This is a genomic window from Lactobacillus gallinarum DSM 10532 = JCM 2011, assembly GCF_001434975.1.
Classification (GTDB): domain Bacteria; phylum Bacillota; class Bacilli; order Lactobacillales; family Lactobacillaceae; genus Lactobacillus; species Lactobacillus gallinarum.
Genome location: NZ_AZEL01000011.1, coordinates 56,435 through 114,105 on the forward strand (window position 1 = coordinate 56,435; position 57,671 = coordinate 114,105).

Genomic DNA, 57,671 nt, shown 5'->3' on the forward strand with positions numbered 1-57,671 from the left:
CAGCTAAGGGTCAATACATCAAGAGTGTTGCTGTTTCAGCTACTTTTGGCCCTGGTATCAAGCTTGATCCATTAAACTTGGACTAATTTAAAAACTGATTAATAAAAGGTCTCGCACATGCGAGACTTTTTTTGTGCTTAAGAAAAACTTAACTTAATTAGAGCTGGGTAAGCGCTAGACGTGATTGACCTAGCATTTTTTTACATGGTATCATTAATTGTCTATATGAAATCGTATTCTATTTACTTAAGGAAAGTGTTAATGAAAAAACATTCTATTGGAAAAATATTAATTTTAGTGTTGTTGATGTTAGCCTGTGTAACTGGATGTGCTAAAGATAATTCTAAAATTACAATTGTTGGTTCTAGTGCATTACAGCTTCTAGCAGAGCAAGCTGGTAATGATTATCGGTTGACCCATCCAAGCAGCAACATTGTTGTTCAAGGTGGTGGATCAGGCACTGGATTGAGCCAAGTACAAGTTGGTGCTGTTCAGATTGGAACCTCTGATGTTTTTGCAGAGACTAAAAAGGGAATCGATGCAAAGAAGCTTAAAGACTATAAAGTCGCAGTTGTTGGTATTGTACCAATTGTAAATAAAGGCGTCGGTGTTAAGAATGTCTCTATGAAACAACTACGACAAATTTTTACCGGTAAGCTAACTAATTGGAAACAACTTGGTGGAAAGAACGTTCCAATTATTGTCGTTAATCGTTCTAAAGGCAGTGGTACCAGAGACTCTTTTGAAGACATTGTTTTACATAAGCAAAAAGCTATTAAGTCTCAAGAGCAGGATTCAAATGGTGCGGTTAAAAAAATCGTTGATACGACGCCTGGAACAATTAGCTACATATCTTTCCCATATGCTAATGGTGACAATATTCAAAAACTTAGTATCGATGGTGTTAAGCCAACTAATAAGAACATTACTACTAATAAGTGGCAATTATGGGCTTATCAGCATATGTATACTAAAGGCAAACCAGACAAGAAGACAAAGGCATTTATTAAGTATATGTTAGGTAAAAAGGTACAACATGATCTTGTACCTAAAATCGGTTATTTGAGTATTGATGATATGAAAGTAACTCGAGATAGTGATAATCGAGTTATCAAAGTAGGAAAATAATTTATGAATGATAAAGATAAATTAAAAGAAGTAGTTGATCAAGCTATTGCTGATCAGCAGGTCCCACACGTTAAATTAAAAAAGATGGGTCCGAGTAGCGTTGATATTGAGAAATTAACTAAGCCTTCTAAAGAAACTCATCAAGAGTATTGGGGTAAAGGATTAACTTATTTTGCTATTGGATTAATTATAGTATTAGTTGTATCCATTATTGGCTTTGTAGGTTATCACGGCCTCGCAACTTTTATTGATAATCATGTAAATGTCTTTCATTTCTTGACCTCAACTGATTGGGATCCTGGTGAAGGAAAGAATCACGTCGGTGCCGCAGTAATGATCGTTACCTCGTTTGCGGTAACGCTTTTAGCAGCTCTTGTAGCTACACCATTTGCGGTAGCCATTGCGCTCTACATGACAGAATACTCCTCTAAAAAAGGTGCTTCATTTTTACAATCAGTAACAGAATTATTGGTTGGTATTCCATCAGTTGTTTATGGTTTCTTAGGATTAACGATCATTATTCCTGTAATCAGAACATTATTTGGTGGAACAGGTTTTGGTATTTTAGCAGCTACTTTAGTTTTATTCGTCATGGTTTTACCAACTATTACTTCTTTAACTGTAGATAGTCTAAAAGCCGTACCTAGTCATTTCAGAAAAGCATCAATGGCATTAGGTGCAACTCATTGGCAAACTATTTACCATGTTGTCTTGCGTGTAGCAACTCCTAGAATTTTGACAGCGGTAATTTTTGGTATGGCTAGAGCATTTGGTGAAGCATTAGCCGTACAGATGGTTATTGGTAATGCAGTTCTTATGCCATACAATTTGGTTAGTCCATCCGCAACTTTGACTAGTCAATTGACCAGTCAAATGGGAAATACCGTTATGGGGACATTGCCTAACAATGCATTATGGTCATTAGCATTATTGCTTTTGATTATGTCATTAGTATTTAACTTCCTAGTTAAGTTAATTGGAAAGAGAGGCCAGAAATAAAGATGGATGCAAAAAAGAAAGATAAATTAGCAACCGCTGTTATCTACATCTTAGTTGGAATCGTTGTATTAATTCTGGCTGGTATTTTAGGGAATATTTTAATTACTGGTGTTCCTCATTTATCATGGCATTTCTTATCCTCAGAGGCTTCATCTTATCAAGCTGGTGGAGGGGTGCGAGATCAATTATTTAATTCATTATATCTATTGGTCTTAACTACTATTATTTCATTGCCAATTGCGCTAGGTGCTGCAATTTATTTGGCAGAATATGCTAAAGATAATTGGATTACCAATTTGATTCGTACGACTATCCAAATTTTGAGTTCTTTGCCTTCAATCGTAGTTGGGTTATTTGGCTATTTGCTTTTTGTAGTTCAATTTGGCTTAGGCTTTTCAATCATTTCTGGTGCTTTGGCTCTTACATTTTTTAATTTGCCTATTTTGACCAGTAACATTGAAGAAGCGATTAAAGGTGTGCCACAAGATCAACGTGAAGCTGGTTTAGCATTAGGATTATCTAATTGGAAAACCATTCGTGGTATTGTTTTGCCTGCAGCGCTTCCTGGTATTTTGACCGGTATCATTTTAAGTGCAGGACGAATTTTTGGTGAAGCAGCTGCATTAATTTATACTGCAGGTCAGAGTGGGTCAACCATTAATTATGCAGATTGGAATCCATTTAGTCCGACAAGCCCATTAAATGTAATGCGTCCAGCAGAAACTCTTGCAGTTCATATTTGGAAGGTTAATACAGAGGGGATTATTCCAGATGCAACTATTGTTTCTGCGGCTACATCTGCTTTGCTGGTGATTGTGGTAATTGTGTTTAATTTAGGTGCACGTTATTTGGGTAATAAATTGTACCGCAAGCTAACCGCAGCTAAATAAAGGTGATATGATGCAACAAGAATTAAAACAAAGCTACGTTAAAACTTTTGCCAAGGATGATTTAGAGCTTTCTACAAAGGATCTAAGTGTTTTGTATGGTGGAAAAGTACAAAAGCTTTTTGATGCTAGTTTACAGTTTAAGAAGAATACTATTACGGCCTTAATTGGAGCTTCAGGCTCTGGAAAATCTACTTTTTTACGATCACTTAATCGAATGAATGATCGAGTAGCAACGGTTAATGGCGAAATTTGGTTTCATGGCTTAGATGTGAATAAGCCTAACATTAATGTTTATGAATTAAGGAAAAATATTGGGATGGTTTTTCAACGTCCTAATCCATTCCCTAAGTCAATTAGAGAAAACATCGTCTATGCACTAAAGGCTGATGGGCAAACTAATAAAAATGAGCTCGACAAAATTGTAGAAGAAAGCTTGCGTGCTGCTGCTTTGTGGGATGAAGTAAAGGATAAATTGGATAAAAGTGCCTTGGCTTTATCTGGTGGACAACAGCAACGTTTATGTATTGCAAGAGCTTTGGCTGTTAAACCTGAAGTATTGCTTTTAGATGAGCCAGCTAGTGCACTAGATCCTGTTTCTACTTCAAAGCTAGAAGATACTTTAAAGCAGCTTAGAAGTAAATATACAATGATTATGGTAACTCACAATATGCAGCAGGCATCAAGAATTAGTGATTATACTGCATTCTTCCATTTAGGGCATGTAATTGAATATAATTCCACTGCGGATATTTTTACAAATCCTAAAGGTAAGATTACTGAGGAATATATTCAGGGAAGTTTTGGTTAAAATGACAACAATTATTTCAGCAAAAGATGTTCATTTGAGCTATGGCAATTATGAGGCACTTCATGGCGTCAATCTTAATTTTCAAGAGAAGGAATTAACTGCATTGATTGGACCTTCGGGATGTGGTAAATCTACCTTTTTGCGTTGCTTAAATCGAATGAACGATGATATTGAAAATATAAAGATCACTGGTGAGATTAAGTTTGAAGGGCAAAATATTTATAGCTCTAAAATGGATTTAGTTAAGCTACGTAAGGAAGTAGGGATGGTTTTCCAGCAGCCAACACCATTTCCATTTTCGGTTTATGACAATGTGGCTTACGGTTTAAAAATAGCTGGCGTTAAAGATAAAGATTTAATTGACCAAAGAGTTGAAGAAAGTCTAAAGCAAGCGGCTATTTGGAAAGAAACTAAAGATAATTTAAAGCGCAATGCACAAGCATTTTCTGGTGGACAACAGCAAAGAATTTGTATTGCTCGTGCCTTGGCTGTTAGACCTAAAGTAGTGCTTTTGGATGAACCGACTAGTGCGCTTGATCCGATATCAAGTAGTGAGATTGAGGAGACCTTAATGGAATTGAAGCATCAATATACTTTTATTATGGTGACTCATAACTTACAGCAAGCAGGGCGAATTTCTGATCAAACAGCGTTTTTAATGAATGGTGATCTAATTGAAGCAGGGCCAACTGAAGAAATGTTTATTGCACCTGAAAAGCAAATAACGAGTGATTATCTTAACGGTCGTTTTGGTTAAATTTTGAGGTATAAAGATGCACGAAATATTTTTAGATGAATTAAAGAAATTAAACACGCAATTTATGGAAATGGGTGTTTTTGTAAATGATCAAATCGATCAAGCCACACGCGCATTTGTTGATCATGATAAGAAGACAGCTCAATCTATGGTTGATAATGAAGAAAAGATTCCTACTGAATCAATCGATATTCAAAAAAAGGCCTTGAAATTAATGGCCTTACAACAACCAGTAGCTACTGACTTCAGAGTAGTTATTAGTATTTTGAAGGCAACAACTGATTTGGAAAGAATCGGTGAAAATGCCATGAGTATTGCTCTTGAAACAATTCGTGTAAAGGGTAATCCGAGAATTCCTGAAGTTGAAGAGATCATTTCAAATATGACTCACAATGTTCGTCACATGCTTATTCAAATTTTGACGGCTTACGTACAAGATGATGAAAAGATGGCGCGAGAAGTTGCCAGTCGTGATGGCGTAATTGACCATGATTATGTTAGAGCACGAAAGTTAATTGTTGATGGTATTGAAGATGATCCATCTAGAGCAGTGGCATCATCTAGTTATTTTGTTGTAACTAGATTGTTAGAGCGAATTGGAGATCACATAGTTAATTTAGCTAGCTGGGTTGTTTACAAAACTACTGGTGAACTAGAAGAATTAACGAATCCAAGTGAGACTAAAACCATATAAATTGAAAGAGGAAAGCACAGCTTTTCTCTTTTTTTAATTATTTACGTTATTATTTTACTTTTTACAGATAAATGCTCATAACAAAAGTATATTCATATATGGAAAGTTAGCACAATATAAAAAAGAGATATCATCTCAGGAGGAGAATTGTGGTTGCAATTTTGGTAAATGACATCGTGCCTATCCTTGTCATTATGCTATTAGGTTATATTTGCGGCAAATTTACATTCTTTGATGATGATCAACGCCAGGGGTTAAACAAGTTAGTTCTTAATATTGCTTTGCCGGCGCCTTGTTCATTTCAATTGTTAAAGCCACAAGAGAAATGTTTGCTCAAGATATCGTTTTAACTTTGATATCAATAATAGGTGTAACAGGCCTATTTATGGTTAGTTATTACTTGGACAAATTAATGTTTCATCGTTCAACACAAGAAGCTGCCATTTGTGCGCTAATTGCTGGTTCACCAACCATCGGTTTTTTGGGTTTTGCCGTACTTGATCCAATTTATGGTAATAACACCAATACTAACTTGGTTATTGGGATCGTTTCAATCGTAGTTAATGCGATTACTATTCCATTAGGCTTGACCTTAATTAATAAGGGACAAGATAAATTAAAGCAAAAGGTTGCCGCTAAGAAGAGCAACGGTTCTACTCAAGTGGAAATTAAAGTTGGACAAAAGGGTACTAATAAGAAGACTATTAAGAAAGTTTCAGTTCCTGATAACGTTCCTGTTAGTGATGAAGAAGCTAAAGCTTTGAGTGAAGTTGGTATTCAACGTGAAATTGATTTAATGCATGCGGAATTTGCTGATCACGCTGGCAAAAAAGATGCTAAACCAATGAATCCAACATTAAAGTCAGTTATTAATGCTGTTAAAAAGCCAGTTGCTGCAGCTCCACTTTTGGCTGTTATCTTTGTTTTAATTGGAATTAGAATTCCAGCTTCATGGGCACCAACTTTTGACTTGATTGCTAAAGCCAACGCTGGTGTAGCCGTTTTAGCAGCTGAGTTAGCCTTATCGACTGTTAAATTTTCAATTGATAAGGAAGTTATTTGGAACACATTCTTCCGTTTGTTCTTAACCCCTGGAATTATTGTGCTAGTTTCATACTTATGTGGTATGGACACTCAAAAAATTTCAATGATTTGTTTAGCTACTGGATTACCACCAGCATTTTCAGGAATCATCATTTCCAGTCGTTACAATATTTATGTTAAAGAGGGTGCCAGCTCCGTTGCTGTTTCAACTGTCTTCTTTGCAGTAAGTTGTATTTTCTGGATTTGGCTTTTGCCAATTATTGCTGGTGTATTTCACTAATTTATAAAGTAAAAGATGAGATCAACTGCAGTTGATCTTATTTTTTTGACTTATTTTTAATTTACTACTTGTTATTTCGACTTTTGCCTGCTATACTAAATAACTGTAAATTCTACCTAAGACTCGGGTGGCATGACGCCTCAAAATCCCGCCGAGGCCAGAAGATAATGAAGATTTTTATGCTCCATGTCTTTCGGCATGGAGTTTTTGCTTTAAAAGGCCTTATAGAATTTATCAATGTAATCATGGAGGTGAAATAATTTGAGTAAAGCTGCTATTGCTGAAAAGGAAAAGCTCGTTGATGCATTTGCTGAAGAACTTAAAGCTGCTAAGGCTATCTTGGTAATCAACTACCTTGGTTTAACTGTTGAAGAAGTTACTAACATGCGTAAGGAACTTCGTGATAACGACGTTAAGATGAAGGTTATCAAGAACACCTACTTGAGACGTGCTGCTGCTAAGGCTGGTATTGAAGGTCTTGATGATACTTTCGTAGGCCCAACTGCTGTTATCTACACTGATAACGCTGATGACATTACCGAACCTGCACGTATCGTTTCTAAGTACGAAGATGATTTCGATGTTATCGAAATCAAGGGTGGTATGCTTGAAGGCAAGTTGACTTCTAAGGATGAAATCAAAGAACTTGCTTCAATCCCAGGCCGCGAAGGTTTGCTTTCAATGCTTGTTTCTGTATTGCAAGCTCCTATCCGCGACTTCGCTTATGCTGTTAAGGCTGTTGCTGAATCTAAGGATGAAGACACAGCTGAATAATAAAGAAATTATATTTAATATCTAAATTCTAATTTTTCGGAGGATACTTAAATGGCTTTAGATACTGATAAGATTATTGAAGAATTAAAGGGTGCTTCAATTCTTGAATTGAACGACCTTGTAAAGGCTATTGAAGACGAATTTGACGTTACTGCTGCTGCTCCAGTTGCTGCTGCAGGTGCTGCAGACGCAGGTGCTGCTAAGTCAGAATTCGACGTTGAATTGACTGAAGCTGGTCAAGAAAAGGTTAAGGTTATTAAGGCAGTTCGTGACATTACTGGTCTTGGCCTTAAGGACTCAAAGGACCTTGTTGATGGTGCTCCTAAGAACGTTAAGGAAGGCGTTTCAGAAGACGAAGCTAACGACATCAAGGCTAAGCTTGAAGAAGTTGGCGCAACTGTAACCCTTAAATAGTTACAGCCCAACTGGGCATTAAGAATAAGCTCTTTGCTATGTGCGAAGAGCTTATTTTTTTGTATAATAAATTTTATGATGATTGGTTTAGATAAAAAATTAACTCCCTATCAATGGGTAATGGCAATTTTGTCTATCATTTCTATTTTTTTAATTATTTTAGATTTTGCTGCTGTCATCAGTATAAATCAGCCAACCAGTAAATGGTTTTGGATAAACTGTGCTATTGTTTTATTTTTTGCAATAGATTATTTTTATCGCTTCTATGAAGCGGATGATAAAAAGCTGTATTTTAAAACCCACATTTATGATTTATTATCTATTATTCCAATAGGATTATTATTTGTGGGGTTAAATATTTTTAATTTATCAGGTTTAGTTTCTGATTTAAGATTGTTAAGATTGATTCGTCTTGCAGGCCTAATGGGAAAATTAAAAATAATTTTTCATACTAACGGTTTGCTGTATGTTGTCTTTTTTACTATTACCTTCTTATTAGTTGGTGCTGAGGCGTTTGCAATTACCGAGCATGTGTCATTAGATACTGCATTTTGGTGGGCTTTATCGACGGCATCAACGGTAGGATATGATGCAATATTTGGAAAAACTATTCCTCCTCATAGTATTGTGGGTAAATTTGTTACACTAGTTATTATGCTGTTAGGAATTGGTATAGTCGGAATGCTTACCTCATCAATTACTTCTTACTTAATGCGTAAAACTAATGGTGCAAATACACTACATACGCATGACGATATTGAATTAGTACTAAAAAAGCTTGATGATCTTGAGAAACAAAACAAAGATTTAGCTGATCAAAATAAGCAAATGCAAGCAGAAATTCAATCTTTAAAAAAGAGACGAGATGAAAATGAAGTAGAAAAATTTAAAGATTGGCTGGAAAAAAGAAAGGAAAATAGGATGAGTACAGATAAAAATCAAATGTATTTTGCGACAGATCCAACGACTGCGCATGATGAACATGTGATTGATTATCATGTGGATAACATTGATTTGAAATTTACCACTGACGCTGGTGTTTTCTCAAAAATGCGCGTGGATTACGGCTCTGGCGTTTTGATCAAAGCCATGAAAGAAGTGACTTTTCCACAAGAAAATATTTTAGATGTGGGAACAGGATATGGTCCTATTGGATTATTTGCTGCAAAGTTTTGGCCTAGTCAAACTGTCGACATGGTTGATGTCAATGAGCGTGGTTTGAATTTGGCTAAACAGAATGCACAAGTAAATCACATTTCAAACGTAAATATTTATTCCTCTGATTGTTATGCACAGGTGGATAAGAAGTACGGCTTAGTTTTAACCAATCCGCCAATTAGAGCCGGTAAAAAAGTTGTCAGTGACATCATTGCCGGTGCGAGCGATCATTTGGTTGATCAGGGCGTACTTTTAGTAGTTATTCAGAAAAAGCAAGGCGAACCTAGTGCACGTAAGTTGATGACTGCTACCTATGGAAATTGTGAGATTCTTACTAGAGATAAGGGATACTATATTTTGAAGTCTGTTAAGAGGGATAATAATGCTGTCTAGCGCTAATAAAAAGAAATATATGGAATTAGCCATAGATCAAGCTAAAGAGGCTGAGAAGCAAGGAGAGGTTCCTATCGGAGCAGTAGTAGTTGATCCCGAAGGAAAAGTAATAGGCACAGGCTATAATAGGCGGGAATTAGACGAAGATGCTACTCAACATGCTGAAATGATTGCTATCAAAGAAGCATGTCATAATTTGGGTATGTGGCGTTTAATCGATTGCAGTTTATTTGTTACGCTGGAGCCTTGTCCAATGTGTGCTGGTGCAATTATTAACTCGCGAATTAAGGATGTCTACTTTGGTGCACTTGATCCAAAAGCTGGAGCTTGTGGATCAGTTGTGGATTTGTTTGAGGTGGAAAAGTTTAATCACCATCCACATAGCATCCGTGGTTTATATCGTGATCAATGTGCTCAAATGCTGAAGGATTTCTTTCGTGCAATTCGAGAAAAACAAAAGGCCGAAAAATTAGCTAAAAAAGCAGAAAATAATTAAATTTTTAGGCTAGAAACTAGAAAAAAATTGCGAAATACGTTATGATACTTTGTGGGCAATGTTTGACCTCTGAATCGTGTCAGGACCGGAAGGTAGCAGCACTAAGGTTGTTCAGGCATGTGCCTTTTATTAGACAATTACAAACTCTTAACTCTTTTAAAGAGTTAGGAGTTTTTTTACTAGGGAAGAGAATTTATGGCTTATCAAGCGCTATATCGTAAATGGCGACCACGGACTTTTGATAGTGTGATTGGCCAAGAGTCAATTACTGATACTCTTAAAAATGCGATTAAAAGAGGCAAAGTATCCCATGCATTTTTATTTGCGGGACCTCGCGGTACAGGTAAAACCTCCTGTGCTAAAATTTTTGCTAAAGCGTTAAACTGTACTAATCTTCAAGATGGCGAACCTTGTAATGAATGTGCTAATTGTATAGCTGCAGATAAAGGTTCAATGCCTGATATTATGGAAATTGATGCGGCTTCTAACAATGGTGTAGATGAAATTCGTGAGATTCGCGATAAGGTAAAATATGCTCCAACAGAAGGAAAATATAAAGTCTACATTATTGACGAAGTTCATATGCTATCAATGGGTGCTTTTAATGCATTGCTTAAGACACTAGAAGAACCACCAGAACACGTTGTGTTTATTTTGGCGACAACCGAATTACAGAAGGTTCCAGCTACTATTATTTCAAGAACGCAACGCTATAACTTTAAACGCATTTCAAAAGATGATCTTGAGAAGAGAATGAAATATATTCTTGATCAGGAGAATATCAAATATGAAGATAAAGCTCTAGCTGTCATTGCACAAGTAGCAGATGGTGGGATGCGGGATGCGCTTAGTATCTTGGATCAGCTGCTTAGCTATGAGAAAGAAAGCGTCAATTATCAAGACGCTTTGGAAATTACAGGCTTTGCTGCAAAGGAAAATATTGAAAAAATATTGTTAGCATTGCTGGAGCAGAATCCAGAATCAGCTTTAAAATTAGCTCAAACTGAATTAGCGCAAGGGGCTAGTTCTAAAAACATTTTGGATGAATTGATTGAGATGGCAACTAAGAGTTTGATGTTGATCAAGGCGGGAGACGACAACCAGAGTACGTTTTTATCTGAAGATTTTGTACAAAAAATTAAGGATATACCTACAAATATATTCTATCGTCTGATTACTTTAGCAAATAAAGCACTGAATGATCTGCGTTACACTAATCAGCAACAAATTCCGCTTGAAGTATTTTTAGTAGAAGCTGGCAGCAAGCAAGAAGAGCAAGTAGCATCTTCGACAGCTGCTCCGGTTCAAGCTGCTCCAGCTAAAGTTAATACTAATATGCAAGCAGAACTAGCTGCATTAAAAAAACAGGTAGTAGACTTAACGCAACAAATTAGTAAGCTGTCCAATAAGCCAATACTGGCTAAGGATCAAGTGTTCCATTTGGATACGGCTGTACCAAAGACGTCTCCTAAAATTACCAAAAAGACAATTGTTAAGGAAGTTAAAAAATCACCAAGAAAAATCAAAAAAACTACAGCAGAAAATCGAAAACAGGTTTATCATGTTCTTGAAAATGCAACCAAAGAAGATCTGACCGCTATTAAGAATGTATGGCCAGATTTACAATCTGTGTTAGAAGTTTCAGAGAAAGCATTATTAGATGTTCTTGAACCTGTGGCTGCTAGTCCAGACCAGGTTGTAATGAAGTGTAAGTATACTTTATGGTTTGAAAATGCTTCAGATGGTGACTTACTGGATAAGTTGACAGATTTGATTGAGAAATTTGCTAAGCATTCATATGGAATTGTGTTAGTCCCAGATGATGATTGGCTTGCTGTGAGAAAAGAATTTGTCGAAAGTCACAAGGAAGAACTGCTTGCTAAGAAAAAGCAACAGATTGAAAATAAAGAATCTAAAGAAAATTCTGAAATAGTGAATAAGGCTAAAGATCTCTTTGGGGATGCTGTAACGATTAAAGATTAAGGAGAAGAATTAAAATGAGTAGAAGACCTAACTTTGGCGGTATGGGCATGGGCGGAATGAACATGCAACAAATGATGAAGCAAGCAAAGAAGCTTCAAGCACAAATGGCCCAAGAACAAGAAAATATTACTGCACAAGAATTTACTGGTAAGTCAGCTGATGATCTTGTAGTAGCTACTTTTACAGGCGATCGTAAGCTTAAAGACATTAAGATCGATAAAGAAGCAATTGATCCAGATGATCCAGATATGCTTCAAGATTTAGTCATTGATGCTGTTAACAAAGGATTATCTCAAATTGATGAAGCAACTCAAGCAAGTTTAGGCAAGTACACGAAAGGTTTGATGTAATTGCAGTATCCATTACCAATAGCTCATTTGATTGATGCTTATATGAGGCTGCCTGGAGTAGGTGAAAAGACTGCTACTCGTTTGGCTTTTTATACAATGGATATGCCAGAAAAGGATGTTGAAGATTTTTCTAAAGCTTTAATTCAAGTGAAGAATGATATTCATCAATGTCCTATTTGTGGAAATATTACTGAAAAAGAAGTTTGTGATATTTGCTCCAATCCTAATCGTGATCAAACTACCATTATGGTTGTTGAACAACCTAAGGATTTGATGGCTTTTGAAGATATGGGTGAATATGATGGTCTTTATCATGTGCTTCACGGTGTTCTTTCTCCAATGGATGGAATTGGACCAGAAGAGATTAATATTAAGTCATTGATTACTCGTTTACAAAAAAATGATGATGTAAAAGAAGTAATTTTAGCTCTTAACTCAACTCCAGAAGGCGAATCAACTGCTATGTATATTAGCAAGTTAATTAAGCCAGCCGGAATTAAGGTTACTCGATTAGCAGCTGGCTTATCTGTGGGCAGTGATATTGAATATGCTAATTCCATTACTTTAAAGCGAGCAGTGCAAGGAAGAACGGCATTATAATGGCTAGAAGAAATAAAAATAAAATTAAAGAACTAGGTGATCAAAAGCTAGTAACTGAAATTGAAAAATTGCAGAATCAACTAGCTTTAGAACAAGATCTAGATCAAAATACTTTGGATTTATCAGATGATAATTATATTCAAGGTAGAATTTTAAAAGCAAAGTATACTTTTTTATATAATGAAGCCCGTCATCGAGGCACAAGATTTAGTGGTATCACTAATGCGATTACGCAGTAAAATTTAAGTCCCATTATGGGACTTTTTTAATTTTATAAATTAAAAATTGCTAGGGCTGTTAATCTATGTGAAACTTCTGTAAAATAGACCTATGGAGGATTTTATGAGAGGTTATTTTGTTAGTTTTGAAGGTCCTGATGGCGCAGGAAAAAGTACAGTTTTAAAAGAGGTTTTGGATAAGATTGGCCCTAAACTTAAGACACAATATCTTGTGACTCGAGAACCCGGTGGATCAAAAATTGCAGAAAAAATTCGCGATATTATTTTGGATCCAGCAAATGATAAAATGGATGCCAAAACAGAGGCGCTTCTATATGCGGCTGCAAGAAGTCAACACGTAGAAGAAATAATTCGTCCAGCTCTTAGTGAAGGCAAGATTGTCTTTTCAGATCGTTTTGTTGATAGTTCACTAGCATATCAAGGAGAAGGCCGAGATTTAGGGATCAAAGAAGTTAAGCAAATTAATGATTTTGCGACAGGAAAATTAGATCCTGATTTGACTTTCTTTTTGGATATTGCTCCTGAAGTTGGTCTTAATCGAATTCAAAAACTTCGTCCAGGCCAAGAAGACCGGTTAGAACAAGAAAATATGGCTTTTCATAAAAAAGTTTATGCTGGATTTTTAAAAGTGAAGAATTTATATCCAGATCGTTTTGTAACAATTGATGCCAGTCAACCAATTGATGATGTCGTAAATCAAGTAATTGAAACTCTAGAAAAAAGATTGCCAGAGATATTTTAAGGATTGATTAAATGAAATTAGTAATTGCGATTGTACAAAAAGAAGATTCAAATAATCTACAAAGAGCATTTGTTAAAAGCAATTTCCGTGCTACTAAATTAGCAACTTCAGGCGGCTTTTTGAGTCAAGGTAACACCACATTTTTAGTGGGATGCAAAGATGAAGAAGTCGATGATGTACTAAAAGTAATTAAGAAAGAATCACGGGCAAGAGAAGAAATCGCAACACCACATATGATTTCTACAGGGTATGAAATAACTCAACCATTAAAGGTTACTGTAGGTGGTGCAATTTGTTTTGTTGTTCCAGTTGATAAGTTTAAGCGTTTTTAAATGATTGATATTTCTAATATAGGGACGAAGCAAGCCCAATTTTTACAAAGAGCATACCAGCAAAAGAAATTAGCCCATAGCTACTTATTCGTAGATAGCGATGAGAGTCGCGCACTTAATACGGCTTATTGGTTAGCTTGTTTATTTAATTGTACTGGTGAAAATAAACCGGATGGGACTTGTCAAAATTGTAAACAAATTTTATCTGGTAATCATCCAGATGTTCTATTAGTTGAACCTGAAGGTAAACAAACTTTGGGAATCGATCAAGTGCGGCCTTTAAAAGAAGAATTGGCTAAAAGTCCGGTTGAAAGTAGTCGACGCTTTTTCTTTATTAATGAAGCTCAAAAAATGACCTTATCCGCAGCTAATGGTTTGCTTAACTTGCTAGAAGAGCCCGTTGCTCCTGTAGTTACAATTTTAATTACTAATAACAGTGATCAAATTTTACCAACAGTTCGATCTAGAACTCAGATTATCAATTTTGATAATGGCGAAAAGCCTACCGGAAAGAATGCATTGTTACTAGAAAATGGTTTTTCTAAGAGTGAAATTGAAGAACTGGGTAATCTTGATAAATTAGATCAGGCAATAAAATATTTCTACCAAGAAATGCTAGAACATAATAGTTTGGCTTTAGTTAGTGCACATAAGCTGTCGGAGAATGCTAAATTAGTATCAGAGCAGCGCTATATTTTGGTTAAGTTGAAGTTATTAGCAGAACATGATCTGTCTGATTCGCTTAAGCTAAATATAGCTGCACGAATGCTAGATAATTTGGTTGAAATAGATAAGATGCGTTTAAGCAATGTTAATTTTCGCAATTCTTTAGATTATCTTGCTTTAAATTGGAAGTAGGTGTTTTAAATTGGATCCATATTTAAAATTGCAGAGACTGAAGGAAACAACTGAAAATATGACTAAGACTATTGCTAGTCTTGAGAATGATATTTTAGATACTTTAAAAGAAAATACTGAATTAAAAGTAGAAAATCAGTTGCTTCATGAAAAATTAGATAAATTAACTGCAAATCAGCCTGCGCCGGAAACTAAGACGCAAAGTGGTTTAGAGTCATTAAAGAAGATTTATGATTCTGGTTACCATATTTGTAATATGTATTATGGCTCACATCGTGATCCTAGTGCAGATTGCATGTTTTGTCTTGATATTTTAGATAATTTTGGCGAAAAAAAAGGCATAAAGAAGGATGGCAGATAAATTGAAACGGCAAAGCAGTTATGCAAAAGATGAAGGTAAGTTATACCTGGTTCCTACACCTATTGGTAATTTAGAAGATATTACAATTAGAGCTAAAAAAGTTCTGACTGATGCAGATTACATTGCGGCTGAAGATACCAGAACTAGTGGAATTTTACTAGAAAAAATTGGCGTTCATAATCGCATGATTTCATTTCATAAATATAATTCTAAAGAACGTGCGCCAGAATTAATTAAATTAATGAAGGATGGTGCAGTAATTGCGGAAATAAGTGATGCCGGGATGCCGGTTATTTCTGATCCAGGATATATCTTGGTTCAAGAATGTATTAAAAATGATATTCCAGTGGTTCCTCTTCCAGGTCCGTCTGCTTTTGCGACCGCACTTATTGCTTCTGGTTTTGATGCGCAGCCATTTACCTATTACGGCTTTTTACCACGTAAAAGTTCTGAACAAAAACCCTACTTTGAACAAATGAATCAAGCTAAGGCCACATCTATCTTTTATGAGGCACCGCATCGTTTAGCTAAAACACTGAAAAATTTAGCTACTGTTTTACCTAAAGATCGTCAGATTGTAGCTGCACGTGAATTAACTAAAATTCATGAGGAATTTATCCGTGGTAGCGTTGAAGAAGTAACCGAATATTTTGCTCAAAATGCACCTCGTGGAGAATTCGTAATTTTGATTTCACCAAATACTGAGGCACCAAAACAATTGTCTTGGCCAGAACTGATTGATTTAGTCAATGCCTTAGTAGAAAAAGGCGAATCAAAGAAAGATGCGATTAAGCAAGTAGCTAAAGAGCATCATGTTTCTAAGAATGAGTTATATGATCAATATCATCAAAAATAAATTATGAAATATACTGAAAACTACCAGATTGAATTTAGAGATTGTGATGAAAATCGTCGTCTAGAGTTGCCGGCTATGGTTGAATTATTGATGCAAGTTTCAGAACATCAATTAAGTAACAGCCATGCTGGTACAGATGATTTAATAAAAAGAGGATTAGGTTGGGTGGTTACTCAATATCATTTTGATATTAAGCGATTACCTGAAGCCGGTGATCAAGTCATTTTGAGTACTAATGTCAGTGGATACAATCGTTTTTTTGAATACCGTGATTTTGGTATTAGTGATTCTGAAGGGAATCCATTGGTTAGCGTAAAAAGCCAATGGGTCATGCTTGATCTTAAAAAGCGCCATTTAGTTCCTGCCGATGTAAAAATGATGGAAGATTGGGGCGTGCCATTACTGAAGAAAATGCCCCGTTTTCCTCGTTTGAGAGCACAAGATAATTATGAGAATAGAAGAAAATATCGGGCAAGATATGATGATTTAGATACTAATCATCATGTTACAAACAGTCATTATTTTAGTTGGCTTGTTGATATGTTAGATCGTGATTTCCTAAGAAATCATGTAGTTAAAACTATTGATATCAAGTTTGATAAAGAAGTACATTATGGCGACGAGATAATTTCTTGCATGAATTTAATACAAAATGATGCTACCAAATCCTATCATGCGGTTGAAACGAATGACGGAAATGAGCAGGCAGTCTGCGAATTGAAGTGGCGTGAGATATAATAAAAGGCATGACAAATTGGTCATGTTTTTTTCATGATGAGAGAGGATGGAAAAATAGATGAATGCAAAAAAGATTTTACGTACAGATTTGCAACAGATGATTTTTTTGGGCATGATAGTCGCAATGAAAATTATTTTGGGGCAATTTTCATTTGGTCCAACTACGGTTAAAGTAGGCCTAGGCTTTATCGGTAGCGTATTATTAGCTTACTTTTTTGGCCCAGTTTGGGGCACAATTGGTGGTGGAATCAGTGACTTGGTCTCCTCTGCTATTTTTGGCAATCAAGGAGGCTTCTTTATTGGTTTTACTTTGACTGCAATGGTTGGGCCATTAATTTATGCATTATTTTTATACGATCATCCAGTTAAAGTGTGGCGAATTGTTGCTTCAACAATTTTAGTAACAATTATTGTGAATATCGGAATGAATACATTGTGGCTTCATCTGATGTACGGGATGAATTTTAACGCTGCTTTAGTTCAGCGATTGCCTAAAGAAATGATTATTCCTTGGGTGCAAATGGTTGTAATCTACGTTGTATTGCAAGCTGTTTCTCGTGTTAAAATAAAAAAGTAATTTAAGCAGAAAGAGAATAATATTAATGAAAATCTTAAGTGTTTCTACAGCTACTAATCATTTAAGCGTTGCCTTAAATGAAGATCAACAAGTTATTGTTGAGAAGAATGAGCGAGATGAACGTAATCATAGCGAACACCTTGATCCATTAATTGAAGAGATTTTAAAAGAAAATAAATTAACTTTAAACGATATAGACCGTTTTGCTGTAGCAATCGGACCAGGTTCATACACCGGTTTAAGAATTGGAATTACTACTGTTAAAATGTTTGCTAGCATTTTAAATAAAGAAGTAGTTGGTATTTCTACTTTGCAAGCTTTAGCTAAAGGGGTTAAAGAACCAGCTTTAGTAATTACCGGTTTAGATGCTAGAAATGATAATTATTTTGCTGCAGGATACATTAGTGGGGACATTCCTAAAAATGTAATTCCGGATGGTCATTACAAAATCGACGTCTTGATTAAGGCTATTCAAGAATATGCAGCACAAAATAAGGTCGATAAGATTGTATTTGTTGGTTCTGGTCTTGAAAAGCAAGATGAAAAGATTAAAGCTTTGAATATCCCATATGAATATGGCACCGATGAGCAAAATGTGATTCATGCTGGCTTAATTGGTCAATTAGCAATTGATGCCCAACCAGTAGATCCAGATAAGTTATTGCCAAGATATTTGCGCAGAACGCAAGCAGAAGTAGATTGGCATAAGAAAACAGGGAAGCCATTCGAACCGGATAGTCATTATGTTGAAGAAGTTTAATCAGTTTTTTCATCAATCAGTTAATCAAATTGATATGAGTTTTACGCCATTTATTACCAATGTAAATGGCAAAATTTTGCAAGTAATGCAAGCTAATGATGATAATATTCCAGATCTATTAGTATTAGAGCAGCAGGTTTATTCTGGAAGAACCCCTTGGAACCAATTTTCTTTTGCAACCGAATTGAGAAAAAGAAATAATTCTCTTTATTTAGTGGTTTATCACGCCTCAAATTTGGTAGCATTCATTGGTGCAAGATTTAGTCCAGAAGAAACGCATATTACTAATATCGCTGTTTCTCCGCTTTATCAACATCAGCACATAGGTCATTATTTGATGGAAATGATGATCAATCGTGCTCGTGAGAATGACAGTGATTGCGTGACTTTAGAAGTACGTACGGATAATGAGATTGCTCAACGGTTATACCGCTCATTAGGATTTACAAGCAATTTTATTCGTAAAAATTATTATCAAGATACTCATACTGATGCAATAAATATGGTTTTATGGTTAAAGCCACATCAAATTAGAAGAAAGAAGTTTACGTTTTGAGTGAGAAAAAAGATATTCGCATTTTAGCTTATGAAAGTTCATGTGATGAAACTTCCACAGCTGTTATCAGAAATGGACGTGAAATTGAAAGTTTAATTGTGGCAACACAAATCAAGAGTCATCAAAGATTCGGTGGTGTAGTACCAGAAGTTGCCAGTCGTCACCATATTGAAGTTGTTAGCCAAATTACTAAAGAAGCTTTGAATGAAGCAAACTGTGGTTGGAAAGACATTGATGCTATTGCGGTTACTTATGGCCCAGGACTTGTCGGTGCGCTTTTGATCGGTGTTAGCGCAGCTAAGGCAGCCTCAATGGCTACTGGTATTCCTTTGATTGGTGTCGATCACATTATGGGTCACATTATGGCAGCGCAATTAAAGGATGAGATTGAATATCCTGCTTTGGCATTGCAAGTTTCTGGTGGACATACTGAAATTGTCTTGTTAAAAGATCCAGTTCATTTTGAAATTATCGGTGATACTCGTGATGATGCCGCTGGTGAAGCATACGACAAGATTGGCCGTGTACTTGGGGTAAATTATCCAGCAGGTAAGACCATTGATGCATGGGCTCACGAAGGAAAGGATACCTTTAACTTCCCACGTGCAATGATGGAAGATGATGACTATGATTTCTCATTCTCAGGACTCAAGTCAGCATTTATCAACACTTGCCACCATGCTGATCAAATTCATGAAAAGTTGAATAAATACGATTTGGCTGCCAGCTTCCAAGCTGCGGTAATTGATGTTTTAGCAAATAAGACGATTCGTGCAATTAAGCAGTACAAGCCTAAGACCTTTATCATGGGTGGTGGAGTTGCTGCTAACCATGGTTTGCGTGATCGCATGAGTGCAGAAATTGCTAAACTACCTAAGGCAGATCAGCCAAAGGTGATTTTACCAGATATCAAGCTTTGTGGTGATAACGCTGCGATGATTGGTGCTGCTGCATATAATCTTTATAATGATAATCAATTTGCGGATTTGACTTTGAATGCTGATCCATCACTTGAATTGCCATATGCTAAGAGCATGTTGAATTAAATAGAATAGATAAAAAATCCTAGAGAAAATCTAGGATTTTTTATTATGTAATTGCATATATGCTGCCTTTTATTTAACTAGGCTATAATATCATATATGTAAGCAATATGTTATTACATAATAGAAGAGGCTTAAATTATGAAATACACTTTAGATGATTTTGCTAGATTAATCGATCACACTAATTTGCATGCTGACGCAACTGAAGCAGATATGAAGAAACTTTGTGATGAAGCTAAGAAATACCACTTCAAGATGGTCGCCATCAATCAGGTGCAATCCAAGTTCTGTTCAGAACAACTTAAGGGTACCGATATCGATACTGGTGCAGCCATTGCCTTTCCTTTAGGACAACAAACCATTGAATCCAAGGTCTTTGATACCAAAGATGCGATTAAAAATGGCGCTAATGAAATTGACTATGTCATTAATATCACCGAATTAAAGGCAAAGAACTATGACTACATCAAGCGTGAAATGCAAGAAATGGTTGCTGCTTGTCACGAACACAACATTCCATGTAAGGTAATTTTTGAAAATTGCTACCTAACTAAGGATGAAATTAAGAAGTTAGCTGAGATTGCTAAAGAAGTAAAACCAAACTTTATTAAGACTTCAACTGGCTTGGGTACTGGTGGTGCTAAGGTGGAAGATGTAAAGTTGATGAAGTCAGTAGTCGGTGATGACGTCAAAGTTAAGGCAGCTGGTGGTATTCGCAATAGCGACGACTTTTTAGCCATGGTGCGTGCCGGTGCTGATCGTATCGGTTGTTCTGCTGGTGTGAAGATTTACGAAGCTTTGAAGCGCCGGATGGAAGACGATCATGTTGATGGCATTGGGATTAATTGTTAGGAGTAAGAAATGAAATTAGGAATCGTTGGTAGTGGCCAAATTGTGCATGACTTTTTGTCAGCCTCTGATCAAATGCAAGATGTAGAATTAGTGGCAATTTCTACCTTAGCCAGATCAAAGTCAGTCGCAGAAAAATTAGCTGAGAAGTATCATATTCAGAAAGTTTACACAGATAACGAAGCAATGTTTGCCGATAGCGATATTGATACTGTTTATATTGGTGTACCTAATTCGCTGCATTTTCCAATTGCTAACCAAGCTTTAACCGCAGATAAAAATGTCATCTGTGAAAAGCCATTAGTTGAGACAAGCGAGCAGGTAAAAGAGCTTAAGAAGATCGCTGATAAACACCACGTTTTGCTCTTTGAAGCAATGACTGTTCTTTATCTGGAGAACTACTTCCACTTAAAAGAAGACTTGAAAAAGATCGGCAAGGTTCATGTCATAGCTTTGAATCTGACACAAATTTCTAGTCACTATGCGGACTTCTTAGCAGGTGTTCATATTCCTAAGTTTGATCGTAAAATGGGTTGCGGTGCTTTAATGGATATGAATATCTACAACATCAATTTCTGTGTCAGTTTATTTGGTCAGCCAAAGCAAATTTCATACTTACCAACAATTCAGCGTGGTACTGACACTTCCGGTATTCTGAATTTAACTTATGATGATAAGCAAGCTAGTTTAATTGCAGCCAAGGATGCAGTTGGACCAACTCGTTCTTATATTGAAGGCGAGAAGGGGTTAATCTACTTTGATGGACCATTAAATGTTCTGCCTGATTATTATGTTCAAATAGGAAAAGAAGAGCCAAAGCATTATAACTTCAATAAGTATGATCACCGCATGATTAGCGAGTTTAATTACTTTGCACGTAAGATCAAAGAACATGATCAGCAAGCGGCCGATGAAGCTGCAGAGCATAGCTTGAATGCGATTAGCGTATTAGAAAAAGCACAGGAGTTTTTGCCTCATGACTAAGGCGAAGTATCAAGAAATTGAAGAAATTTTGCGCAAGCAGATAACTGATGGCAGTTATCAAACCGGTGATCTGATTCCGAAAGAAGTAGAACTTGCAGCTAAATACGAAGTCTCTCGTCCAACGATTAGTCATGCTGTCCAGGGTTTGGTTAATCAGGGCTACTTAGAACGCCGTAAGCATGTTGGTACAATTGTTAAGCAGACTAGAATTGCCCAGGAATTTACTCATGTCATTCAAAGCTATGATTGTGAAATGAAGCAAAAAGGGTTAACTGCTCAGACTCAAGTTCTTTACTTTAAAAAAGCAAAGCCTACAGAAGAGGTAAGGCAAGCTTTAAAGTTGAAGGCGAACGATGAAGTCTACAAGTTAACGCGTTTACGTTCGGCTGATGGTAGTCCTAATGTAGTAGTGACAACATATTTACCTGTAAAATATTTAACTGATTTAGGGCAAATTGATTTTTCAACGCAATCACTTTATCAAGAACTGAGCAAAAGAGATTTGTCGGTGATTCATGTCAAGCGTGAGCCTTCGTTGAATCCCTTTAATGAAGCATAGATCAACTTAGGATTCATTGCATGTAATTTTTCCCAACCAAAGCCATTACGTTCGGCAGAACCAGGAGCGATATTTTCCACGAAAACATCAGCCTTCTTGATTAAGTCGTACATGATCTTCTTACCTTCATCAGTCTTGATGTTTAAGGTCAAAGCCTTCTTGTTGGCGTTTAATTGCAAGTAGTAAAGACTCCATGAATCTTGAATATCAAGCAATTCATTTCTAGTAGGGTCACCAGTACCGGTACGTTCAATCTTAATAACATCGGCACCAAGCCAAGCTAAAAGTTGAGTACATGAAGGACCAGATTGTACTTGAGTCCAGTCGACAACCTTAACACCTTTTAAAGGTGCGTAATTATTTTCTTCAGTCATGATTAATTGTCCTTTTCTTCAAGTTGTGATAAGCCCAATTGTGGATTTAAGTTACCAATGTGTCCAGATTCCTTACCCATTGATTCAGGAATTTGAGCATCAATAATTGATGGGTTACCTGATTCATATGCCTTTTCAAGAGCATCCTTCATTTCAGCGTAGTTGCTTACACGATAACTATCACCACCGAAGGCCTTTGAAATTTCAGCATAGTGAGTAGCATGGTCCAAAACAGTAGGACCTATTTGATCCTTAACAACGTTACGATCACCATTGTAGATACCACCGTTGTTAACGATGACAACAGTAATAGGTAAGTGGTAACGGCAAATAGTTTCCATTTCCATACCATCAAAACCGAATGCTGAGTCACCTTCAAGAGCGATAACTGGTTTGCCAGTTTCAACAGCTGTAGCAATTGCGTAGCCAAGGCCGCCCCCCATAACGCCCCAAGTACCAGTATCAAGACGATGACGAGGCTTTTGCATACCGATTAAGTTACGACCAATGTCCAAAGTGTTGGCACCCTCACTTACGATGTAAGTGTCAGGGTGCTTTTGCATCAAGTCATTGATAGGTTCAATTGCACTGTAGAAGCCTAAAGTTGGCTTAGCTTCAGAATCAGCGATTCTCTTAGTAAATTTAGCATTATTTTCATCGCTGTGTGCTTTAATTTCATCAAGCCAATCTTGTGGAGCAGTAACACCTGCTTTTTCAACAGCTGGAACTAACTTTTGCAATACAGATTTAATGTCACCTTGTAATGGGGCATCGATCTTTCTGTTTGAATCAAATTCTGTTGGGTCAATATCAACTTGAATGAATTTTGCATCTTCACGGAATAATGGTGACTCACCATTAAAAAGCATCCAGTTAAGACGAGCACCGATTAAGAGAACAACATCAGCTTGACCAAGTGAAAGTGAACGAGCAGAAGCTGCAGATGATGGTGAATCGTCTGGAACCACACCCTTAGCCATTGACATAGGTAAGAATGGGATCCTAGTCTTATCAACTAATTCTCTAACTTCGTTTTCACTTCTTGCATAAGCAGAACCCTTACCAAGAATCATAACTGGGTGATTAGCATTCTTGAGTAATTCAACTGCACGATCAATTGCATCGTCTGATGGCATTTGCTTTGGAGCAGGATCAACTACTTCGTAAATGTGAGCATCTTCTTTTTTATCAACTACGTCAGCGACTGTTGCAGCAGGAAGATCAAGGTAGACACCACCTGGGCGGCCACTAACTGCAGTTCTAATTGCACGAGCAACTGCTAATCCCATATCTTGTGCGCGATCAACACGGTAAGCTGCCTTACAGAAAGGCTTAGCTACGTTGTATTGATCAAGTCCTTCATAGTCTCCACGATCAAGATCAATAACGTGACGATCTGATGATCCTGGGATCATAATTAATGGGAAACAGTTCGTAGTAGCTTGTGCTAAAGCTGTTAAACCGTTTAAAAAACCAGGAGCTGATACAGTTAAGCCAACACCAGGTTTACCAGTAAGGAAACCTGCTGCGGCAGCTGCATCTTCACGTCTGAATCCATAATATTTCATACTCTTTAATTCTGCTAAACGGGCCAAATCTGTAACTGGAATACAGACAACACCATACATATTATTAATGCCATTTGCTTGCAAAGCATCAATCAAAAGTGATGCGCCAGTAAGTGATATATCTTGTGTCACAGGAAAAATCTTCTTTCAAAAATCCCTAAAAATGCAAACGGTTTATGCATTTCAGTTTTAAGATACACCTCTTAAAAATAATATATAAGGATATTGAATAATAAAATCCGTTACTTAATATAGCCATAAACACAAAAAAGACTACCACATATTGTGGAAGTCTTTAGATATGTTATTCAAAATTATCCATTTCTTCGATTGCCTTTTCCCAAGCGTTATTTGCATCATCTAGCTGTTTTTGAACATCAGATAATTGCTCTTGAAGTGGTCCAAGCTTATCAAAATTGGAAGCAATATCAGGATTTGCCATTTCATTTTGAATACTTTGTTCTTGTTCTTCTAATTCTTCAATCTTTTGTTCAGCTTGGTCAATTGCGCGCTGCAATTTTCTCTTTTGTGAATCACGCTGTTTTTGTTCTTGGTAAGAAAGCTTTTGCTGGCTGACTTGTTTAGTAGGTTGAACTTCTGTTGAAAGTGAGGCAGCTATTTCTTGCTTTGCTTTTTCATCAAGATAGTAAGAATAATTACCATTATATATCTTGGCGTGACCATTTCTAACAGAAACAATTTTATTAGCTAATTGATTAATGAAGTAACGGTCGTGAGAAACGAAGAGCAAAGTGCCATCGAAGTCTTTTAGTGCTTTTTCAAGCACTTCTTTTGCTTCAATATCCAAGTGGTTGGTAGGTTCGTCCATCAACAAGAAGTTATCGTGTTCAAGAGAAAGAACTGTTAAAGTTAATCTGGCTTTTTGACCACCGGATAGTTGTCCGACAGTTTTATCAATATCTTTAGCAGTAAAAAGAAAACTGGCCAAGATTGAACGAACATCACGTTCTGGCATTGTCTTATGACGATCCCAAACAGTGTCCAAAACGGTCTTAGAAGGATCAAGTCTTTGCAATTCCTGATCATAATACCCGATGTCTAAAGATGCGCCGTATTTAATGGAACCACCTTTAGGCTGCAATTGTTTCATAATGGTTTTAAGTAATGTAGATTTACCGATACCATTTGGTCCAATAATAGCTACACGATCACCTTTATTAATTTGGAAGGAAATATCACTAACCATTGTTTTGTCTGGATAGCCAATAGTTAAATCGTTAAGAATTAAAACTTCCTTACCAGAAGGGCGCTCGCTATTAAAGTGAATTCGAACCTTGTTCTTATGCTTTGGTGGCTTGATTCGTTCGATTTTTTCAAGCTTTTTACGACGACTCTGAGCACGTTTGGTAGTAGTAGCTCTTACTAAATTCTTTTGAATAAATTCTTCGTCTTTTTTGATCTCGGCCTGTTGCTTTTCATATGCTGCTTCTTGATCTTTATCACGTTGTTCACGCTGCATTACGTAAGCAGAATAATTACCCTTAAATGGAGTTAATTTACCAAATTGCAATTCGAAGATTTGAGTTGCCAAATGATCTAAGAAGTATTGGTCGTGGGATACAACCAAAATTGCACCGCTATAGTTCTTCAAAAAGCCTTCCAACCAATCAAGCGTATCCAAGTCAAGGTAGTTAGTAGGTTCGTCTAGCAAAAGCAATGCGGGCTTACGCAGAAGCAACTTTACGAAAGCTAATCTAGTCTTTTCACCGCCAGAAAGGCTGCCAATCTTCTTTTGCCAAGTATTTTCTGGAAACTTGAAACCATTCAGGATACTCTTAATATCTGATTGGTAGGTATAACCGCCTTTTTGTTCAAAAGCAAATTGCTTTTGGTCATATTGCTTAAGCAGTTCCTGGTCTTCGGGATGTTCCGCAATTTGTTCTTGCATGTGAGTTAAACTTTTTGCTTCCTTTATTAAGGGTGCAAAAACAGATTCCATTTCATCCCAAATGGTCTTGTCTTCGTTTAATGCATTTTCCTGAGCAATGTAACCTACATCAATGCCCTTGTTAACAGTGAATTCACCGTGAGTTGGTTCTTGCTCGCCTGTCATAATTTTTAATAGGGTAGTTTTACCGACCCCGTTGGGACCAACTAAACCGATTCGGGCATTAGAATCGATTGAAAAAGTAACATTTTTAAATAAAGTGTTGGCACCAAATTGTTGTTCTAAATCGTGTCCTTGTGCAATAATCATAATTTTTCACCTAACCATTATTCTACCATATGGTAGAAAGTGATCGAATACTAAATACATGTGAAAAATAATCTTTGTGAAAAATATGTTTGGACAAACACCTTGTTAACAGGTATGATAGATATGCTTGATTGTGCATTCACAAACATGAAATACAGTTGGGGGCTTCTATTATGGATAGAATAAAAATTCCAAAAGCAACAGCAAAAAGACTACCTTTATATTATCGTTATTTGATCATTTTAAATGAAGAAGGCAAGGATAAGGTTTCTTCCACTGAACTATCTGAGGCAGTTCAAGTTGATAGTGCTTCGATTAGAAGAGATTTCTCATATTTTGGTGCTTTAGGTAAGCGCGGATATGGTTATGATGTAAAGAATTTGCTGAGCTTTTTCAAAAAGATTTTAAATCAAGATACATTGACAAACGTTGCTTTAGTTGGTGTTGGTAACTTGGGAAGAGCGTTACTTAATTACAATTTTAAGCGAAGCAACAATATTAGAATTTCTTGTGCTTTTGATATTAATAAAAAAATTACAGGTCGTATCCTAAGCGGCGTTCCTGTTTACGATATGAAAGATTTAAAGCAGCAATTAAGTGATCAACAAATTTCAATTGCTATTTTAACTGTTCCTTCAACCGCTGCCCAAAAGACTACTGATGAAATGGTAGATGCGGGAGTTAAGGGAATTATGAACTTTACACCGATTAGATTATCTGCTCCTGCAAGTGTAAGAGTGCAAAATGTAGATTTGGCAACAGAATTGCAAACATTGATTTACTTTTTAGATTCTGAAAAGCAAAAGAACGATGAATTATAATCTTAAAAGACTACTTTTCTAAATGAAAGGTAGTCTTTTTTTACCTCTTAGTCATGAAAATTGACCACTTAGTCTAAATAGCTAGTTTTCACGCAAGATTCTTAGTTTAATATAGTTAAGTCGAAGGGAGGGATGAAGCTTGAAGGTAAAATTAAATATTGATCCTAATCAAAAGGAGACAGAAATAGTTATTAATGCTTCGGAATTAACGCCAGAAATTGAACAATTGTATCATGCCTTGCAGAAACAAACGCCTAATCTTGAGCAGATCGAAGCTATCAAAGATGATGTCTCTTATTATTTGAATTTAAGCGACATCCTTTTCTTTGAAACTGACAGTAAGATCGTCATGGCTCATACGACGAAAAATGCTTATCAAGTTAAATACAAATTGTATGAGTTAGAAGATATATTGGGCGGCAATTTTATGCGAGTAGCTAAATCTACTATTTTGAATTTGGATAAAATATATGCCATTACACGTTCGATTTCTAACTGTCAGATTAAATTTGAAGAATCATATAAAACGGTCTATGTATCGCGGCATTATTATCGTGATTTGCGTAATCGTTTAGAAGAAAGAAGGAATTTTCAATGAGAGGTAAATTGGGACGAGCTTTTTGGGGCATCTTCTTTATTGCCTGTGCATTGTTTGTAGTTTTAAACCAAATGGGGATTTGGACTTACAGACTAGGGTTCTGGGCTGCGATTGGGACAGTGATTTTTGCAATCAGTATATTAGATGGATTAATTAATCGTCGGATCACTGAGAGTGTCTTTTCCGTTGCGTTCATTTTAATGATTTTCGCTGAACCACTACATATTACTCGGTTGGTACCGTGGACTATTTTACTTGCAGCAGTCCTAATTTCAATTGGATTGGGGATTATTTTTCGCAATCGATTTCATACGGTGGTTTATGCAAATAAGAAAATTAAAAACTTTAGGGACAAAAGAGAAAATCTTACAGATCATATCTTTACTGATACAGTAAGCAAAGAACAAGGTTCTCATGTAGTAGTTGATCAAACTATGTCAGACACTTCTCGTTATATTCATTCTAAAGCACTAGAGACAATTGATGTGAATGCTAAAATGAGTGATGTTAACTTATACTTAGATGATGCTCAGGCAGCAAATGAAACAGTGACAATGAATGTCAATATAACAATGACAGATTTGACGATCTATTTACCATTATCATGGCGGGTAGAAAGCAACATGGCATCTACTTTCATGTCAGGTGATTTTGAAATTGATGGTACGTCTAACGGTGGTGGACCAACTTTAATTATTCAAGGTCGTTCGAGCATGAGTGATATCAAAATAGAATATGTCTAAAAAATAAGGCTTGGAAATCTCCAAGCCTTATTTTCATGCGGTTGTTAAACTTTTAATTAATTTAACAGGTAAGATGTAATGCTTTTTGTTAAGTTCTTTATTAGGATCACTAATTCTTTGAAGCAAAAGTTTAACTAACAAAATAGCTATATCATTGATGGGTTGAGCAATTGTTGATAATTCAGAATGGTAAGTTTGAATTTGTTTAGTGCCATCAAAGCCAATTACTTTTAAATCTTCAGGTACTTTTAATCCTAACTTTCGTGCTTCTTGTAAAACTAAGATTGCGGTTAAATCATCTGTGCAAACAACACCATCAGGATGATCATTTTGCAGCATTTCATGAATAGTTATATTTTTCAATAATGTAGAATCAGAAAATGCTACTGAACAAATGTGGGGAGTAAAATTTAAATTTTCTGCTTCGTTTAAATAGGCCTTTAATCGTTGGTCTGTAGGGTTACCTTTTAATTGTTTATTTCCTAAAAAGAAAATTTTATGACAACCACTTTGAATTAAATCATGTACTGCTAATTTGATTCCTTGATAATTATCACAACTGACAATAGGTACATTTTCGGATAATTTACGATCAAAAGAAACAATCGGCAATCCTAATTCTTGATATTCTTCGATTCCTAAATTATGAGCTCCGGCAATAATACCATCAACCTGGTTGGCTAAGAGCATTTTTAGGTAGGCACGTTCTTTTTCTTTATCTCTTTGAGCATTACAAAGGATTATCTTATATCCCTTTTCAAATAAAATGCTTTCGATATCTTGTATTAGTTCCGCAAAAAATGGATTGGTTATTTCTGGGAAAATCAATCCAATTAATTTCATTTTTTTGCCTTGAAGTGATCGAGCAAGGGAATTAGGTTGATAATTTAATTCTTTCATAGCTGTGAAAACTTTATGTTTGGTTTTATCGCTTAAATAGCCATGATTATTAATTACTCGAGAGACAGTTGTTACTGAAACACCAGCTTTTTGTGCAACATCTGTCAATTTTACTGCCATAATATCACCTTATTAAAGGATCGTTTCCATATTGTAGAAAGTTCCTTGATAATTTGTATCTTGATCAAATTTAATTCGTTGGTTAACTGGATCAGTGAAAAATCTGCCAGTTAGAACATGTTCGCCACCGTTAACGAAGATTTCTACTAATGAGTGATCGACAAAAATATCAAGTTTTAAGTCTTCGTGTGGAGTAAAGCTAGTAGATCTAGTGGTGCCATAATCAACTGCTACTTTCTTCCCAGCCTGAGCACGATTCAAAGTTAATTTTCCATCGTTGGTATCAAACTTGATTTGCAAGCTTTCGCTTAAATCATCGTTAGCAGCAAAGTGCAAAGTGCCAGTTTGGTTAGCTGAAATATTTAACTTTAATTCATATTGGCCGGTAGTATTTTCTTTTATTGTCTTACCACTAACTTTTTCTTCATTTCTGCGTAATGACTTGATAGTTTCAACTGGTTCTTGAATTAGTTTGCCATCATGAATACTCAACTTCTTAACTTGGCTTAAGCAGTTAGCCCAATTTTCATCATCGGTTGGGTAAGTGGTATCAGGCAAACCAACCCAGCTAACTTCGTATGCAGTACCATCAGGGGCGTTAAATGCTTGTGTAGCATAAACATCGAAGCCTTCGTCGAGGTTGTGTAAAGGACCTGGGTTGATTAAACGGTGATTTTCAAAATCAATGTCATCGGCAATCACATACATGTTAGGGTAAACATCATCATAGTCTGCAATCTTTTTATCTAAACCTTGAGGGCAGAAAATGACTACGACTTTACCGCCGACGCGAACAATGTTAGGACATTCAATCATGTAGCCTAAAACGTGATCTGATAAGTTTAAGAAGCCTAATTCTTCCCAATTCTTAAGATCCTTAGATTTCCAAACATCAATATGACCGTGTTTTTCAGCTTTGTCTTGTGCACCTAAAATTGCATAGTAAGTGTCATTTTCCTTAAGAATTTGAGGATCGCGGAAATGTTCAGTGATGTGATCAGGATTCTTGAATAAAACAGTTTTGTCTTTGACGACACCATCTTTATCCATCCAAGCACCAATTTGGTAAGGAGTGCGAACCCAGTTTTCATCACGGTGATTACCTGTGTACATTAAGAATAATTTGCCGTCGATTTCACGAGCAGAACCTGAGTAGGCACCGTGTGAATCTGCCATGCTGTCAGGCTTAACAGCTAAGCCGAGATTGATCCAGTGAACTAAGTCTTGAGACTTGAAGTGGACCCATGATTTTAAACCGTGAACAGCACCAAATGGATATGATTGATAAAACAGGTGATATTCACCATTAAAATAAGAAAATCCATTTGGATCATTAACTAAACCCGAAATAGGGTGTAAATGGTAATGCATTTGATAAGCGGAATTTGCGGCCTCTGCTTGTAAGTCAAGTAAGGTCTCTGCATCCCATTTACTATAAGGTAAATAACGTTTTTCTCTTGTCCATTCCATAATTTTGCCTCCGTGTAAGCGTTATCTTTAATTTGTATTTTAGTAGATAATAAAAAATGTGTCAAACGCTTATCATATTTTATATCAGCAAAATTGGCTTATTAAGTCATAAGTCTGTAAAATAAATAAAGAAATTTCTGTCAAACGATTGACATATTTCATGAATGCGTTATCATAGTTAGTGAATTGAGAATAAAAACGTTTACATAGGAGGAAACAAATATGGACCACAAAAAGGTGGCTGAACGAGTAATTAAAGATGTGGGCCACGATAATATTATTGCTGGTGCACACTGTGCTACTCGTTTGCGTTTAGTTTTAAAAGATGATTCAAAGGTTGACCAAAAGGCATTGGATAATGATCCAGATGTTAAAGGTACTTTTAAGACCAATGGTCAATATCAAGTAATCATTGGGCCAGGAGATGTTAATGATGTTTATGATGAATTCATTAAGATCACTGGCTTGAAAGAATTATCAACCGATGATTTGAAGAAGGTTGCTGCAGAAGGTAAAAAGAAGAATCCAGTAATGGATTTCATTAAACTTTTGTCTGACATCTTTGTTCCAATCATTCCAGCCTTAGTTGCTGGTGGTTTGTTGATGGCTTTGAACAACTTCTTGACTTCACCAGGACTATTTGGTTCTAAGTCAGTTGTTCAAATGGCACCTAATATTGCCGGCCTTTCTAACATGATCCAAGTCATGTCAGCTGCTCCATTTATCTTTATGCCAATTCTGGTAGGTATGTCGGCGGCTAAAAGGTTTGGAGCTAACCAATTCTTGGGTGCTGCAATCGGTATGATTATGACCACACCTAACTTGGGTGGTGCTACTAAGTTCTGGGATATCTTTGGTTTACATGTTGCACAAACTAACTACCAATACCAAGTTATTCCTGTCTTAGTATCAGTTTGGGTATTATCAATTTTGGAAAAGAGATTCCACAAATGGCTTCCATCTGCAGTTGACTTTACCTTTACACCACTTCTTTCAATTATGATTACTGGTTTCCTTACTTTTGTAATTATTGGACCAGTCTTCAAGGGTATCTCAGACGCTATTACTAATGCAATCGTATGGCTTTACAACACTACTGGTGCCTTTGGTATGGGTGTCTTTGGTTTGACTTATTCAGCAATTGTTACTACTGGTCTTCACCAAAGTTTCCCAGCTGTTGAAACTCAACTTTTGGCAGCATTTGCTAAGAATCCAGCAAGTTCTGGTGACTTTATCTTTGTTACCGCATGTATGGCTAACGTTGCTCAAGGTGCCGCAACCTTCGCAGTTTACTTCTTGACTAAGAACGAGAAGATGAAGGGGTTGGCAAGTTCATCAGGTGTATCTGCACTTCTTGGTATTACTGAACCAGCATTGTTCGGTGTTAACTTGAAGTACAAGTTCCCATTCTTCTGTGCTTTGATCGGTTCAGGTGTTGCTGCCGCATTTGCTGGTGCAATGCACGTAACTGCAGCTGCCCTTGGTTCAGCTGGTTTCCTTGGATTCCTTTCAATTTATCCAAAGACTATTCCAATGTGGATTGTTTCTGTAGCAATCAGTTTTGTAGTTGCCTTTGTCTTAACTTACGTTTACGGTAAGGGTCACTTGAAGGAAGAAGTTGCTGAACAAGATGTTCCAGTAAACGATGCAGATGATTACGCTGAAGAAAATCAAAAGGCAGAAAAGCTCGGTAAGGAGGAATTATCGTTAAAGGATGAAGTTATTGCTTCACCAGTTGATGGTACTCCAGAAAGCTTAACTAGGGTTAACGATCAAGTATTCTCAGCTAAGTTAATGGGTGACGGTGCTGCTGTTATCCCTAGTGACGGTACAATTTACTCACCAGTTACTGGTACTGTAACTATTGCTTACGAAACTAAGCACGCATACGGTATTAAGTCAGATGACGGTGCTGAAGTATTGATTCACATCGGTCTTGATACTGTAAACCTTAAGGGTGAACACTTCGAAAGCTTTGTAAAACAAGGTCAAAGAGTTGAAAAGGGCGAAAAGCTTGGTACAGTTTACCTTGATGCTGTGAAGAAAGCAGGTTACGACACTACTGTCATGGTAGTAATTACTAACACTGCTAACTACGCAAATGTTCAACGCATTACCGACGCTGGCGACAAACACGGTGATAATTTGATCGCTGTCACAGCTCATAATTAATCATTAACTTATATAACTTACACTTCTCTAGAAAACAAAAAAGTTAAAAAGATAGATAAAATAAAGAAGACACTAAGAAAGATTATTTCTTGGTGTCTTTTTGTGTAATTAATATGTGAATGGACGAAATATGTTATAATTTAAGTAAAGAAAAAAGGAGACACAAAGGTCTCCTTTGCAGCCCGCTTTAAGAGCGGTGGCTAAAAATTATAAGATTGACGAACGTCTACTCAAATAACCTGCCAAAGTTATTGAATTGAGCGGCGTTTTATTTTTTGTCGTGATGATCGATGTAGGTCAGCAAAGCCAACACAAACATCCCAAACAAGAGCATCAAAGAAATGCAATCGTAAACCGACATGGTTGAACCCTTTCTCTAGTTTATTGACCATAGACCTCACCTCCGGGAGGTAAAACAACCACCGCTCATAAAACTTTCTGCGGAAATAATTATATCGAAAGCTAGTTCGTAAAGGAAGACGAACTAGCAAAAAAGCTCGCGTATGCGGGCTTTTTTAAGTAAGGCTTTGATAACATTCTAAAATCTTAGCAGAATAGTTATTTAGCATGAATGTGGAATTTAAGTTGTTGACTCTATCTAAGCCAACTACAAAGGATTTTAATGCTGATTGATAATCTTTTTGTTTCAAAAAAATACATCCCTGTTGATAGCGAATTACGTTTAAATTCTCAGATTCGGCATCTCTACATGAAAGAATTTGTTTATTAACGATTTCAAATAATCGGCTTGCTTCTTTAGTTTTATGTAATTCAGCGTAAATTACACCTAATGAATTAATTAAAAGAAATTCAATAGAATTTTTAGGACGTAAATGATCAATATCAATATTCATAGAGTATGTGATTGCCAATTCAAAATAATGCTGACAATCTAAAAGGTCGTGCTCAATCTGATAAACTGCACAACCATAATAGTAATAATAGTTCTGAAAATCTTGATCATTGTTTAAAGAAGAAATGATAGGTTGTTGACTAAGGTATTTAATTAATTCTCTGTATTTGTGCTTACTACATAAATCAAAAGCTGTATCTGTAAGTGTAGAATTATTAAAAGGCAATTTTTCTTTAAGAAAATTCTGATCAATTGACAAATTGAGCTTTTGGCAGAGTGCAAGAAAAATAGCGGTATTAGGAATATAATCGCCATGTTCGATACTACTAATCATTGCTTGAGAACAAATTCCTGCGGCTAATTCTTTTTGTGAAATATTTTGTTTTAATCTTTCTCGCTTGATAGTTTTGCCTATCTTTTTTGAGACTAATTCTTCAAAGTTATTCATAGTGAAATAACTATATCATATTAATCAATGAAAGAAATTAAATTCCTGCCTCGGCTGGGATTATTTTGTTGAAAAATTATTGCACTCTGAAAATCTTGGTAAGAGAAGGTTCTATTAATAGGGATGAATAGTCTTTTTTCTTGAATCTCATTCATTAAAAATTGATAATCCTTCGGTAAAGCAGGACGACTGATGAATTGCATTCCAGGAGTGTTCTTCTGTACAACGGTAATTATTTCATCACCATGTGCAAAATGCTTGAATAATTTTTCATTAATTGCAGGCCCAGCAAGGTCAATAATAAGACGAGAGTTAGTTCGTATATTTGGAGCAATCTCGATATTGTATTCATCCATTCTTTCGTTTAAATAAGTTTTTGAGATGGCTCTTACATGAGGGATGAAATTTATATCAGTATGTCTCGTTAATAATTGCATTAGAACTAAACCAGTTACTGAGTTAGCACCGTAGATTAGTACTTGCTTATCTTTTTGTTTAATTATTTTAAATAAAGTCAATGCTAAGTCAGCTCCGCCAACTAAAGCAGTAGCTTCTTTGAGAGCAACATTATCAGGGATAGGAATAACAAGTGGTGGAATATTAGAGATGATTTTTTCTTGAAAGGTTCCCCAAGGATTAAGGACTAAGACTTTTTGATGAAGAAGGGAGTTAGATCTTAAAGAACCAACTCTAGTAACAGCCCCGGTTCCACCGTATCCCATAATTTGTGGTGATGTTGTTGTAATAGTTCCATTAAGCTTGAGTAGATCATACCTAAGTAATGGCGCATATTTTGTTTCAATTTCTAAAGAAATAGGGGAGAATGTTGGCATTTGAATATCAGTTAATTTTGCTTGATTAAGAGCTGATTGAATAATAGCTTTCATAGATTTGTATCCTTTCAAAAATAATTGAAGAAAGAATACAAGATTTAGATTATTTTGAAAAATAAGAATACTGATATTGGATTGATGTAGTTATATTTTAGATTATCTATTTATAAATCTAATTAACTTTAATCTCTTGCCAATTTGACTAAAAGATTACAACTAATTGGATTTTTACACTGAAATAGAGTAAAGATGGGAGTTAATTAAATTTTGATTATTAGTAGTGTTACACCTTAACAACATGCTATAATTTTGGCTAATTAAAGGGGAGATGATGAGAATGAAAAAGAAGAAAAATGAAACACTAAAAATCACTTGGATCATGACCGCTGTTTATTGGGTAGTTGGTCTATTATGCATGTTTTGGGGTAAGATAGATCATGCTTTTGCTAACCAAGTAAAAGATATTAACAATGTGTATGCACTGACCTTATTAATTATTCTGATTTTGCCACTGCTTTTTTCAATCTTATTATCCATGAAAGTGAAGCCACCACGTTTAATTTGCAATCCACTGGTTGCCGTAATTTACTTGCTAATCGTAATTGCAGCAGGGATGGCATATAATTTTCAAAATATTATTGGCTATTTCTTTCCGATTATTCTTTTTGTTTTGATGGCATTTTTGGCAATCTTTTATGCTTTGCTTAAAACCATTAGAAATAAGAAAAATGGTAAATATTATTTTGGTGATGGTAAAGATAAAGAGGAATGTAATAGCTTTTGGGATGCATATAAGCAATATTATGCGATGGGATTAACCTCTGGCATTATTGAAGGTTTACTAACTGTAGTTTTTAATTAAAAATAAGATAAAAATAAAATTAGCACTCTTTTATAAAAAGTGCTAATTTTTTCTTGCTTTTTTTAATGAAACAGGTTATTATCATATTTGTAAGTTAGCACTTAAGAAATAAGAGTGCTAATCACTAATAAAGATATCAAAAATTTAAAAAAGAAAACTAATTATAAGGGGGACTAAACGTGTTACAACCAATCGGTGATCGCGTGATCGTAAAAGTTAAAGATGAAGAAGAAAAGACTGTTGGTGGTATTGTTTTAGCATCTAATGCTAAGAAGAAGCCAACTGAAGGTGAAGTTGTAGCCGTAGGTGAAGGTGCTTACGCATCAAACGGTGAAAAGATTCCTATGTCAGTTAAGAAAGGTGACGTAGTTCTCTACGATAGATATTCTGGCACCAACGTTGAATACGAAGGTGAAAAGTACTTAGTACTTCACGAAAAAGACATTTTAGCAATTGCAAAATAATTGACGCAATTATTAGAAATTAAAATACGAGATTAAGGAGCATAGATAACCTATGGCAAAAGATATTAAATTCTCAGAAAACGCAAGACGTTCACTTTTAAAGGGTGTTGATAAGTTAGCTGATACTGTTAAGACTACTATTGGTCCTAAGGGTAGAAACGTTGTTTTGGAACAAAGCTATGGTAACCCAGACATCACTAACGATGGTGTTACTATTGCTAAGTCAATTGAATTAAAAGACCACTACGAAAACATGGGTGCTAAGTTAGTTGCTGAAGCAGCTCAAAAGACTAACGACATCGCTGGTGACGGTACTACTACTGCTACTGTTTTAACTCAAGCTATCGTACGTGAAGGTATGAAGAACGTTACTGCTGGTGCTAACCCAGTTGGCATTCGTCGCGGTATCGAAAAAGCTACTAAGGCTGCTGTTGATGAACTTCACAAGATCAGCCACAAGGTTGAATCAAAGGACCAAATCGCTAACGTTGCTGCTGTTTCATCAGCTTCTAAAGAAGTCGGTGCTTTGATTGCTGACGCTATGGAAAAGGTTGGTCACGATGGTGTTATCACTATTGAAGACTCACGTGGTATTAATACTGAACTTTCAGTAGTTGAAGGTATGCAATTTGATCGTGGTTACTTATCACAATACATGGTAACTGACAACGACAAGATGGAAGCAGACCTTGATAATCCTTACATCTTGATCACTGACAAGAAGATTTCAAACATCCAAGACATCTTGCCATTACTTCAAGAAATCGTTCAACAAGGTAAGTCATTATTGATCATTGCTGACGACGTAACTGGTGAAGCTCTTCCAACTCTTGTTTTGAACAAGATTCGTGGTACTTTCAACGTTGTTGCTGTTAAGGCTCCTGGCTTTGGTGACCGTCGTAAGGCACAATTACAAGATATCGCTGCATTAACTGGTGGTACTGTTATTACTGAAGATCTTGGTCTTGAACTTAAGGACACCAAGATTGATCAATTAGGTCAAGCTCGTCGTATCACTGTAACCAAGGACTCAACTACTATTGTTGACGGTGCTGGTTCAAAGGATGCTATTGACGAACGTGTTGACACTATCAGAAAGCAAATCGAAGACTCAACTTCAGACTTCGACAAGAAGAAGTTACAAGAACGTCTTGCAAAACTTACTGGTGGTGTAGCTGTTATCCACGTTGGTGCTGCTACTGAAACTGAACTTAAGGAACGTCGTTACAGAATTGAAGACGCTTTGAACTCAACTCGTGCTGCCGTTGACGAAGGTTACGTTGCTGGTGGTGGTACAGCTTTAGTAAATGTTGAAAAGGCTGTTCGTGAAGTTAAGGGTGAAACCACTGATGAACAAACAGGTATCAACATTGTTCTTAGAGCTTTGAGCGCACCAGTTCGTCAAATTGCTGAAAACGCTGGTAAAGATGGTTCAGTAATCTTAGACAAGCTTGAACACCAAGAAAACGAAATTGGTTACAATGCTGCTACTGATAAGTGGGAAAACATGGTTGACGCTGGTATTATCGACCCAACCAAGGTAACTCGTACCGCTTTACAAAACGCTGCTTCAATTGCTGCTCTTCTTCTTACTACTGAAGCTGTTGTTGCAGAAATTCCTGAACCAAAGCCAGCACAACCAGCAGGTAACCCTGCAGGCGCACCAGGAATGGGTATGTAATTGTAGCTTTTTAGCACAACACTCTCACTCTATTTCAAAAAACAAATAAATATTAAAAGCTTCGAAGTTGAAAAAAGTTCAGCTTCGAAGTTTTTCTTTTCTCTTCCTTTATAGCGTATAATACTTAACAGTAACTCACTCTAGATGAAAATAGGAAAGGGACGTAAATGGCTGAGAAAACAACTCCTATGATGGAGCAATATTATGAAATAAAGAAGCAATATCCCGACGCCTTTCTTTTTTATCGCGTCGGAGATTTTTATGAATTGTTTGAAGATGATGCGGTTAAGGGGGCACAGATTCTAGAATTAACTTTGACACATCGCTCAAATAAGACCAAGAACCCTATTCCAATGGCTGGCGTTCCGCACATGGCTGTGGATACTTATGTGAATACTTTGGTTGAAAAAGGGTATAAAGTAGCTCTTTGTGAACAACTTGAAGATCCCAAAAAAGCTAAAGGCATGGTGAAGCGAGGCATCATTCAACTAGTAACTCCGGGTACCATGATGAATGAAGGACCTAATGATGCTAAGGATTCTAATTATTTAACTTCTGTAGTTACTACTAAAAGTGGCTTCGGTTTAGCTTACAGTGATTTATCCACCGGTGAAATTTATTCTACTCATTTGAAGAGCTTTGCCGCAGTTTCTAATGAACTTTTGTCTTTGAGAACAAGAGAAGTTGTGTATAACGGTCCATTAACTGAACAAAACAAGGACTTTATGCACAAGGTAAATATTACGGTTTCAGCACCTACACCAATTGAAGGCGAGCATGCGGAAATTTCTTATGTTGAACAAAATTTGACCAATGCAGCCGAAAAAGAGGCAACACGTCAATTAGTCGGTTACTTGCTTTCAACGCAGAAGCGAAGCTTAGCTCACTTACAAATTGCTAAGAGCTATGAAGTAAATCAGTATTTGCAGATGTCACATACTGTGCAAAACAATTTGGAATTAGTGGCTTCAGCTAAGACCGGTAAAAAGATGGGATCACTTTTCTGGGTATTGGACAAGACTCATACGGCCATGGGAGGTCGTCTACTCAAGCAATGGTTGGCCCGTCCATTGTTAAATGTGGATATCATTAATCATCGTGAAGAAATGGTTCAAGCATTACTTGATGGCTATTTTACCCGAGAAAATGTGATTGATGCCTTAAAAGGTGTATATGACCTAGAACGTTTAACAGGACGAATTGCCTTTGGCAATGTTAATGCCCGTGAATTATTGCAATTGTCGCGTTCTTTGCAAGCAGTGCCGGTTATTCTTGATGCACTTAATCAATCTGACAGTGATGTTTTGACAGATTTCGCCAAAAAAATTGATCCTTTAAAGGGTGTTGCTGAATTAATTTCTACTACTCTAGTAAAAGATCCACCACTTTTAACCACAGACGGTGGATTAATTAGAGATGGTGTGGATAAACAACTCGATCGCTATCGGGATGCCATGAACAATGGTAAAAAGTGGCTTGTTCAAATGGAAACTGATGAACGTCAAAAGACAGGCATTGACAACTTGAAAGTCGGTTTCAATAAGGTCTTTGGCTACTATATTCAAGTATCTAATGGTAACAAGAGTAAGGTGCCTCTTGATCGCTATACTCGTAAGCAAACTTTAACTAATGCAGAACGCTACATTACTCCAGAGTTGAAAGAGCATGAAAATTTAATTTTAGAGGCGCAGACTCGTTCAACTGATCTTGAATATGATTTATTTGTTCAATTGCGTGATGAAGTCAAGAAATACATTCCTGCTTTGCAAAAATTGGGTAATCAATTAGCTGCCTTAGATGTTTATTGTGGCTTCGCTACAGTTGCTGAACAAAACAATTATTGTCGCCCATCTTTCCACACTGATAGTCAAGATATTGACGTCGTTAATGGTCGTCACCCGGTTGTGGAAAAAGTAATGACTGCAGGTTCATATATTCCTAATGATGTGAAGATGGATTCTGCTACAAATATCTTTTTGATTACTGGACCAAACATGTCAGGTAAGAGTACTTATATGCGGCAGATGGCGTTAATTGCCATTATGGCGCAAGTTGGTTCATTTGTCCCTGCTGATAGTGCAGCTTTACCTATCTTTGATCAAATCTTTACTCGTATTGGTGCAGCTGATGATTTGATTTCTGGTCAAAGTACTTTCATGGTGGAAATGAGCGAGGCAAACGATGCTTTGCAATATGCTACGAAGCGCAGTCTAGTTTTATTTGACGAAATTGGACGTGGTACGGCTACTTATGATGGTATGGCCTTAGCGGGTGCTATTGTTAAATACTTGCATGATAAAGTTGGTGCCAAGGCACTTTTTGCTACGCACTATCATGAATTAACCAGCCTTGATGAAACGCTTGATCATTTGAAAAATATCCATGTTGGTGCAACTGAAGAAAATGGTAAGTTAATTTTCTTACATAAAATCTTGCCAGGTCCTGCTGATCAAAGTTATGGTATCCACGTTGCACAACTTGCTGGCTTGCCACGTGCCGTTTTACGTGAGGCAACTAAATTATTGAAGCACTTAGAAGCACAGGGGAGTGAACTGGCACCAGTTAGTCAGCAACTTGATTTATTTGCTCAACCAGTAACGGACTCTGATGAAATTGAAGATAATGACAGTGAAAATAGTCTGATGACCGATGCGGAACAAGATGTGCTTGATGATATTTCTAATCTTTATTTAGCTGATAAGACACCATTGCAAATCATGCAAATGGTAGCTGATTGGCAAAAGGACTTGAAGGATGATAAGTAATGGCTAAAATTCACGAGCTATCTGAAAATTTAACTAATCAGATTGCAGCGGGTGAAGTAATAGAGCGTCCTGCTAGTGTAGTTAAAGAACTTGTGGAAAATTCACTTGATGCTGGTGCAACGAGAATTAGAGTCGATTTTATTGATGCCGGATTAAAGCAAATTGTAGTCCAAGATAATGGAACTGGAATTGCACGTGATCAAGTAGATTTAGCATTTACTAGGCATGCCACAAGCAAGATTAACAATGAGCATGATTTGTTCAAGGTTTCTACTTTAGGATTTCGTGGTGAAGCTTTAGCTTCAATTTCCGCTGTTAGTCATGTCGAAATTGTGACAGCCACAGAAAATGCGATTGGGATTAAGGCAGAATTTAGTGGCGGCAGTAAAAAAGGCCAAGAAGATGCAGCGTCACAAAAAGGAACTAAAATTACAGTTCGAGACCTATTCTTTAACACGCCTGCGCGATTAAAGTATTTACGTAGTCCACGGACTGAAATTATGAAAATTGTGGATATTATTAACCGTTTATCTTTAGGTTATCCGCAAGTTTCGTTTACCTTGTCAAATACGGGTAAAGTTTTACTCAGAACAACTGGCAATGGCAATTTAAAACAGACGATCGCTAATGTATATGGCCGTCATATTGCTGAAAAAATGGAAAGTTTTGAAGCAAAAGACAGTGATTTTAAGATTACAGGATTAATGTCCAAACCAGAATTAACTCGTTCTACGCGCAACTTTATCTCGATCTTATTGAATGGTCGTTATATCAAGAATTTTCAATTGAATAATGCCATTATGGATGGCTACGGTTCAAAATTAACGGCGCGTCATTATCCTATTGTCGTGATCGCTATTCATGTTGATCCATTATTAGTAGATGTGAACGTCCATCCCACTAAGCAAGAGGTACGTTTATCTAAAGAAAAAGAACTTAGTCGTCTGATCACTGGTGCCATTAGCGATGCTTTGCTAGATAAAGCTGAACAAAGTAGCGGTTTTGCCAATTTAGAAAATAAACGTGAAACTTTAGTTGATCAATTAGAGTTCAACCTCAATCAAGACGTTGTCAATACAACGCGTAAGACGCCGGAAGTTCATGAAGAAGCTGAGAAGCCAGAATTTTTAGTAAAACAAGAAGCTAAAAAAGCTGAGGAGCCTAAAAAAGAAACTACGCATAACTATGTGGATATCAATATTCCACGTGAGGATGATCAATATATCATCACTAAAACTTGGGATAAAAATGTTGCTTTGCAACAAAAATTGATGCCGTTTAGCAATAAAAAAGTAGATCAAGAAGTTATTTCGACGGGGGATGAAACTTTAGCCAATAATTTGCCGCGCCTTGCTTATGTTGGGAAAATGGATATGTATATACTGGCTGAAAATGATGGTGACTTATATTTGATTGATCAAGTGGCCGCCAGACGCCGTCTTCAATTTGAACAAATCTATCAAACTATTACTTCTAAAAAAATAGTGCAGCAAGGTTTGCTGACACCGATTGTGTTGGAATTTGGTAATTTGGATTTTTTGCAAATTAAAGATAAAATTTATCAAATTAAGCAACTAGGCATTTATTTAGATGAATTTGGTCAAAATAGTTTTATTGTGCGTTCGTATCCTACATGGATTCATGAGCATGTCGAAGAATCCATCCGTGAAATTTTGGATAATTATTTGAATCTTGATAAGGGTAAATCACAAAATTTATTTAAGCGAGTAGCAGCGTTAGAAGCTAAACGCAATGTTAAAGGTAAAATCAATTTATCCGCTGCAGAAGGTGCACAAATTATTGCGGATCTGCGTAAAACGTCCGATCCTTATCATGATGCAGATGGCCAGTTAATTTTAGTGCGGATAAGTCAGAACGAATTAAGAAAAATGTTCAAGAAGGATGAATAATAAATGTACGAATATTTTGAAGGAATAGTTACAGTTATTACACCAAGTTATATCGTAGTCGATGTAAATGGCGTAGGTTATAAAGTATATAGCCCAACTCCTTTTGCTTACCAAAAGGGAGATAAAGCTAAGATATTTATTGAACAAATTGTAAGAGATACAGGAATTACTCTTTATGGTTTTCAAAGTGAAGATGATAAGGGGCTCTTTCTTAAACTCTTAAGCGTTAGTGGGATTGGTCCTAAGAGTGCCTTAGCAATCATGGCAGCTGAAGATGCCAACTCTTTAGCCGAAGCAATTGAACAGGGAGAAGTAAAATATTTAACTCGTTTTCCTGGTGTCGGCAAAAAGACGGCGTCTCAGATTGTGCTTGATTTGAAGGGCAAGCTAGGCGATTATGTTGCTCGACTTGATCGTCAAGATGAAGAACAAGGAAATATCCCGCCAGCATTGAATGATGCTTTGTTAGCATTAATTGCTTTAGGTTATACTCAAAAAGAAGTCGACCGCATTACTCCTAAGCTTGAAGAAGTTAATGCAGATACAGCCGATCAATACATTAAAAAAGGTTTAGCATTACTGCTTAAGAAGTAGATCTTGTTATAATAATAAATATTGATATAAGTGAGGAAGTGAAACTGGTGGCAGAAAATGAAGATGTAGTAACTTCAGGTGAAGTAGAAAATTCTGAAGAAGAACAAATGGAATTGTCTTTAAGACCCCAAACTTTGGATCAATATTTAGGTCAAAAGCGTGTTAAAAAAGAAATGTCCATTTATATTAAAGCCGCAAAACAGCGTGATGAGGCTTTAGATCATGTCTTGCTTTATGGACCACCAGGTTTAGGTAAGACAACTCTAGCTTTTGTAATTGCAAATGAACTTGGCGTGCATTTAAAGAGTACAAGTGGTCCTGCAATTGAAAAAGCGGGGGATTTAGTAGCACTACTTTCAGATCTTGATCCAGGGGATGTGCTTTTTATTGATGAAATTCATCGTCTTGCTAAGCCTGTTGAAGAAGTTTTGTATTCAGCAATGGAAGACTACTATATTGATATCGTAATTGGTGAAGGGCAGACTACACATGCTGTTCACGTGCCGTTGCCACCATTTACTTTGATTGGGGCAACAACCTTGGCTGGTCAATTATCTGCACCACTCCGAGATCGATTTGGTATCGTTGAACACATGCAGTATTACACAATTGATGAACTAGAAAAGATTGTCCAACGATCAAGTGATGTTTTCCATACTTCAATTGCACCTGAGGCGGCTCATGAATTAGCCCGAAGGTCTCGAGGAACGCCGCGTGTAGCTAACCGTCTTTTGAAACGTGTTCGTGATTTTGCGGAAGTTAAAGGTGAAAAGACAATTTCTCTTGCCACAACTGAAGGTGCACTGAAGCAGCTTCAAGTGGATGACGAGGGATTAGATCAGACTGACCGTCGTTTGTTACGGACAATGATTGAAGGCTACAATGGTGGACCGGTTGGTATTAGAACCTTGGCTGCTAATGTAGGTGAAGATATGGAAACAATTGAATCACTCTATGAGCCTTATTTGTTGCAGCATGGATTTATTTTGCTTACACCACGTGGGCGAATGGTGACAGACAAGGCATATTTGCAATTAGGTTTTCCTGTTCCAGGTGATAAATAATATTATTTTCTGTATAATAGACATAATATCTAGACAATAATTTTATGAGGTGAAAGATTTGAATACTTTATTTTTAGCAAATGCTGGCGCTGCTGGTGGCAGCAACATGATGATGATCGTCTTATTTATCGTTTTGATCGGTTTTACTTACTTTGGTATGATTCGTCCGCAAAAGAAGCAACAACAACAAAGATTGCAAATGATGGATAAGTTGAAGAAGGGTGACGGCGTTGTTTTAGTTGATGGTTTGCACGCTAAAGTTGATAAGATCAACAGTGACAAGACTATCGTAGTAGATGCAGACGGTATTTACTTAACTTTCGAAAGAATGGCCGTTCGCCGCGTTATTCCTGCTGCAGCACCAGTTGAAGAAAATGATGCTCCTGCAGCAGATAAGACTGAAGATGCACCTGCTAAAGAAGATACTAAGAGCACTGATGCTTCTTCAGATGAAACTAAAGAAGACAAATAATTAATAATAGCAAAAGCGTCAATTCAGACGCTTTTTGTTTTGCCATGAAAAAGCTTGTTGTAAAATAGAAATGATTTAAAAAAGCAAATTAAAGAAAAGGATAGTATTATGAAAAATATTCCTGTAGTTATGATTATTTTTGGTGGTAGTGGTGATTTAGCTCACCGTAAGCTTTACCCAGCTTTGTTTAATTTGTATCAACAAGGCTTAATTCATGATAATTTTGCCGTAATTGGAACAGCTCGTAGACCTTGGTCACACGAATATTTACGTGAACAAGTTAGTGATGCTGTTCATGAAACTCACGATGAGGTTGATGAAAATAGTTTAAAGCATTTTGCTAGCCATTTTTACTATCAATCACATGATGTTACAAATGTTGAACACTATGAGACACTGAAAAAATTAGCTCAAGAATTAGACGATCGTTATTGCGCACATGGAAACCGTCTCTTTTACATGGCAATGGCCCCAAGATTCTTCGGTACGATTGCTACACATATCAATGACCAATGCTTAACAGGTAGTGGCTTTAATCGAATCGTAGTAGAGAAGCCGTTTGGTCATGATTTGGCATCTGCCGAAAAATTAAATAAAGAAATTACCGCTTCATTTAATGAAGATGATATCTTTAGAATTGACCACTATTTGGGCAAAGAAATGGTTCAAAACATTATGCCAATGCGTTTTACCAATCCTTTAATCAAAAATATTTGGTCAGCTGATTACATTAAAAATATTCAAGTTACTTTGGCAGAACGATTGGGAGTGGAAGCACGTGGTGGATACTATGATACTTCCGGTGCTTTGCGTGATATGGTTCAAAATCATATCTTCCAAATCATTACTTTGCTTGCTATGCCAGAACCTAAAGATTTAACTTCTGCTAGTGTCCACAAGGCTAAGCAAGATTTGCTTGAAGGCATGATCATTCCTAGTCCAGAGGAAGTGAAAAAAGATTTTGTTCGCGGTCAATATTTAGGTAGTGATACTACTTTTGCTTATAAGCAAGAACCAAATGTTGATGAAAATTCTACTACTGAGACCTTTGTAGCTGGTAAAGTTAAATTTAAGGAAGGCCCAATTGCCGGTGTGCCGATTTACTTTAGAACTGGTAAAGAATTTAAGGAAAAGAAGAATAGAATCGATATCGTATTAAAGCATATCAATAATCCTTATGGTCAAGCTCATTCCAACAATATTACGATTGAGATTGATCCTACTAGCAAGATTTATGTCACCATTAATGGTAAAAAGATCGATCAACCAGGAATTAGACGCGAAGATTTAACCTATGAATTTTCAAAATCTGAAATGGTAAAAGTTCCAGACGGCTATGAGCGGCTTTTACATGATGTTTTTGTCAATGATTCAACTAACTTTACCCATTGGAGCGAATTAAAACGTTACTGGGAATTTATCGATTCTGTTGAAGCTGATTGGCAAAAAGAAAATGAAGCAGGCAATGCCAAAATTGCTCAATATTTGCCATATAGAATGGGTCCAAAGGAAGCAAACGATATCTTCGAGGCTCCAACGGAACATTGGATTTATGAATAAGCAAAATTTATTGCCGCAAAACGACATCCATCGTCGGATTATACATCTGGATATGGATGCTTTTTACGCTTCAGTTGAAACTCAAAGAAATCCAGAATTAAAAAATAAGGCACTAGTTATCGGGCAAGATCCTCGTAATAATGGTGGGCATGGAGTTGTAGCAACTTGTAATTATATAGCTCGAAAGTACGGCGTTCATTCGGCAATGCCTGCGATTAAGGCGGTTAAGTTGATTCCAAAGTCAGAATTAGTTTTTATTAGACCTGACTTTAAGAAATATCGTAGCGTGTCAGCCGAGATTCATTCTTTTATGCATAATATTACAGATAAGGTAGAATCAATTGCTTTAGATGAAGCTTATCTTGATGTCACCCATAATAAGTTAGGACAAAAATCCGCGGTCCAATTAGCAATTAGCTTGCAACGCCGGATTAGAACAGAGCTTGGACTGAATTCATCTTTTGGCGTTTCTTATAATAAGTTTTTGGCTAAAATGGGCTCAGAATATGCCAAGCCCTTTGGCAGAACCGTTATTTTGCCTGATGAAGCTAAGCAATTTTTAGGGATGCAAAAAATTGAAAATTTCCCAGGCGTAGGTCCTAAAACGCAAGAACAGTTACATGAGATGGGGATTTATACAGGTGCGGATTTGCAGCAGGTTGATGATTTTGTTTTAATTAAAAAGTTCAAAAAGATGGGCTACTTCTTAGCGCAGCATGCACATGGGATTGATTTGCGCCCGGTCATTGCGGATTCAGATGCAAATCGTAAATCGATTGGTATGGAACGCACTTATGAACCGGCTATTTATACACGTGATGAAGTGTTGACGCACATTCGGCATTATTGTAAACATTTAGAAGAAGAACTAAAAAAGCGTAACTTTTTTGCCCAAACTGTAGTAATAAAAGTTAGAGATAATGATTTTGATACTGTGACTAAGCGCAGAAAATTGACGAAACCGTCGAATAGCCAGTATGATTTCTATGACAGTGCTCGTGATTTGTTTGATAAAGCCAGTAACTTTTTAGAAAAAGGTATTCGGTTAATCGGGGTAACTGTGACTGATTTTAAGCAGGATGAATATCAAGCAATCAATTTATTCGATTATTAAAAGAAGTCCTTTTTCTGGTAAACTAGATACAGATAATTTTTAGAAGATGAGGAAAAATAATGAGTAGTTTTGATGACATTTACGAAAAAATCTTACAATATCCAACTATTATTTTGCACCGTCACACTAGTCCTGACCCAGATGCAATTGGTTCACAAGCTGGTTTGGCACGTGCAATTATGGAAAAGTTTCCTGACAAGCGCGTTTTATGTGCCGGTGAAAATGACGAAGGCGATTTAGCTTGGATTAATCATATGGACCAAGTTAAAGCAACTGATTACGAAGGTGCATTGGTAATTACTACTGATACTGCTAATACCCCAAGAATTTCAAACAAGCTTTACGACAAGGGTGACTTTTTAATTAAGATCGACCACCACCCAGATGTAGATCCATACGCTGATATGAGTTATGTTGATCCTGATGCTCCAGCAGCTTGTCAAATCATCGTTGACTTCTTAAATGACGAAGGCTTTAAGATTACTCCAGAAGTCGCTTACCCACTTTACGCAGGTATTGTTGGCGATACTGGTCGTTTTATGTATCCAGAAACTTCAGAACATACCTTTAAAGTAGCAGCTCAACTTGCTTCAACTGGTATTGATATTACTGAAATCGCTAGAAACATTGCCGATGTAACCTTTGATGAAGCTAAGCTTCAAGCATTAGCAATGGACAAGATGGAAATCGATCCAGTTGGTGCTGCTTACACTATCTTGATGCAAGATGATTTGAAGAAGTTAGGTTTGACTGATGATCAAGCTAATGTTGCAGTTTCAACTCCAGGTCGAATCAAGGATGTTTTGGCTTGGAACGTATTTGTTGAAAAGCCAGATGGCACTTTCCGTGTGCACTACCGTTCAAAGGGTCCAGTAATCAATGAATTAGCTGCTAAACATGATGGTGGTGGCCACGCATTAGCAAGTGGTGCTAATGCTAAGGACATGGACGAAGTAAAGCAAGTCTTTGCTGAAGTTGTTGAAGTAACTAAGAAGTATAAAGAAGATCATGAATAATATTTTCGCAGATTCCAGAATTAAACCAGCTATTCAAGAGGGGTTAAAGAAAATCCATTTTGAAAAGCCAACTAAGGTGCAGGAAAAAGTTATTCCCGCAATGCTTTCTGATTTAAGTGTTGTAGTACAAGCTGCAACTGGGTCAGGTAAGACACATGCTTATTTGGTGCCTATCTTTAATGAAATTGATGAAGATGCTCACTATGTACAAGCAATTGTGACTTTGCCTAGTCGTGAATTAGCTGATCAGCTTTATCAAGTGGCACGTCAATTAAGAGATGCGGCAGGGATGAACTTTTCTATCGCTCACCTTGCTGGTGGTACTGACCGTGAACGTCAGTTAGAAAAGTATCAAAATAATACGCCACAGTTAGTAATTGCAACACCTGGACGACTCTTGGACTTTGTACAAAAAAAGGTATTCGTTGTTGATCAAGTTAAGACTTTTGTCATCGACGAAGCTGATATGACTCTTGACATGGGCTTTTTGGCCGATATTGATCAAGTAGCAAGCAAGATGCCTAAGGATGTACAAATTGCAGCCTTTTCAGCTACTATTCCAGTTAAGTTATCTAACTTCTTGCGTAAGTACATGGCTCATCCAGATCAAATCGTGATCGATAATCCAAGTGTCATTGCACCTACAATTAAGAATGATTTGCTTGATATTGGCTCAAAGAATCGTAAGAGTGTTTTGTACAAGTTATTGACTATGGGTCAACCATACTTGGCTTTGGTTTTTGCAAATACAAAACAAACTGTTGATGAATTAACTAGATACTTGCAGGATCAGGGCTTAAAGGTGGCTAAGATTCATGGCGGGGTAACTGAGCGAGAAAGAAAGCGGACTTTGCGTCAAGTTGAGCAAGGACAATTTCAATATGTTGTTGCCTCTGACTTAGCAGCACGTGGTCTTGATATCGATGGGGTAAGTTTAGTTATTAACTATGAAATTCCACGTGATATCGAATTTGTAATTCACCGAATTGGTCGTACCGGTCGTAATGGTTTATCAGGTCATGCAATCACTTTAATTCGTGAAGAAGAAATGAACCGGGTCGAAGATTTGGAAAAGATGGGCGTTCATTTTGACTTTGTTGAAATTAAGAATGGTGAATTAGTACCACGTAAGCATTACCGCAGTCGTGAGAACCGTCAAGGTAAGAATCGCAAGCTTGATACTAAGTTAGTTGGTTACGTTAAAAAAGAAAAGAGAAAGCGTAAGCCTGGCTACAAGAAGAAGATTAAGCGAGCAATTCAAGAAGATAATCGTCAAAAGCGTAAGCTTGAACAACGTCATGAGATTAGAAAAGCTAAGCGTCTAAGAAAACGCAAGCGTGAACAAGGACGTTGACAGACGAGGATTTTGTAGTACAATTATTTTCAGCTTAAGATATGTCTATTAAAGTTGAATTTCAAAGAGAGAGCCAATTGGTGAGAGGGCTTAATTCGCTTTAACAGATGCTCCTTTAAGTTGTATTAATTAAGAATATCAAGAGGTAACAAACACTGTTGCAATCAAGGTGGTACCGCGCGCGGAGCGTCCTTGAATAAGCAATGGTGTTTTTTGTTTTGTTTATGGGAGATAAAAATGAAGAAACTAACTAGTTCAGAGTTTCGCCAAATGTTCCTTGACTTCTTCAAGGATCATGGCCATATGATTATGCCAAGTGCATCACTTATTCCACAAGATGACCCAACTCTTCTTTGGATTAACTCTGGTGTTGCTACTATGAAGAAATATTTTGATGGTTCAGTTGTACCAAAGAACCACAGAATTACTTCTTCTCAAAAGTCAATCAGAACTAACGATATTGAAAATGTTGGTAAGACCGCTCGTCACCAAACTTTCTTTGAAATGCTTGGTAACTTCTCAGTAGGTGATTACTTTAGAGATGAAGCTATTCCTTGGGCTTGGGAATTCTTAACTAGTCCTAAGTGGCTTGGCTTACCAAAGGAAAAGCTTTACTGTACTGTTTATCCAAAAGACGTTGATTCACAACGTGTCTGGGAAAAAGCTGGTATGCCAGCAGACCATATTGTTAAGTTAGAAGACAACTTCTGGGATATTGGTGAAGGTCCATGTGGTCCTGATACTGAAATTTTCTACGACCGTGGTCAAGAAAACAACGACGTTGCTGAAGACGATCCAGAAAACTTCCCAGGTGGTGAAAATGCACGTTACCTTGAAATTTGGAACATCGTATTTTCACAATACAACCACTTGCCAAATGGTAAGTACGTAGACCAACCACACAAGAACATCGATACTGGTATGGGGCTTGAACGTGTACTTTCAATTTTGCAAGATGCACCAACTAACTTTGAAACTGACTTATTCTTGCCAATTATTCACGCTACTGAAGAAATGACTGACGGTAAGAAGTACGGTGAAAACAAAGAAGACACTACTGCATTCAAGATTATTGCCGACCACGTTCGTGCCGTAAGTTTTGCTATTGCTGATGGTGCTCTTCCATCAAACTCAGGTCGTGGTTACGTTCTTCGTCGTTTGATTCGTCGTGCCGACCTTAACGGTCAACGTTTGGGCATCAAGGGGGCCTTTCTTTACAAGCTTGTACCAGTTGTTGGTAAGATTATGCAAAGCCACTACCCAGAAGTTATGGATCAACGCGGCTTTATCGAAAACGTAATTCAAAACGAAGAAGAAAGATTCCAAGCTACTCTTGATACTGGTTTGACTTTGCTTGATGACTTAATTGATAAGGCTAAGAAGTCAGATGACAAGACTATCTCAGGTAAGGATGCCTTCAAGATGTTTGATACTTATGGCTTCCCATACGAATTGACCTTTGAATCAGCTCAAGATGCTGGCCTTAAGGTTGATAAGAAGGGCTTTGATGCTGAAATGCAAGCTCAAAAGGAACGTGCACGTAAGGCTCGTGGTGATCTTCAATCAATGGGTCGTCAAGATGTAACTTTGATGAACATTAAGGACAAGTCAGTCTTTGAACGTGATACTTATGAAGAACCACATGCCAAGCTTCTTGACATCGTTGTTGACGATAAGTTAGTTGACAAGGCTGATGGCGAACACGCAACCTTAGTCTTTGACAAGACTCCATTTTATGCAGAACGTGGTGGTCAAGTTGCCGACCACGGTAACATTTATGATCAAGATGGTGAACTTGTTGCTAAGGTAACTGATGTCCAACACGCTCCAAACGACCAAAGCTTGCACTTTGTTGACCTTATTTTGCCAATGGAAAAGGGCAAGGAATATATTTTGAAGATCGACAAGGAACGTCGTGAAGGTTTACGTCACTCACACTCAGCAACCCACTTGCTTCACGCTGCACTTCGTCAAGTTTTAGGTGAACATACTCACCAAGCAGGTTCATTAGTTGATCCTGACTACTTGAGATTTGACTTCACTGCTATGGAACCAATGACTCCACGTGAAATTAAGTCAGTTGAAGAATTAGTTAACCAAAAGATTTGGGAAGCTATCGATGTTAAGACTACTATCACTACACCTGAAGAAGGTGAAAAGATGGGTGCTTTAGCCCTCTTTGATGGTAAGTACGGTGACAAGGTTCGTGTTGTTCAAATGGGTGACTTCTCATCAGAATTCTGTGGTGGTACTCACTGTGATAACACTAACCAAATCGGTATCTTCAAGATTACTTCTGAATCAGCTGTTGGTGCTGGTATGCGTAGAATTGAAGCTGTAACTTCAAAGAAGGCATACGAATACTTAGCAAATCGTTCAGGTTTACTTGATGATATTCAAACAGAAGTTAAGGCAACTAAGCCAGACAACATTATTGATAAGATTGACTCACTTGAAAGTGACTTACATGATAGTCAAAAGCAAGTTGAAGCTTTGACTAAGCAAATCAACCAAGCTAAGGCTGGTCAAATCTTTGATGATGTAAAACAAGCTGGTGACTTGACTGTAATTGCTACTATTGCAGATGTTAACGGCATGAACGACCTTCGTGAACTTGCTGACAACTGGAAGAGTGGCAACAAGTCAGACGTCTTAGTTTTAGCTGCTGAAAATGATGGCAAGGCTAATATGATTATTAGCTTGAATCAAAAGGCCTTAGACAAGGGTCTTAAGGCTGGCGACTTAATTAAGAAGGCTGCCCCAATCTTTGGTGGTGGCGGCGGTGGTCGTCCTAACATGGCTCAAGCCGGTGGTAAGAAGCCAGAAGGTCTTAACGATGCTATCAAGGCTGTAATCGAAGAAATTTCAAAGAACTAAGAATTAATTAATTGTGTTTAAGCTTTTTTTCAAGTAAAATTGTTGACAGGAGGAATAAATATGAGTTCGCTAGATAAGACTATGCATTTTGACTTTAACCAAAATAAAGGAAAGAATGTTTATGACACTCTGCAAGATGTTTACAATGCGCTTGAAGAAAAGGGCTATAATCCTGTCAACCAGATTGTAGGTTACTTACTTTCTGGCGATCCTGCTTATATTCCACGGCATAATGATGCCCGTAACTTAATTCTTAAGCACGAACGTGATGAAATTATTGAGGAACTCGTTAAGAGCTATCTTGGTAAGAATAAATAATGCGATTATTAGGTTTAGATATAGGCTCTAAAACTGTGGGTGTTGCGGTCAGTGATGAATTAGGAATTACTGCACAGAAGTTAGAAACTATTAAAATTGATGAAACCAGATATAATTTTGGGATGCGTCCATTAAAAAAGTTAGTTAGACAATATGAAGTAGATGGCTTTGTATTAGGTCTGCCTAAGAATATGGATGGCACTTCGGGAGCTTCAGTTGCCCGCAGTAAGGCTTACGGTAAAAGACTCGAAGAAAAGTTTGGCTTGCCCGTGCATTATTCTGATGAAAGATTAACAACTATCGAATCACGCCGAGTACTCGTAGAAGATGCAGGTATTCATGATCGTAAAAAACGTAAACAAGTGATTGATCAGATGGCAGCGGTGCTCATCTTGCAAAATTATTTGGATTTACACCGAAAGGATTAATATGGCAGCACAAGTTAATGGTGACGATCAAGATCGTCAAATTACTTTGATCGATGATCAAGGTAATGAAGAATTGTATGAAGTATTATTTACTTTTCATTCAGATGATTATGATAAGTCATATGTACTTCTTTATCCAGCCGCTGTTGGGGACGATGAAGATATTGAAGTACAGGCTTTCAGTTATGATGCAGATGACGCAGGTGATGTCACTAGCAGTGATTTGCATGAGATTGAATCTGATGATGAATGGGACATGGTACAAGGAGTTTTGAATACTTTCTTGGATGATGATCGCCTAAGTGGTAAATAATAAAAAAGGACTAGCTGCGGCTGGTCCTTTTTGTTAGTTTATAAAAAGAAATATAAATAGCTATGAATGATAAAATTTTAAAGATCTTAGAGTTCGGTGAAATTACTAAAAGATTAAGTAAATTAGCAATTACCGCTCCAGCTAAAGATGCGGCATTGAAGTTAAGACCGAGTGGTAATTTTGACCGAGTACAAAATGAATTAAAACAAACTTTAGCATTGGCTGACTTATTGCGAGTTAAAGGACAACTTCCGTTAACTGATTTTCAAGATGTTCATCCTAGCACTAAAAGATTGAGTGTAAAAGCAAATCTGAATGCTCAGGAATTGGGTAATTTACTTCTTGTTTTAAGCTTAGCCAATGAGATTAATGAATTTCTGGAAGATGTTGATGATGAAAAGCTTAACTTATCAGCTATCGATTCAGTTTTGGATCAGTTAGATGTTCCAGACCTTTTATTTAGAGAATTAAAAAAATCTGTTGATTATGATGGTGAAGTACTTGATACAGCTTCAAGCGCATTAGCACGTTTGCGTCACGATATGCGTAGTAACGAAGAAGACATTAAGAACCGGATGAATGCTTATACCAAAGGAAATAGCAGCAAGTACTTGTCTGAACAAATCGTTACTATTCGTGATGATCGCTATGTTATTCCGGTTAAGCAGGAATATCGTGGCAAGTTTGGTGGGGTAGTTCATGATCAAAGTGCAAGTGGTCAGACTTTATTTATTGAGCCTGAAGCAGTTTTGAACTTGAACAACCGCCAGCAAAACTTAATTGCTCAAGAAAAACAAGAAATCCGCAATATTTTGAAAAACTTGTCTGGCTTAGCTAGAGAAGAAATTGATAGCATCAATAATATTGCTAATGCATTAACTCGTTTAGACTTTTTGCAAGCAAAGGCAAAATTGGCTAAGGAAATGAAAGCTAGCGAGCCTAAGTTGACTCAGGATCATTCGCTGGAATTACGAAATGCACGCCATCCATTAATTGATCCAGAAAAAGTTGTTCCTAATGATATTCGTTTAGGCGGCGATTTTGATACAATGCTGATTACTGGGCCAAACACCGGTGGTAAGACTATTACTCTTAAGACCGCTGGCTTGCTGCAATTGATGGCTCAGTCTGGTTTATTTATTCCAGCTGAAGAAGGCAGTAAAGTTGGCGTATTCAAAGAAGTTTACGCTGACATCGGTGATGAACAATCAATCGAACAATCATTAAGTACTTTTTCATCACACATTAATGACATTATTGCCATTATGAAAAATGTAGATAAAGAAACCTTGGTTTTAATTGATGAAATTGGTGCAGGAACCGACCCAGAAGAAGGTGCCAGTTTAGCTATTAGCATTTTGAACTTTTTGCGCAAGAAAGATGCTAAGATCATGGTCACTACGCACTATCCTGAATTGAAGCTTTACGGATATAACAGACCACGCACTACTAATGCATCGATGGAATTTGACTTAAAGACTTTATCACCAACATACCATTTACAAATTGGTATTCCAGGTCACAGTAATGCTTTTGCGATTGCTCGTAGGCTGGGGATGCGTGAAGATGTAGTTAAAAATGCGCAAAACTTAATGTCAGATGAGGATTCTGATATTAATAAGATGATTGCTAAATTAAATGCGCAAACTAAGGCGGCTACTACAGCTCGCAACCGATTAGAAACGAGTTTAGATCGCAGTCAAAAACTTGAACAAAAATTGCAACAAGCGCTTGATTGGTACAACCAACGTGTTCAAAAGCAACTCGATTTTGCGCAAGAAAGAGCTAATGAAGTTGTAGCTAAGAGACGTAAAAAGGCTGATAAAATTATTGCCGAGCTGGAAAAGCAGAAAAATGCTGGCGTTAAAGAAAATAAAATTATTGAAGCTAAGGGTGAACTTAATAGCCTAGAGCGTCAGGCCCACAATTTAGCCCATAATAAAGTCTTACAGCGTGAAAAACGTCGTCATCATGTAAGTGTGGGGGATCAAGTAAAGGTCCTTTCATATGGACAAACAGGTACTATTACCAAGAAATTATCTGAACATGAATATGAAGTTCAAATGGGGATCATTAAAGTCAAAGTTAGTGACCGCGATATTGAGAGAATCGACAAGAATAATACACAACCTAAGAAAAAATTGGTTAGAGCAACAAGTGCAATTAGACGTAGTAATGCACATAGCGAGTTAGACTTGCGTGGTCAACGCTACGATGAAGCTATGACTAATTTGGATCGTTATATTGATTCCGCATTACTGGCAGGTTTAGATATTGTAACTATTATTCATGGGATCGGTACTGGTGCAATCCGTAAAGGCGTTTGGCAATATTTGCGTAGCAGTAACCACGTTAAAGGCTTTAATTACGCGCCTGCTAACGAAGGAGGTAATGGTGCCACAATTGTTAAATTAAAGTAAGCAGTCTTCTTGTAAAAAAGTAAGTAAAACTGATATATTATTAATATAGATTTAAAGATAAAACGATATTAATTGAAAGAGGTAAAGCATATGGTTGATGCAATTACTGATCAAAATTTTGAAGAAGAAACTAAAGATGGCGTTGTTTTAACAGACTTTTGGGCAACTTGGTGTGGTCCATGTAAGATGCAATCACCAGTAATTGACCAATTGGCAGAAGAACGTCAAGATGTTAAGTTTACAAAGATGGATGTTGACCACAATCAAGAAACTGCTAAGAATCTTGGTATTATGGCTATCCCAACTTTGATTATTAAGAAGAATGGTCAAATTGTTGATCGTTTAACTGGTTACACTCCAAAGGAAAAGTTGAACCAAATTTTGGATCAATACGCTGGTTAATTAAAATAAAAAAATAAGCTTGTGGCTTCGCCACAAGCTTATTTTTATGCTTCTTTTTCTTTAAGAAGATCACGGATTTCTTTTAAGTAGTCTACTTCAGTTGGAGCAGCTGGAGTTTCTTCTTCTTCCTTTTTCGTAAATTTATTAACGGCTTTTACGATTAAGAAGACAATGAAGGAAATAATAAGGAAATTGATGATGGAATTTAGGAAACTTCCGTATCTAAAATTAGCTTCTCCTACTTTAAGAGTTAAGTTAGACAAGTCAATTCTACCGATAAAAAGACCGATTAGCGGATTGATTAAATTTTTAACAAGTGATTTTACGATTGCTGTAAAAGCTGCACCGATAATCACACCGACTGCTAAATCAATAACGTTTCCGCGTGCAATAAATTGTTTGAATTCCTTAAGCATTTTATTACTCCTATATCTAAATCTAAAAATATTTTAATCTAAGGTAAAGCATATAGTAATAATAAATTATAGTCTATAAAAAAGCTATCTTTTTTGCTAAATTTTTAGCCGAAACGAGCAATGATTTGAACTTTCTTTTCTTTAGGTAAAATGGTAATTTCACTTTCGGTGATTTTACCAGTTTCCTTTTGTACGGTTTCGGCAATCATGCCACTTTCAAGAGAAAATTCTTTACTATCACTGTCTAAACGGTCTTCGATATTTTGACCGCTTAATTCAAAAGTGATGGAGGCTCTTC

General features: G+C 36.8%; 59 protein-coding genes, 1 other RNA gene, 3 pseudogenes and 1 other annotated feature (2 of these 64 running past the window's edge). Of the genes and pseudogenes, 53 read left to right on the forward strand and 10 right to left on the reverse strand.

Annotation, left to right across the window (positions count from 1 at the left end):
• The 31 genes and pseudogenes from rplA to FC37_RS02410 form a co-directional block, all read left to right on the forward strand.
• A protein-coding gene (gene rplA / locus FC37_RS02260) for a 50S ribosomal protein L1 (protein ID WP_056945458.1) crosses the window boundary here: on the forward strand, positions 1–86 show its 3' end. Its footprint begins 607 nt before the window's first position; 86 of the gene's 693 nt are visible here — the last part of the coding sequence; its start codon lies off the left edge, out of view; it ends in the stop codon at positions 84–86.
• A gap of 175 nt (positions 87–261) precedes the next feature.
• Positions 262–1,128: a phosphate ABC transporter substrate-binding protein gene (locus FC37_RS02265; protein WP_025005225.1), complete on the forward strand. Its 867-nt coding sequence runs from the start codon at positions 262–264 to the stop codon at positions 1,126–1,128.
• Positions 1,129–1,131: 3 nt separating this feature from the next.
• Positions 1,132–2,127 carry a phosphate ABC transporter permease subunit PstC gene (pstC, locus tag FC37_RS02270; RefSeq protein WP_025005224.1) on the forward strand — a complete coding sequence of 332 codons (996 nt, stop codon included), beginning with the start codon at positions 1,132–1,134 and terminating at the stop codon, positions 2,125–2,127.
• 2 nt (positions 2,128–2,129) lie between these two features.
• Entirely contained in the window at positions 2,130–3,017 is an 888-nt protein-coding gene (pstA, locus tag FC37_RS02275; RefSeq protein WP_025005223.1) for a phosphate ABC transporter permease PstA, read from the forward strand.
• A 10-nt stretch (positions 3,018–3,027) separates the two neighbouring features.
• Positions 3,028–3,825, forward strand: coding sequence for a phosphate ABC transporter ATP-binding protein PstB (gene pstB, locus FC37_RS02280; RefSeq protein ID WP_025005222.1), 798 nt, complete (start codon positions 3,028–3,030; stop codon positions 3,823–3,825).
• Between the two features lies 1 nt (position 3,826).
• On the forward strand, positions 3,827–4,582 hold the full coding sequence (gene pstB / locus FC37_RS02285) for a phosphate ABC transporter ATP-binding protein PstB (RefSeq protein ID WP_025005221.1): 756 nt from the start codon (positions 3,827–3,829) through the stop codon (positions 4,580–4,582).
• Positions 4,583–4,598: 16 nt separating this feature from the next.
• Positions 4,599–5,276 (forward strand): phosphate signaling complex protein PhoU, encoded by a 678-nt coding sequence (phoU, locus tag FC37_RS02290; RefSeq protein WP_025005220.1) that lies wholly within the window; start codon positions 4,599–4,601, stop codon positions 5,274–5,276.
• A 149-nt stretch (positions 5,277–5,425) separates the two neighbouring features.
• Positions 5,426–6,600 (forward strand): annotated as a pseudogene (locus FC37_RS02300) (AEC family transporter).
• A gap of 97 nt (positions 6,601–6,697) precedes the next feature.
• Positions 6,698–6,819: a sequence feature (ribosomal protein L10 leader region), on the forward strand.
• A 42-nt stretch (positions 6,820–6,861) separates the two neighbouring features.
• On the forward strand, positions 6,862–7,374 hold the full coding sequence (gene rplJ, locus FC37_RS02305; RefSeq protein WP_025005219.1) for a 50S ribosomal protein L10: 513 nt from the start codon (positions 6,862–6,864) through the stop codon (positions 7,372–7,374).
• A gap of 51 nt (positions 7,375–7,425) precedes the next feature.
• Positions 7,426–7,788: a 50S ribosomal protein L7/L12 gene (rplL, locus tag FC37_RS02310; RefSeq protein ID WP_003625909.1), complete on the forward strand. Its 363-nt coding sequence runs from the start codon at positions 7,426–7,428 to the stop codon at positions 7,786–7,788.
• A gap of 75 nt (positions 7,789–7,863) precedes the next feature.
• Positions 7,864–8,700, forward strand: a pseudogene (locus FC37_RS10550) (potassium channel family protein); the annotation flags it as partial.
• Between the two features lie 9 nt (positions 8,701–8,709).
• A complete protein-coding gene (locus FC37_RS10555) occupies positions 8,710–9,339 on the forward strand; it encodes a class I SAM-dependent methyltransferase (protein ID WP_035434098.1) in 630 nt (209 codons plus the stop codon).
• Positions 9,329–9,835, forward strand: a complete 507-nt coding sequence (tadA, locus tag FC37_RS02325; RefSeq protein WP_025005218.1) for a tRNA adenosine(34) deaminase TadA — start codon at positions 9,329–9,331, stop codon at positions 9,833–9,835. The genes FC37_RS10555 and tadA overlap by 11 nt, the downstream gene beginning before the upstream one ends.
• A gap of 42 nt (positions 9,836–9,877) precedes the next feature.
• Positions 9,878–9,977, forward strand: an RNA gene (ffs, locus tag FC37_RS09975) — signal recognition particle sRNA small type.
• Positions 9,978–10,030: 53 nt separating this feature from the next.
• Positions 10,031–11,818: a DNA polymerase III subunit gamma/tau gene (dnaX, locus tag FC37_RS02330; RefSeq protein WP_025005217.1), complete on the forward strand. Its 1,788-nt coding sequence runs from the start codon at positions 10,031–10,033 to the stop codon at positions 11,816–11,818.
• A 14-nt stretch (positions 11,819–11,832) separates the two neighbouring features.
• Positions 11,833–12,168, forward strand: a complete 336-nt coding sequence (locus FC37_RS02335) for a YbaB/EbfC family nucleoid-associated protein (RefSeq protein WP_003625916.1) — start codon at positions 11,833–11,835, stop codon at positions 12,166–12,168.
• Positions 12,169–12,768, forward strand: coding sequence for a recombination mediator RecR (gene recR / locus FC37_RS02340; RefSeq protein ID WP_025005216.1), 600 nt, complete (start codon positions 12,169–12,171; stop codon positions 12,766–12,768).
• Positions 12,768–13,007, forward strand: a complete 240-nt coding sequence (locus FC37_RS02345; RefSeq protein ID WP_025005215.1) for a YaaL family protein — start codon at positions 12,768–12,770, stop codon at positions 13,005–13,007. Before recR ends, FC37_RS02345 begins: the two co-directional genes overlap by 1 nt.
• Positions 13,008–13,110: 103 nt before the next feature.
• Complete coding sequence (gene tmk / locus FC37_RS02350; RefSeq protein ID WP_025005214.1) at positions 13,111–13,749, forward strand: dTMP kinase; 639 nt, start codon at positions 13,111–13,113, stop codon at positions 13,747–13,749.
• Positions 13,750–13,760: 11 nt separating this feature from the next.
• The gene (locus tag FC37_RS02355; RefSeq protein ID WP_025005213.1) at positions 13,761–14,081 is read left to right on the forward strand and encodes a cyclic-di-AMP receptor; all 321 of its coding nucleotides are present in this window, start codon (positions 13,761–13,763) and stop codon (positions 14,079–14,081) included.
• On the forward strand, positions 14,082–14,939 hold the full coding sequence (locus FC37_RS02360; protein WP_056945459.1) for a DNA polymerase III subunit delta: 858 nt from the start codon (positions 14,082–14,084) through the stop codon (positions 14,937–14,939). It begins immediately after the preceding gene.
• A gap of 10 nt (positions 14,940–14,949) precedes the next feature.
• Positions 14,950–15,300, forward strand: a complete 351-nt coding sequence (yabA, locus tag FC37_RS02365; RefSeq protein WP_025005212.1) for a DNA replication initiation control protein YabA — start codon at positions 14,950–14,952, stop codon at positions 15,298–15,300.
• 1 nt (position 15,301) lies between these two features.
• Complete coding sequence (rsmI, locus tag FC37_RS02370; RefSeq protein ID WP_025005211.1) at positions 15,302–16,156, forward strand: 16S rRNA (cytidine(1402)-2'-O)-methyltransferase; 855 nt, start codon at positions 15,302–15,304, stop codon at positions 16,154–16,156.
• A 3-nt stretch (positions 16,157–16,159) separates the two neighbouring features.
• Positions 16,160–16,894: an acyl-[acyl-carrier-protein] thioesterase gene (locus tag FC37_RS02375; RefSeq protein WP_025005210.1), complete on the forward strand. Its 735-nt coding sequence runs from the start codon at positions 16,160–16,162 to the stop codon at positions 16,892–16,894.
• Positions 16,895–16,952: 58 nt separating this feature from the next.
• Positions 16,953–17,471, forward strand: a complete 519-nt coding sequence (locus tag FC37_RS02380; RefSeq protein ID WP_025005209.1) for a folate family ECF transporter S component — start codon at positions 16,953–16,955, stop codon at positions 17,469–17,471.
• A 25-nt stretch (positions 17,472–17,496) separates the two neighbouring features.
• Positions 17,497–18,231 carry a tRNA (adenosine(37)-N6)-threonylcarbamoyltransferase complex dimerization subunit type 1 TsaB gene (gene tsaB / locus FC37_RS02385; RefSeq protein WP_025005208.1) on the forward strand — a complete coding sequence of 245 codons (735 nt, stop codon included), beginning with the start codon at positions 17,497–17,499 and terminating at the stop codon, positions 18,229–18,231.
• A complete protein-coding gene (gene rimI, locus FC37_RS02390) occupies positions 18,215–18,787 on the forward strand; it encodes a ribosomal protein S18-alanine N-acetyltransferase (RefSeq protein WP_025005207.1) in 573 nt (190 codons plus the stop codon). The genes tsaB and rimI overlap by 17 nt, the downstream gene beginning before the upstream one ends.
• Complete coding sequence (tsaD, locus tag FC37_RS02395; protein ID WP_025005206.1) at positions 18,784–19,833, forward strand: tRNA (adenosine(37)-N6)-threonylcarbamoyltransferase complex transferase subunit TsaD; 1,050 nt, start codon at positions 18,784–18,786, stop codon at positions 19,831–19,833. Before rimI ends, tsaD begins: the two co-directional genes overlap by 4 nt.
• 138 nt (positions 19,834–19,971) lie before the next feature.
• A complete protein-coding gene (gene deoC, locus FC37_RS02400) occupies positions 19,972–20,685 on the forward strand; it encodes a deoxyribose-phosphate aldolase (protein ID WP_025005205.1) in 714 nt (237 codons plus the stop codon).
• A gap of 9 nt (positions 20,686–20,694) precedes the next feature.
• Positions 20,695–21,666 (forward strand): Gfo/Idh/MocA family protein, encoded by a 972-nt coding sequence (locus FC37_RS02405; protein ID WP_025005204.1) that lies wholly within the window; start codon positions 20,695–20,697, stop codon positions 21,664–21,666.
• On the forward strand, positions 21,659–22,225 hold the full coding sequence (locus tag FC37_RS02410; protein WP_025005203.1) for a GntR family transcriptional regulator: 567 nt from the start codon (positions 21,659–21,661) through the stop codon (positions 22,223–22,225). Before FC37_RS02405 ends, FC37_RS02410 begins: the two co-directional genes overlap by 8 nt.
• Here FC37_RS02410 and FC37_RS02415 read toward each other — a convergent pair.
• The 3 genes and pseudogenes from FC37_RS02415 to FC37_RS02425 all read right to left on the reverse strand — a co-directional run.
• Positions 22,189–22,599, reverse strand: a pseudogene (locus FC37_RS02415) (CoA transferase); the annotation flags it as partial. The gene FC37_RS02410 and the pseudogene FC37_RS02415 sit on opposite strands and share 37 nt — an antisense overlap.
• A gap of 2 nt (positions 22,600–22,601) precedes the next feature.
• Positions 22,602–24,299 carry an oxalyl-CoA decarboxylase gene (oxc, locus tag FC37_RS02420; RefSeq protein WP_025005201.1) on the reverse strand — a complete coding sequence of 566 codons (1,698 nt, stop codon included), beginning with the start codon at positions 24,297–24,299 and terminating at the stop codon, positions 22,602–22,604.
• A 172-nt stretch (positions 24,300–24,471) separates the two neighbouring features.
• The gene (locus FC37_RS02425) at positions 24,472–26,385 is read right to left on the reverse strand and encodes an ABC-F family ATP-binding cassette domain-containing protein (protein WP_025005200.1); all 1,914 of its coding nucleotides are present in this window, start codon (positions 26,383–26,385) and stop codon (positions 24,472–24,474) included.
• A 173-nt stretch (positions 26,386–26,558) separates the two neighbouring features.
• On the opposite strand from FC37_RS02425, the gene FC37_RS02430 reads away from it, so the two are divergent.
• From FC37_RS02430 to FC37_RS02440, 3 genes are all read left to right on the forward strand, one after another.
• A complete protein-coding gene (locus FC37_RS02430) occupies positions 26,559–27,206 on the forward strand; it encodes a redox-sensing transcriptional repressor Rex (RefSeq protein ID WP_025005199.1) in 648 nt (215 codons plus the stop codon).
• A gap of 139 nt (positions 27,207–27,345) precedes the next feature.
• Positions 27,346–27,804 carry a LytTR family DNA-binding domain-containing protein gene (locus FC37_RS02435; RefSeq protein WP_025005198.1) on the forward strand — a complete coding sequence of 153 codons (459 nt, stop codon included), beginning with the start codon at positions 27,346–27,348 and terminating at the stop codon, positions 27,802–27,804.
• Complete coding sequence (locus tag FC37_RS02440; protein ID WP_025005197.1) at positions 27,801–28,547, forward strand: LiaF transmembrane domain-containing protein; 747 nt, start codon at positions 27,801–27,803, stop codon at positions 28,545–28,547. Before FC37_RS02435 ends, FC37_RS02440 begins: the two co-directional genes overlap by 4 nt.
• 33 nt (positions 28,548–28,580) lie before the next feature.
• Here the strand turns inward: FC37_RS02440 and FC37_RS02445 are convergent, their stop codons facing one another.
• Together FC37_RS02445 and FC37_RS02450 are read right to left on the reverse strand one after the other, a co-directional pair.
• Positions 28,581–29,567 carry a LacI family DNA-binding transcriptional regulator gene (locus tag FC37_RS02445; RefSeq protein WP_025005196.1) on the reverse strand — a complete coding sequence of 329 codons (987 nt, stop codon included), beginning with the start codon at positions 29,565–29,567 and terminating at the stop codon, positions 28,581–28,583.
• A gap of 12 nt (positions 29,568–29,579) precedes the next feature.
• The gene (locus FC37_RS02450) at positions 29,580–31,037 is read right to left on the reverse strand and encodes a sucrose-6-phosphate hydrolase (RefSeq protein WP_056945460.1); all 1,458 of its coding nucleotides are present in this window, start codon (positions 31,035–31,037) and stop codon (positions 29,580–29,582) included.
• Between the two features lie 222 nt (positions 31,038–31,259).
• Here FC37_RS02450 and FC37_RS02455 point away from each other — a divergent pair, with 222 nt between their 5' ends.
• Positions 31,260–33,209, forward strand: coding sequence for a sucrose-specific PTS transporter subunit IIBC (locus FC37_RS02455; protein ID WP_025005195.1), 1,950 nt, complete (start codon positions 31,260–31,262; stop codon positions 33,207–33,209).
• A gap of 268 nt (positions 33,210–33,477) precedes the next feature.
• On the opposite strand, the gene FC37_RS09980 is transcribed toward FC37_RS02455, so the two are convergent.
• The 3 genes from FC37_RS09980 to FC37_RS02470 form a co-directional block, all read right to left on the reverse strand.
• The gene (locus tag FC37_RS09980; protein WP_023061469.1) at positions 33,478–33,570 is read right to left on the reverse strand and encodes a putative holin-like toxin; all 93 of its coding nucleotides are present in this window, start codon (positions 33,568–33,570) and stop codon (positions 33,478–33,480) included.
• Positions 33,571–33,724: 154 nt separating this feature from the next.
• Complete coding sequence (locus tag FC37_RS02465) at positions 33,725–34,510, reverse strand: helix-turn-helix domain-containing protein (protein WP_025005194.1); 786 nt, start codon at positions 34,508–34,510, stop codon at positions 33,725–33,727.
• 20 nt (positions 34,511–34,530) lie between these two features.
• Positions 34,531–35,397, reverse strand: coding sequence for a hypothetical protein (locus FC37_RS02470; protein ID WP_025005193.1), 867 nt, complete (start codon positions 35,395–35,397; stop codon positions 34,531–34,533).
• Positions 35,398–35,671: 274 nt separating this feature from the next.
• On the opposite strand from FC37_RS02470, the gene FC37_RS02475 reads away from it, so the two are divergent.
• The 18 genes from FC37_RS02475 (at position 35,672) to trxA (ending at position 56,957) form a co-directional block, all read left to right on the forward strand.
• The gene (locus FC37_RS02475) at positions 35,672–36,205 is read left to right on the forward strand and encodes a hypothetical protein (protein WP_035434072.1); all 534 of its coding nucleotides are present in this window, start codon (positions 35,672–35,674) and stop codon (positions 36,203–36,205) included.
• Between the two features lie 179 nt (positions 36,206–36,384).
• Entirely contained in the window at positions 36,385–36,669 is a 285-nt protein-coding gene (gene groES, locus FC37_RS02480; protein ID WP_003627770.1) for a co-chaperone GroES, read from the forward strand.
• A gap of 52 nt (positions 36,670–36,721) precedes the next feature.
• The gene (gene groL, locus FC37_RS02485) at positions 36,722–38,350 is read left to right on the forward strand and encodes a chaperonin GroEL (RefSeq protein WP_025005191.1); all 1,629 of its coding nucleotides are present in this window, start codon (positions 36,722–36,724) and stop codon (positions 38,348–38,350) included.
• A gap of 188 nt (positions 38,351–38,538) precedes the next feature.
• Positions 38,539–41,115: a DNA mismatch repair protein MutS gene (gene mutS, locus FC37_RS02490; protein ID WP_156400648.1), complete on the forward strand. Its 2,577-nt coding sequence runs from the start codon at positions 38,539–38,541 to the stop codon at positions 41,113–41,115.
• On the forward strand, positions 41,115–43,025 hold the full coding sequence (gene mutL / locus FC37_RS02495; RefSeq protein WP_025005190.1) for a DNA mismatch repair endonuclease MutL: 1,911 nt from the start codon (positions 41,115–41,117) through the stop codon (positions 43,023–43,025). Before mutS ends, mutL begins: the two co-directional genes overlap by 1 nt.
• Before the next feature lie 3 nt (positions 43,026–43,028).
• Positions 43,029–43,619 carry a Holliday junction branch migration protein RuvA gene (gene ruvA, locus FC37_RS02500; RefSeq protein ID WP_025005189.1) on the forward strand — a complete coding sequence of 197 codons (591 nt, stop codon included), beginning with the start codon at positions 43,029–43,031 and terminating at the stop codon, positions 43,617–43,619.
• A 14-nt stretch (positions 43,620–43,633) separates the two neighbouring features.
• Positions 43,634–44,683 (forward strand): Holliday junction branch migration DNA helicase RuvB, encoded by a 1,050-nt coding sequence (gene ruvB / locus FC37_RS02505; protein WP_155830879.1) that lies wholly within the window; start codon positions 43,634–43,636, stop codon positions 44,681–44,683.
• A 58-nt stretch (positions 44,684–44,741) separates the two neighbouring features.
• A complete protein-coding gene (gene yajC, locus FC37_RS02510; RefSeq protein ID WP_025005187.1) occupies positions 44,742–45,155 on the forward strand; it encodes a preprotein translocase subunit YajC in 414 nt (137 codons plus the stop codon).
• 108 nt (positions 45,156–45,263) lie between these two features.
• Positions 45,264–46,715 carry a glucose-6-phosphate dehydrogenase gene (zwf, locus tag FC37_RS02515; RefSeq protein WP_025005186.1) on the forward strand — a complete coding sequence of 484 codons (1,452 nt, stop codon included), beginning with the start codon at positions 45,264–45,266 and terminating at the stop codon, positions 46,713–46,715.
• Positions 46,708–47,829 carry a DNA polymerase IV gene (gene dinB / locus FC37_RS02520; RefSeq protein ID WP_025005185.1) on the forward strand — a complete coding sequence of 374 codons (1,122 nt, stop codon included), beginning with the start codon at positions 46,708–46,710 and terminating at the stop codon, positions 47,827–47,829. Before zwf ends, dinB begins: the two co-directional genes overlap by 8 nt.
• A gap of 59 nt (positions 47,830–47,888) precedes the next feature.
• On the forward strand, positions 47,889–48,845 hold the full coding sequence (locus FC37_RS02525) for a DHH family phosphoesterase (protein ID WP_025005184.1): 957 nt from the start codon (positions 47,889–47,891) through the stop codon (positions 48,843–48,845).
• Positions 48,838–50,199: a DEAD/DEAH box helicase gene (locus FC37_RS02530; RefSeq protein WP_025005183.1), complete on the forward strand. Its 1,362-nt coding sequence runs from the start codon at positions 48,838–48,840 to the stop codon at positions 50,197–50,199. The genes FC37_RS02525 and FC37_RS02530 overlap by 8 nt, the downstream gene beginning before the upstream one ends.
• A 237-nt stretch (positions 50,200–50,436) precedes the next feature.
• On the forward strand, positions 50,437–53,076 hold the full coding sequence (gene alaS, locus FC37_RS02535) for an alanine--tRNA ligase (protein ID WP_025005182.1): 2,640 nt from the start codon (positions 50,437–50,439) through the stop codon (positions 53,074–53,076).
• Positions 53,077–53,136: 60 nt separating this feature from the next.
• A complete protein-coding gene (locus tag FC37_RS02540; protein WP_003627753.1) occupies positions 53,137–53,394 on the forward strand; it encodes an IreB family regulatory phosphoprotein in 258 nt (85 codons plus the stop codon).
• The gene (gene ruvX, locus FC37_RS02545) at positions 53,394–53,822 is read left to right on the forward strand and encodes a Holliday junction resolvase RuvX (protein ID WP_025005181.1); all 429 of its coding nucleotides are present in this window, start codon (positions 53,394–53,396) and stop codon (positions 53,820–53,822) included. The genes FC37_RS02540 and ruvX overlap by 1 nt, the downstream gene beginning before the upstream one ends.
• Before the next feature lies 1 nt (position 53,823).
• Complete coding sequence (locus FC37_RS02550) at positions 53,824–54,135, forward strand: DUF1292 domain-containing protein (RefSeq protein WP_025005180.1); 312 nt, start codon at positions 53,824–53,826, stop codon at positions 54,133–54,135.
• A 62-nt stretch (positions 54,136–54,197) separates the two neighbouring features.
• Positions 54,198–56,555: an endonuclease MutS2 gene (locus FC37_RS02555; protein ID WP_025005179.1), complete on the forward strand. Its 2,358-nt coding sequence runs from the start codon at positions 54,198–54,200 to the stop codon at positions 56,553–56,555.
• 90 nt (positions 56,556–56,645) lie between these two features.
• Entirely contained in the window at positions 56,646–56,957 is a 312-nt protein-coding gene (trxA, locus tag FC37_RS02560; RefSeq protein ID WP_014563092.1) for a thioredoxin, read from the forward strand.
• 44 nt (positions 56,958–57,001) lie between these two features.
• Here trxA and mscL read toward each other — a convergent pair whose 3' ends face one another.
• Complete coding sequence (gene mscL, locus FC37_RS02565; RefSeq protein WP_025005178.1) at positions 57,002–57,373, reverse strand: large-conductance mechanosensitive channel protein MscL; 372 nt, start codon at positions 57,371–57,373, stop codon at positions 57,002–57,004.
• A gap of 104 nt (positions 57,374–57,477) precedes the next feature.
• Positions 57,478–57,671 carry the end of a YslB family protein gene (locus FC37_RS02570; protein ID WP_025005177.1) on the reverse strand. It continues 220 nt past the right edge of the window, so 194 of the gene's 414 nt are visible here — the last part of the coding sequence; its start codon lies beyond the right edge, outside the window — the gene reads right to left on this strand; it ends in the stop codon at positions 57,478–57,480.

Excerpts from the sequence above, each read along its gene's own strand:
- tsaB (WP_025005208.1), top strand. The coding sequence starts at position 17,497 with ATGAAAATCTTAAGTGTTTCTACAGCTACTAATCATTTAAGCGTTGCC.
- tadA (WP_025005218.1), top strand. The coding sequence starts at position 9,329 with ATGCTGTCTAGCGCTAATAAAAAGAAATATATGGAATTAGCCATAGAT.
- FC37_RS02555 (WP_025005179.1), top strand. The coding sequence starts at position 54,198 with ATGAATGATAAAATTTTAAAGATCTTAGAGTTCGGTGAAATTACTAAA.
- tmk (WP_025005214.1), top strand. The coding sequence starts at position 13,111 with ATGAGAGGTTATTTTGTTAGTTTTGAAGGTCCTGATGGCGCAGGAAAA.
- FC37_RS02335 (WP_003625916.1), top strand. The coding sequence starts at position 11,833 with ATGAGTAGAAGACCTAACTTTGGCGGTATGGGCATGGGCGGAATGAAC.
- FC37_RS09980 (WP_023061469.1), bottom strand. The coding sequence starts at position 33,570 with ATGTCGGTTTACGATTGCATTTCTTTGATGCTCTTGTTTGGGATGTTT.
- FC37_RS02475 (WP_035434072.1), top strand. The coding sequence starts at position 35,672 with ATGATGAGAATGAAAAAGAAGAAAAATGAAACACTAAAAATCACTTGG.
- FC37_RS02525 (WP_025005184.1), top strand. The coding sequence starts at position 47,889 with ATGAGTAGTTTTGATGACATTTACGAAAAAATCTTACAATATCCAACT.
- FC37_RS02465 (WP_025005194.1), bottom strand. The coding sequence starts at position 34,510 with ATGAATAACTTTGAAGAATTAGTCTCAAAAAAGATAGGCAAAACTATC.
- FC37_RS02360 (WP_056945459.1), top strand. The coding sequence starts at position 14,082 with ATGATTGATATTTCTAATATAGGGACGAAGCAAGCCCAATTTTTACAA.
- FC37_RS02470 (WP_025005193.1), bottom strand. The coding sequence starts at position 35,397 with ATGAAAGCTATTATTCAATCAGCTCTTAATCAAGCAAAATTAACTGAT.
- FC37_RS02455 (WP_025005195.1), top strand. The coding sequence starts at position 31,260 with ATGGACCACAAAAAGGTGGCTGAACGAGTAATTAAAGATGTGGGCCAC.
- ruvX (WP_025005181.1), top strand. The coding sequence starts at position 53,394 with ATGCGATTATTAGGTTTAGATATAGGCTCTAAAACTGTGGGTGTTGCG.
- FC37_RS02375 (WP_025005210.1), top strand. The coding sequence starts at position 16,160 with ATGAAATATACTGAAAACTACCAGATTGAATTTAGAGATTGTGATGAA.
- phoU (WP_025005220.1), top strand. The coding sequence starts at position 4,599 with ATGCACGAAATATTTTTAGATGAATTAAAGAAATTAAACACGCAATTT.
- alaS (WP_025005182.1), top strand. The coding sequence starts at position 50,437 with ATGAAGAAACTAACTAGTTCAGAGTTTCGCCAAATGTTCCTTGACTTC.
- deoC (WP_025005205.1), top strand. The coding sequence starts at position 19,972 with ATGAAATACACTTTAGATGATTTTGCTAGATTAATCGATCACACTAAT.
- FC37_RS02430 (WP_025005199.1), top strand. The coding sequence starts at position 26,559 with ATGGATAGAATAAAAATTCCAAAAGCAACAGCAAAAAGACTACCTTTA.
- zwf (WP_025005186.1), top strand. The coding sequence starts at position 45,264 with ATGAAAAATATTCCTGTAGTTATGATTATTTTTGGTGGTAGTGGTGAT.
- mscL (WP_025005178.1), bottom strand. The coding sequence starts at position 57,373 with ATGCTTAAGGAATTCAAACAATTTATTGCACGCGGAAACGTTATTGAT.
- groL (WP_025005191.1), top strand. The coding sequence starts at position 36,722 with ATGGCAAAAGATATTAAATTCTCAGAAAACGCAAGACGTTCACTTTTA.
- FC37_RS02445 (WP_025005196.1), bottom strand. The coding sequence starts at position 29,567 with ATGGCAGTAAAATTGACAGATGTTGCACAAAAAGCTGGTGTTTCAGTA.
- FC37_RS02410 (WP_025005203.1), top strand. The coding sequence starts at position 21,659 with ATGACTAAGGCGAAGTATCAAGAAATTGAAGAAATTTTGCGCAAGCAG.
- FC37_RS02345 (WP_025005215.1), top strand. The coding sequence starts at position 12,768 with ATGGCTAGAAGAAATAAAAATAAAATTAAAGAACTAGGTGATCAAAAG.
- FC37_RS02550 (WP_025005180.1), top strand. The coding sequence starts at position 53,824 with ATGGCAGCACAAGTTAATGGTGACGATCAAGATCGTCAAATTACTTTG.
- pstB (WP_025005221.1), top strand. The coding sequence starts at position 3,827 with ATGACAACAATTATTTCAGCAAAAGATGTTCATTTGAGCTATGGCAAT.
- FC37_RS02405 (WP_025005204.1), top strand. The coding sequence starts at position 20,695 with ATGAAATTAGGAATCGTTGGTAGTGGCCAAATTGTGCATGACTTTTTG.
- mutL (WP_025005190.1), top strand. The coding sequence starts at position 41,115 with ATGGCTAAAATTCACGAGCTATCTGAAAATTTAACTAATCAGATTGCA.
- FC37_RS02265 (WP_025005225.1), top strand. The coding sequence starts at position 262 with ATGAAAAAACATTCTATTGGAAAAATATTAATTTTAGTGTTGTTGATG.
- dinB (WP_025005185.1), top strand. The coding sequence starts at position 46,708 with ATGAATAAGCAAAATTTATTGCCGCAAAACGACATCCATCGTCGGATT.
- FC37_RS02440 (WP_025005197.1), top strand. The coding sequence starts at position 27,801 with ATGAGAGGTAAATTGGGACGAGCTTTTTGGGGCATCTTCTTTATTGCC.
- pstB (WP_025005222.1), top strand. The coding sequence starts at position 3,028 with ATGCAACAAGAATTAAAACAAAGCTACGTTAAAACTTTTGCCAAGGAT.
- rplL (WP_003625909.1), top strand. The coding sequence starts at position 7,426 with ATGGCTTTAGATACTGATAAGATTATTGAAGAATTAAAGGGTGCTTCA.
- FC37_RS02540 (WP_003627753.1), top strand. The coding sequence starts at position 53,137 with ATGAGTTCGCTAGATAAGACTATGCATTTTGACTTTAACCAAAATAAA.
- FC37_RS02450 (WP_056945460.1), bottom strand. The coding sequence starts at position 31,037 with ATGGAATGGACAAGAGAAAAACGTTATTTACCTTATAGTAAATGGGAT.
- mutS (WP_156400648.1), top strand. The coding sequence starts at position 38,539 with ATGATGGAGCAATATTATGAAATAAAGAAGCAATATCCCGACGCCTTT.
- ruvA (WP_025005189.1), top strand. The coding sequence starts at position 43,029 with ATGTACGAATATTTTGAAGGAATAGTTACAGTTATTACACCAAGTTAT.
- pstA (WP_025005223.1), top strand. The coding sequence starts at position 2,130 with ATGGATGCAAAAAAGAAAGATAAATTAGCAACCGCTGTTATCTACATC.
- trxA (WP_014563092.1), top strand. The coding sequence starts at position 56,646 with ATGGTTGATGCAATTACTGATCAAAATTTTGAAGAAGAAACTAAAGAT.
- FC37_RS10555 (WP_035434098.1), top strand. The coding sequence starts at position 8,710 with ATGAGTACAGATAAAAATCAAATGTATTTTGCGACAGATCCAACGACT.
- FC37_RS02380 (WP_025005209.1), top strand. The coding sequence starts at position 16,953 with ATGAATGCAAAAAAGATTTTACGTACAGATTTGCAACAGATGATTTTT.
- pstC (WP_025005224.1), top strand. The coding sequence starts at position 1,132 with ATGAATGATAAAGATAAATTAAAAGAAGTAGTTGATCAAGCTATTGCT.
- FC37_RS02425 (WP_025005200.1), bottom strand. The coding sequence starts at position 26,385 with ATGATTATTGCACAAGGACACGATTTAGAACAACAATTTGGTGCCAAC.
- dnaX (WP_025005217.1), top strand. The coding sequence starts at position 10,031 with ATGGCTTATCAAGCGCTATATCGTAAATGGCGACCACGGACTTTTGAT.
- FC37_RS02530 (WP_025005183.1), top strand. The coding sequence starts at position 48,838 with ATGAATAATATTTTCGCAGATTCCAGAATTAAACCAGCTATTCAAGAG.
- rimI (WP_025005207.1), top strand. The coding sequence starts at position 18,215 with ATGTTGAAGAAGTTTAATCAGTTTTTTCATCAATCAGTTAATCAAATT.
- FC37_RS02355 (WP_025005213.1), top strand. The coding sequence starts at position 13,761 with ATGAAATTAGTAATTGCGATTGTACAAAAAGAAGATTCAAATAATCTA.